The organism is Flavobacterium sp., from assembly GCF_043756175.1.
GTDB lineage: Bacteria > Bacteroidota > Bacteroidia > Flavobacteriales > Flavobacteriaceae > Flavobacterium.
This window is the reverse complement of the sequence record NZ_JAYURN010000063.1, coordinates 1-46163: the sequence shown is the minus strand read 5'-3', so window position 1 is coordinate 46163 and position 46163 is coordinate 1. Positions and strand designations below refer to the sequence as shown.

At 30.7% G+C, this 46163-nt stretch carries 36 protein-coding genes; 24 read left to right on the top strand and 12 right to left on the bottom strand.

What is annotated here, in order from left to right:
- Positions 1-204: transposase (locus tag ACH2BP_RS04145; protein WP_395057296.1), on the bottom strand; the 204-nt coding region annotated here is incomplete at its 3' end.
- Between the two features lie 86 nt (positions 205-290).
- Positions 291-1880: a peptide chain release factor 3 gene (locus ACH2BP_RS04140; protein WP_395057295.1), complete on the bottom strand. Its 1590-nt coding sequence runs from the start codon at positions 1878-1880 to the stop codon at positions 291-293.
- A 142-nt stretch (positions 1881-2022) separates the two neighbouring features.
- Between ACH2BP_RS04140 and ACH2BP_RS04135 the strand changes: the two genes are divergently transcribed.
- The 10 genes from ACH2BP_RS04135 (at position 2023) to ACH2BP_RS04090 (ending at position 18223) form a co-directional block, all read left to right on the top strand.
- Entirely contained in the window at positions 2023-2952 is a 930-nt protein-coding gene (locus tag ACH2BP_RS04135; protein WP_395057294.1) for a type IX secretion system membrane protein PorP/SprF, read from the top strand.
- Between the two features lie 137 nt (positions 2953-3089).
- Entirely contained in the window at positions 3090-5066 is a 1977-nt protein-coding gene (locus tag ACH2BP_RS04130; RefSeq protein ID WP_395057293.1) for a peptidylprolyl isomerase, read from the top strand.
- A 24-nt stretch (positions 5067-5090) separates the two neighbouring features.
- Positions 5091-6449 carry a peptidylprolyl isomerase gene (locus ACH2BP_RS04125; RefSeq protein ID WP_395057291.1) on the top strand — a complete coding sequence of 453 codons (1359 nt, stop codon included), beginning with the start codon at positions 5091-5093 and terminating at the stop codon, positions 6447-6449.
- A gap of 225 nt (positions 6450-6674) precedes the next feature.
- Positions 6675-8183, top strand: a complete 1509-nt coding sequence (pelF, locus tag ACH2BP_RS04120; RefSeq protein ID WP_395057289.1) for a GT4 family glycosyltransferase PelF — start codon at positions 6675-6677, stop codon at positions 8181-8183.
- On the top strand, positions 8180-9769 hold the full coding sequence (locus tag ACH2BP_RS04115) for a hypothetical protein (protein WP_395057287.1): 1590 nt from the start codon (positions 8180-8182) through the stop codon (positions 9767-9769). The genes pelF and ACH2BP_RS04115 overlap by 4 nt, the downstream gene beginning before the upstream one ends.
- A gap of 4 nt (positions 9770-9773) precedes the next feature.
- A complete protein-coding gene (locus ACH2BP_RS04110; protein ID WP_395057285.1) occupies positions 9774-10541 on the top strand; it encodes an endo alpha-1,4 polygalactosaminidase in 768 nt (255 codons plus the stop codon).
- Position 10542: 1 nt separating this feature from the next.
- Positions 10543-12498 (top strand): hypothetical protein, encoded by a 1956-nt coding sequence (locus ACH2BP_RS04105; protein WP_395057283.1) that lies wholly within the window; start codon positions 10543-10545, stop codon positions 12496-12498.
- Between the two features lie 19 nt (positions 12499-12517).
- Positions 12518-16285 (top strand): DUF2194 domain-containing protein, encoded by a 3768-nt coding sequence (locus tag ACH2BP_RS04100; protein ID WP_395057281.1) that lies wholly within the window; start codon positions 12518-12520, stop codon positions 16283-16285.
- 226 nt (positions 16286-16511) lie between these two features.
- The gene (locus ACH2BP_RS04095; protein WP_395057279.1) at positions 16512-17465 is read left to right on the top strand and encodes an AAA family ATPase; all 954 of its coding nucleotides are present in this window, start codon (positions 16512-16514) and stop codon (positions 17463-17465) included.
- Between the two features lie 14 nt (positions 17466-17479).
- On the top strand, positions 17480-18223 hold the full coding sequence (locus ACH2BP_RS04090; RefSeq protein WP_395057277.1) for an SDR family NAD(P)-dependent oxidoreductase: 744 nt from the start codon (positions 17480-17482) through the stop codon (positions 18221-18223).
- Here ACH2BP_RS04090 and ACH2BP_RS04085 read toward each other — a convergent pair.
- Entirely contained in the window at positions 18220-19356 is a 1137-nt protein-coding gene (locus tag ACH2BP_RS04085; protein WP_395057275.1) for a hypothetical protein, read from the bottom strand. The genes ACH2BP_RS04090 and ACH2BP_RS04085 overlap by 4 nt on opposite strands.
- 103 nt (positions 19357-19459) lie before the next feature.
- Between ACH2BP_RS04085 and ACH2BP_RS04080 the strand changes: the two genes are divergently transcribed.
- From ACH2BP_RS04080 to ACH2BP_RS04045, 8 genes are all read left to right on the top strand, one after another.
- Positions 19460-20578, top strand: a complete 1119-nt coding sequence (locus ACH2BP_RS04080; protein WP_395057273.1) for an acyltransferase family protein — start codon at positions 19460-19462, stop codon at positions 20576-20578.
- Between the two features lie 172 nt (positions 20579-20750).
- Positions 20751-23522, top strand: coding sequence for a bifunctional aconitate hydratase 2/2-methylisocitrate dehydratase (locus ACH2BP_RS04075; RefSeq protein WP_395057298.1), 2772 nt, complete (start codon positions 20751-20753; stop codon positions 23520-23522).
- 125 nt (positions 23523-23647) lie between these two features.
- Positions 23648-25912 (top strand): aconitate hydratase, encoded by a 2265-nt coding sequence (locus ACH2BP_RS04070; protein ID WP_395057271.1) that lies wholly within the window; start codon positions 23648-23650, stop codon positions 25910-25912.
- A 124-nt stretch (positions 25913-26036) separates the two neighbouring features.
- Positions 26037-26471, top strand: a complete 435-nt coding sequence (locus ACH2BP_RS04065; RefSeq protein WP_395057269.1) for an RrF2 family transcriptional regulator — start codon at positions 26037-26039, stop codon at positions 26469-26471.
- A 216-nt stretch (positions 26472-26687) separates the two neighbouring features.
- Complete coding sequence (locus ACH2BP_RS04060) at positions 26688-28793, top strand: cbb3-type cytochrome c oxidase subunit I (RefSeq protein ID WP_395057267.1); 2106 nt, start codon at positions 26688-26690, stop codon at positions 28791-28793.
- 8 nt (positions 28794-28801) lie between these two features.
- The gene (locus ACH2BP_RS04055; RefSeq protein ID WP_395057265.1) at positions 28802-29815 is read left to right on the top strand and encodes a cytochrome c; all 1014 of its coding nucleotides are present in this window, start codon (positions 28802-28804) and stop codon (positions 29813-29815) included.
- A gap of 2 nt (positions 29816-29817) precedes the next feature.
- Positions 29818-30072 (top strand): hypothetical protein, encoded by a 255-nt coding sequence (locus ACH2BP_RS04050; RefSeq protein WP_395057263.1) that lies wholly within the window; start codon positions 29818-29820, stop codon positions 30070-30072.
- A gap of 6 nt (positions 30073-30078) precedes the next feature.
- Positions 30079-30483: a cytochrome C gene (locus tag ACH2BP_RS04045; RefSeq protein WP_395057261.1), complete on the top strand. Its 405-nt coding sequence runs from the start codon at positions 30079-30081 to the stop codon at positions 30481-30483.
- 64 nt (positions 30484-30547) lie between these two features.
- Here the strand turns inward: ACH2BP_RS04045 and ACH2BP_RS04040 are convergent, their stop codons facing one another.
- The 5 genes from ACH2BP_RS04040 to ACH2BP_RS04020 form a co-directional block, all read right to left on the bottom strand.
- On the bottom strand, positions 30548-30826 hold the full coding sequence (locus ACH2BP_RS04040; protein WP_395057259.1) for a DUF2805 domain-containing protein: 279 nt from the start codon (positions 30824-30826) through the stop codon (positions 30548-30550).
- A 90-nt stretch (positions 30827-30916) separates the two neighbouring features.
- On the bottom strand, positions 30917-31753 hold the full coding sequence (locus tag ACH2BP_RS04035; protein ID WP_395057257.1) for a sterol desaturase family protein: 837 nt from the start codon (positions 31751-31753) through the stop codon (positions 30917-30919).
- A 33-nt stretch (positions 31754-31786) separates the two neighbouring features.
- Entirely contained in the window at positions 31787-32386 is a 600-nt protein-coding gene (locus ACH2BP_RS04030; protein ID WP_395057255.1) for an alpha-ketoglutarate-dependent dioxygenase AlkB family protein, read from the bottom strand.
- Positions 32387-32461: 75 nt separating this feature from the next.
- Positions 32462-32815: a DoxX family protein gene (locus ACH2BP_RS04025; RefSeq protein ID WP_395057253.1), complete on the bottom strand. Its 354-nt coding sequence runs from the start codon at positions 32813-32815 to the stop codon at positions 32462-32464.
- Between the two features lie 58 nt (positions 32816-32873).
- Entirely contained in the window at positions 32874-33785 is a 912-nt protein-coding gene (locus tag ACH2BP_RS04020) for an EamA family transporter (RefSeq protein WP_395057251.1), read from the bottom strand.
- Between the two features lie 170 nt (positions 33786-33955).
- Between ACH2BP_RS04020 and ACH2BP_RS04015 the strand changes: the two genes are divergently transcribed.
- The gene (locus ACH2BP_RS04015; RefSeq protein WP_395057249.1) at positions 33956-36172 is read left to right on the top strand and encodes an ATP-binding protein; all 2217 of its coding nucleotides are present in this window, start codon (positions 33956-33958) and stop codon (positions 36170-36172) included.
- 28 nt (positions 36173-36200) lie between these two features.
- Here the strand turns inward: ACH2BP_RS04015 and ACH2BP_RS04010 are convergent, their stop codons facing one another.
- Genes ACH2BP_RS04010 through ACH2BP_RS04000 form a run of 3 tightly spaced genes read right to left on the bottom strand, consistent with a single transcriptional unit; the run spans position 36201 to position 39585 of the window.
- Complete coding sequence (locus tag ACH2BP_RS04010; RefSeq protein ID WP_395057247.1) at positions 36201-37367, bottom strand: DUF1501 domain-containing protein; 1167 nt, start codon at positions 37365-37367, stop codon at positions 36201-36203.
- Positions 37368-37377: 10 nt separating this feature from the next.
- Positions 37378-38766, bottom strand: a complete 1389-nt coding sequence (locus ACH2BP_RS04005; RefSeq protein ID WP_395057245.1) for a DUF1800 domain-containing protein — start codon at positions 38764-38766, stop codon at positions 37378-37380.
- Positions 38767-38778: 12 nt separating this feature from the next.
- Positions 38779-39585, bottom strand: a complete 807-nt coding sequence (locus ACH2BP_RS04000; RefSeq protein ID WP_395057243.1) for a hypothetical protein — start codon at positions 39583-39585, stop codon at positions 38779-38781.
- A gap of 285 nt (positions 39586-39870) precedes the next feature.
- Between ACH2BP_RS04000 and ACH2BP_RS03995 the strand changes: the two genes are divergently transcribed.
- On the top strand, positions 39871-40647 hold the full coding sequence (locus tag ACH2BP_RS03995) for a hypothetical protein (protein ID WP_395057241.1): 777 nt from the start codon (positions 39871-39873) through the stop codon (positions 40645-40647).
- An 860-nt stretch (positions 40648-41507) separates the two neighbouring features.
- Here the strand turns inward: ACH2BP_RS03995 and htpG are convergent.
- Positions 41508-43406: a molecular chaperone HtpG gene (htpG, locus tag ACH2BP_RS03990; RefSeq protein ID WP_395057239.1), complete on the bottom strand. Its 1899-nt coding sequence runs from the start codon at positions 43404-43406 to the stop codon at positions 41508-41510.
- Between the two features lie 170 nt (positions 43407-43576).
- On the opposite strand from htpG, the gene ACH2BP_RS03985 reads away from it, so the two are divergent.
- From ACH2BP_RS03985 to ACH2BP_RS03970, 4 genes are all read left to right on the top strand, one after another.
- Positions 43577-44056, top strand: coding sequence for a lipocalin family protein (locus tag ACH2BP_RS03985; protein ID WP_395057237.1), 480 nt, complete (start codon positions 43577-43579; stop codon positions 44054-44056).
- An 11-nt stretch (positions 44057-44067) separates the two neighbouring features.
- Positions 44068-44763, top strand: a complete 696-nt coding sequence (locus ACH2BP_RS03980) for an OmpA family protein (protein ID WP_395057235.1) — start codon at positions 44068-44070, stop codon at positions 44761-44763.
- A 154-nt stretch (positions 44764-44917) separates the two neighbouring features.
- A complete protein-coding gene (locus ACH2BP_RS03975) occupies positions 44918-45589 on the top strand; it encodes a TetR family transcriptional regulator C-terminal domain-containing protein (protein ID WP_395057233.1) in 672 nt (223 codons plus the stop codon).
- A gap of 2 nt (positions 45590-45591) precedes the next feature.
- Positions 45592-46163 (top strand): AarF/UbiB family protein (locus ACH2BP_RS03970; RefSeq protein ID WP_395057231.1); only part of this gene is annotated, 572 nt, incomplete at its 3' end.

Genomic DNA, 46163 nt, shown 5'->3' with positions numbered 1-46163 from the left:
TTTAAAATCTAACGAATAACTTTGATTCTTTCTGGGCAACAAACCAATGGCTCCGTATTCTTTATAAAATCCAATCCATTTACGAAGGTTTGATCTTTCTACACCTTTTTCTATTGAAGCATAGTTGCAAGAATAATGCTTTTCTAAAACTAATTTTACACATTCAAGTTTAAATGCATAATCATACTTTACTTTTCTTTTCATAAAAATACCCCCAAATAGTGTCTAACTTTTTGGGGGCAGTCTATTATCGAATGGTTTTTTATTTTTAAATAAATTTACATAAAAAGCTAATCAAATTCCGAAGTAAAAAATAACTTCACATTTGGGAACTTGCTTTGGGTCATTTGAATTGTAAAATCACTATCGGCCAAAAAGACCAATTGTTTGTATTTATCGTGTGCTAAAAATTTTTGTTTAATACGTTTAAATTCTTTAAATTCTTCGCTTTTAGGATCGGTAGGTTTTACCCAACAAGCTTTGTGAACAGGAAAGTTCTCGTAAGTACATTTTGCACCATATTCGTGTTCTAAACGATATTGAATTACTTCATACTGAAGTGCTCCAACAGTTCCAATAATTTTTCTATTATTCATTTCAAGAGTAAATAACTGCGCAACACCTTCATCCATCAACTGGTCAATTCCTTTGTCAAGTTGTTTTGCTTTAAGTGGATCGGCATTATTGATATATCTAAAATGTTCTGGCGAAAAGCTTGGAATTCCTTTGAAACTCATTTGCTCACCTTCGGTTAATGTATCTCCAATTTTAAAATTTCCAGTATCGTGTAAACCTACAATATCACCAGGATAAGAAATATCTACAATTTCTTTTTTCTCAGCAAAAAAAGCATTAGGACTAGAGAATTTTAAATTTTTACCTTGTCTAACATGTAAATAAGGTTTGTTTCTCTCGAAAGTACCTGAAACAATTTTTACAAATGCCAATCGATCTCTGTGTTTAGGATCCATATTGGCATGTATTTTAAATACAAATCCAGATAATTTTTCTTCAGTAGGATCTACTAATCTGGTTTCAGATTCTTTAGGTCTTGGCGATGGTGCAATTTCTACAAAACAATCTAGTAATTCTCGAACGCCAAAATTATTTAATGCAGAACCAAAAAATACAGGCTGTAATTTTCCGTCAAGGTAATCTTGTCTGTCAAAAGGCGGATAAACTTCGGTAAGTAATTCTAAATTATCACGAAGCTCATCAGCTGGTTTTTGACCAATTATTTTTTCTAATTCAGGACTTTGTACATCAGATATAGCAACTACATCATCAATATTTTTTCGGCTATCGCTACTAAAAAGATTAATATTCTTTTCCCAGATATTATAGATACCCTGAAAATCGTAACCCATTCCTATTGGAAAACTCATAGGAGTGACTGTCAATCCTAGTTTTTGTTCTACTTCGTCCATCAAATCGAAAGCATCTTTTCCTTCTCTATCTAGTTTGTTTATAAAAACCAAAATAGGAATTTTTCGCATTCGGCAAACGGCAACCAATTTTTCGGTTTGCTCTTCGACACCTTTAGCAACGTCAATAACCACAATAACACTATCTACAGCGGTTAAGGTTCTAAAAGTATCTTCAGCAAAATCCTTATGTCCTGGTGTATCTAGAATATTAATTTTTTTGTCCTTATATATAAATGCTAAAACGGAAGTAGAAACCGAAATCCCTCTCTGACGTTCTATTTCCATAAAATCGGAGGTAGCACCTTTTTTAATTTTATTGTTTTTTACCGCACCAGCTTCTTGTATGGCACCACCAAATAGTAAAAGTTTTTCGGTTAGTGTTGTTTTACCAGCATCGGGATGCGAAATAATACCAAAGGTTCTTCTGCGTTCTATTTCTTTAAGGAAACTCATTATTTTTAATTTTTGTAAATATACATTATTATTAAATATTGTTTTACTCACTTGGCTTTTTTAGATTAAAAGTGTAGATTTAACTCCATAATGTATATTTGATGGAATTTCCATTAGAATTTATGATTCCTTAAACTTAAAAATGAAATCGAAAAATAGAAAGAAAATATTTTTAACATTGGTTTTTATACTGCTGGAATCTTTTGCTTACTCGCAACAGGATTCTCAGTTCACACAATATATGTACAATACGATTAATGTGAATCCAGCTTATGCAGGCTCCAGACGTGTTCTGAGTGTTTTTGGGATACATAGAAATCAATGGATTGGTCTTGACGGTTCGCCAGTTACCAATGCTTTTTCCTTGCATTCGCCAATAGATAATACAAATTTGGCCCTTGGATTATCATTTATTAATGATAAAATTGGTCCATCTAACGAAAATTTAATTTCTATAGCTACTTCTTATGCATTAAAAATATCAGATAATTATAAATTATCATTTGGTGTCAACGGAACTATTAATCAGTTTAATATCGATTATAATAAATTAAAAACATACGATACTTCCGATGCTTTGTTGCTATTACAAGAGAATAACAAATTCTCTCCCAATATTGGTGCAGGATTGTATTTTCATTCAGAAAAAAATTATATAGGAATTTCTGTTCCAAATTTACTCGAAACAAAACATTATGATGATATAAAAAAAGCAGTTTCAAATGAACGAATACACTTTTATTTTATCACAGGACATGTTTTCGACCTGTCATCAAATATCAAACTAAAACCAGCTTTATTATCTAAAATTGTAAAAGGTGCGCCACTTCAAGTCGATTTGTCGGCCAATTTCTTGTTTAACGAAAAACTAACTCTAGGTTCAGCTTATAAATTCAGCAATGCTTTGAGTGTAATGGTAGGATTTCAAATGTCAAACTCTTGGTTTTTAGGTTATGCTTACGATTTAGAAAGAACTAAACTAGCCAATTATAATTCGGGTACGCACGAAATGTTTTTGAGATATGAATTATTTAAAGATTACACAAAATTTAAATCACCAAGATTTTTTTAGAAAATATTTTAGTAATCTTTCCTCAGTTTACAAATATAAATTTTTGTTAATACATAGCGATATAGTTGTATAATGTAACCGAATTGTTATTTTTGTTCGTCGTTAAAAATAGTATCTTTTTAAAATAAATTTAAAGAATGAAAATTAATAAATTAATCTTAGGTTTTGCATATGCTATAAGTTCTTTGGCTTTCGCCCAAAGTGAGAAAAAAGAAGTTTTGTTTACTATTGATGACAAACCATATTATACCGATGAGTTTTCACGTGTTTATAACAAAAATATCGATTTAGTAAAAGACGAATCTCAAAAAGATCTGAGCCAATATATGGACTTGTTCGTGGGTTATAAGCTCAAAATAAATAAAGCCAACAAGCTTGGATTGCAAAATAACACAAAGTACATTAATGAGTTAAAGTCCTACAGAGCCCAGTTGTCTAAAAATTACACATCTGACACAAAGGTTACAAAAGCACTAATAGAAGAAGGTTACAATCGTTCGTTAAAAGAGATTAGAGCATCACATATTTTAATATTGGTCGATGAAAATGCCATGCCAGGTGATACATTAAAAGCATATAATCAGACAATCGATATTAGAAAAAAAGCAGTAGCAGGAGAAAATTTTGAAGACCTTGCAGTTAAGTTTTCACAAGATCCATCATCAAAAGAAAATAAAGGAGATTTAGGGTATTTTTCAGCGTTTAGAATGGTTTATCCCTTCGAATCGGCAGCTTATAAAACAAATAAAGGCGAAATATCGATGCCAGTTCGAACAAAATTTGGATATCATTTAGTAAAAGTTATCGATTCTCGTGACAATCGTGGCGAAGTTACAGTTTCGCATATTATGATTTTGAAATCACCTAAAACAGAAACGGATATAACTGTAAACGAAAAAGCTAAAGCAACAATTCAAGATATTTATACTAAGCTAAAGCAAGGCGAAAACTTCGAAAGTTTAGCCAATCAGTTTTCTGAAGATAAAAATTCAGCGCCAAAAGGCGGATTATTACCACGTTTTGCTTCGGGACAATTAAGCTCAGAAGAATTTGAGAATGCAGCATTCGGTCTTACAAAAACAAATGAATATTCCGAGCCATTCGAAAGCCAATTTGGCTGGCATATTGTTAAGTTAGTAGATAAACATCCAATAAAAAAACTCGACGAAATGGAAAGAGAATTGGATGAAAAAATCAGAAAAGATGACCGTTCTCGATTAATTACAAATTCTCTTACAAGCAAATTACAGAAAAAATATGCCATTGTTCGTGATGATAAATTATATACACAAATAAAAGCATCAGTTACTGATAAGTTTTATACTAGCGAATGGAAACTTCCAACTAATTTGAAAGATTATAGCGGAAACTTATTCAAAGTTGAAGAAAAAACTATAAATGGAGCCGAATTTTTATCAAATTTAGAAACACAACAAAAAGCAAATCTTAAAATAAAACCTATCGGTAAATTAGTAGATTATGTGTATCAAAACTTTGTAGATGCACAAATGACAAATTATTATAACGATAATTTAGAAAAAGAATTTCCAGATTTTGCAAACGTTATCGAAGAATATCGTGACGGATTATTACTTTTCGACTTGATGGAAAAGGAAATTTGGGACAAAGCAAAGCAAGATACTACTGGATTAAAAAATTATTATAATGATAATAAATTGAAATACCAATGGAAAAACAGAGTGGAAGTATTAGTTGCTTCATCAACAAGAGAAGATATAGTAAAAGAAGCTAAAAAATTATTAAAAAAGGATCAAACTGCTGATTTTATTAAAACAAATCTTAATACAAAAGATGTTGTAAATGTAATGACTAAGCAAGAAACATATGAAGAAAGTGCCGAAAATTTACCTAAAAAGGTAGTTTTCAAAAAAGGAGTTTCAGAAGTGTATAAAGATGGTGAATTTTATTTTGTAAATAGAGTTTCAAAAATAATTCCAGCAACAAACAAAACACTCGACGAAACAAGAGGAAGAGTGATAAATGATTACCAACAATATCTAGAAGATAATTGGGTAAGTGATCTAAAAAAAGAATTTAAAGTAAATGTAAATCAAGAAGTTTTCGAAAAATTGAAAGCTTCGATGAAAAAATAATTAATGCCAATAAATAATTTTAAAATGAATATAATAAGTAGTAAGTTAAGTTTTATAATAGCACTTTTTGCTATTTCATTAGGGGTTTCCGCTCAAGAAAAAAAGCAAAAAGTAGATGGCGTAATTGCAGTTGTAGGAGAATACGTTATTTTAGATTCAGATATAGACAAAACTACACTAGAGCTTAAGCAACAAGGTGTAGATACTAAAGATATTACCCGTTGTCAATTGTTAGGTAAGCTTTTAGAGGATAAATTATATGCACACCATGCCGTTCAGGATAGTATTGTTATAGAAGACAAAGAAGTAAACTCAAAATTAGACGAACAAGTAAGCTATATGGTAGAACAATTGGGTTCTATGGAAAAAGTAATTCAGTATTTCAAAAAGTCTAACGAACAGGATTTTAGAGCAGAATTGTTTGATATTATTAAGGTGAACAAACTAACTTCTGAAATGCAAAAGAAAGTTGTAGATGCAGTAATTATTACACCAGAAGAAGTTCGTAACTTTTTTAAAGCAATTACTAAATCAGATTTACCCGTTTTTGGAGCAGAAATGGAGGTAGCTCAAATCGTAGTAAAGCCAGTCGTTTCTCAAGAAGCAAAACAAAAAGTAATAGACCAACTAAAAGCGATTAAAAAAGAAGTGCAAGAAGGTTCTAGTTTCTTCGGAAAAGCAGTATTGTACTCAGAAGATAAAGGATCAAGTTCTAATGGAGGATATTACAAAATGGATAGAAGAACCCAATTTGTAAAAGAATTTAAAGACGTAGCATTTAGTTTAAAAGAAGGCGAAATTTCAGAGCCGTTCCTAACTGATTTTGGGTATCATATCATTTACCTAGAAAAAATTAGAGGACAAGAAGTAGATTTGCGTCACATTGTTATTTCTCCAAAAGTTTCTGACGAAGCCTTAAAAGCATCAAAAGAAAAAATAGAACTCATTCGCAAAAGAATTTTAGAAAAAGAAATTACCTTCGCTGAAGCTGCTCGTACCATGTCCGACGAAAAAGAAACTCGTAACGACGGAGGGGTTTTAACCAATCCAAAAACACAGGATACTCGTTTCGAACTTACAAAAATGGATCCAGCTTTATATAGTCAAGTTTCAAACCTAAAAGACAACGAAGTCTCAAATCCTATCGCCGATGAGGATCGTACAGGAGGAAAATATTATAAAATAATAACAGTAACAAATCGTTATGACGAACACACTGCTGATTATTCTAAAGATTACACACGTCTAAAAGAGTTGGCGTTAAAAGAAAAACAAATCAAAGCCATTGCAAAATGGTCTGAAGAAAAAATCAAAGAAACGTACATAAAAATAAATGGCGAATATCGCGATTGTGTATTCACAAACAATTGGCTAAAAAAATAATTTTTTAAAGAAGATATTTTGATTTAGCGTTTTTAACCATATTTGTTTTCATACTTCTAGTTTAGTAATAATAAATTAAAATTATTAATATAATCACTCTTTTTTCTAGTTGGTATTGAAGTAATTAAGTTTTCATGACGAAATGTTTTGATATTTATAGTATTATAAATTTTACTTTTGTAACCAATAAATAGTAATTTAGGGGGTATGATAAAATCTATTTTAATGGCTTTAGAAGGAACCTATCCTTTTCATGGAGGAGGAGTTTCTACTTGGGCACACATTTTGTGCGAAAAGATAAGTGGTTATAATTTTGAGTTGTACTCTGTCAATGCTGTATTCGAGAAAGAAAGTAAGTATAATTTAACTGAAGCTGTTTCTGGGTTAACCCAAGTGCCTATGTGGTATGCGTTAGAACCAAGAGAAATCATTAGATTTAATGATACTTATTGTGATTTTGTAGTTAAGAAAGAATTGGATTTATCTAATGCTATTGAGACTGATTTTATTCCTCTTTTTATTCGATTGATAAATCAAATATATTCAGAATCGATTAATGTTGCTGAGTTTGAAAGTGTCATTATAGAAATGTGGTACTTTTTTCAAAAAAATGATTATAAGCTTTCTATGAAAGACCCCCTTGTTTGGGAAACATTCAAAGAAGAAGTACTTAAATACATTGAATTTCATAAAATTCAGAGAGCAACATTGTTAGATTTGACTTATGCAATGAGATGGATTTATCATTTTTTAATGCCAATTTCAATAGATTTTCCAAGAACCACAATTATACATCTTGCCTTATCAGGCTTTGTAGCTATTCCTGCAATAATTCAGAAACATTTATATAATACTCCAATTTTGTTAACTGAACACGGAGTGTATATTCGTGAGCGCTTGTTGGCAATTAGTCAGTCTGATAGCTCTTATTTTTTAAAGGATTTTTTAATTCGATTTTCTGAATGTGCTACTCGTTTAGCTTATAATAAATCAGATATAATTATGTCTGTAAATAAATTCAATTTTAAGTGGGAACGCATGTATGGTGCTCGAGATGAACAGTTACGAGTTGTTTATAATGGCATTGATCATATGAGATTTATTCCTCGCGAAAAACCAGCCGAACTAAAAGGTATTCCTACCGTTGTTGCCATGGCACGTATATTCGAATTGAAAGATATACTTACAATGGTAAAATCTTGTAAGGTTGTTAAAGATGTTTTTCCTAATATCCAGTATAGAATTTATGGTGAGAATAATGCCGTGCCAGAATACACTTTAAAATGTGAAAAACTTATTGAAGAATTAGATTTAAAAGAAAATTTTTTGCTTTTAGGGCCTCATAAATTTCCTGAAAAAGTATTTTGCGAAGGAGATATGTCCATTTTGACTTCAATTTCTGAGGGTTTCCCATATACCATTATCGAATCAATGAGTTGTGCTATTCCAGTTGTTTCTACTGATGTAGGAGGAGTGGCAGAAGCTCTTAACGAAGAGTGTGGAATACTTTGCAAACCAAAAGACGCAAATGATATTGGTCAGGCTGTAATAAAGTTACTTCAAAATGAAGAATTAAGACTTCAAATGGCTGCAAATTCGAGAAAAAGAGTTGAAGATTTTTTTACTATTGATAAATTTATTAAACAATACGAAGAAATTTATGATGAATTGTCGATAAAATCATCTTATGTTGAACAAAACGTGACCTCGTTTTCAAACAAAATAAAAAGATGAAAAATTTCAATATTGACGAGAATAAAATAGATATACTAGCTTTTCAAATAAAAGAAAGGATAGGTAAGTCTGTGAGTGTTAATGTTACTCAGGCAATTATCGAATCTTTTGGTATTAGGCAAGTAGATGTGTTGTCAGATTATGGAATTCCTACAATTGAAGAATTAGCTCAAGTTGTGCATCAAAATTTAGAAAAAAGAAATCATGAAAACGTTCTCACAGATGACAATCCAGTCCCAAAAGTAAAAAAGATTACGAATGTAAAAAATTTCTTAAAAGATTATATAACAGGAATTATACATGTTTTTCCTATTTTCTTTCAGGTTCTTTCGGTTGTTATTTTTGGTTATTCATTATGGGTTTATGCGGATTTTAATATTCTTCAATCTACATCGGTTGTTGTTGGGGTAATGTCGAGTTTGATTTTAACAGGAGGCGTTGTTACGGTTGTTAGTAAGCAAATTTCTTTTTATTGGAATCATAAAAATGATGAAATGGTGTTTCAAACGACCGTTTATTTGCTTAAAAAAGGATTTCAAGTACTCTTTCTTGGAAATTTATTTCTTATTATTTTCTCAGTTATATTAGGATTGTTTGCAATTGAAATGGCTTTTTTAAGCTCTATTTATTCTATGTTAATCGGTGGGATTTTGTTATTTATAGCTCCTTTACACGTTATAAAAAGAAGAGGAATAATTACAGTTTCAATTATAGTTGGAACAGTGGTTTCTTTGATATTAAAGTATTATACTTCTTTAAGTATTTATATTACACATTGGCTGGGAATATCAATAGTTACACTTATTTTGTTCTTATATCTTTTACGTTATTTTATAAAGAGAAAAATAGTTTTTAATAAGTTTAGTCATAAAGAAGTTCGTTCAGAATTTATTGTTTACAATAACTATATCTACTTTTTTTATGGAACTCTATTTTATTTCTATATTTTTTTAGATCGAATTCTTGCTTGGTCAGTTCAAGAAAAAGAACGTTTTTTATATTTTATTTTTTTTGAAAAAGATTATGAAATAGGCATAGATATAGCTTTGCTTACTTACCTTTTAGTAGCTGGAATTATGGAGTTTAGTATTTCTTCATTTACTACGGTTCTAGATGATATGCAATCACAAATTAAGGCAACTGAAACCCAAAATTATGGGCGATTATTTCTGAAAAAGTATTTTAGAAATGTTCTTTTACTCACTCTTTCGTGTTGTCTAGCTTTTTCTATACAAGCTTTTTTGATGTACTCACCTCATGGTTATAACTCATTTTTTGATGAAGATTTGAATGATTTAAATATAAAGGTTTGTATTCTAGGCTCATTAGGGTATTTTTTTCTATCTTGGGCAGCTTTAAATGTCTTGTATTTTTTTACACTCGGACAACCATTAAAAGCTTTTAACGGATTATTGATAGCAATTTTATGTAATGTTTCCGTAGGTTTATTTTTAAGTAGATTAATGTCGTATGAATTGAGTGTAATTGGATTTCTTTTTGGAAGTTTTGTTTTCATGCTCTATACAACATATCATCTCAGAGGGTTTTTTAAGAAAATGGATTATTACTATTATGCAGCTTTTTAAAATTATGATGTTTTTATTTTCATTTGGTAGCTTGTTTGCAAAAACGAAGCCTAAATTTTTAGTATGTTATGGCAAATTTGATATTGTTAAGGTAAAAGGTTATGATTTACTTATTGTAGAAGCAGCACATTTTAAATATTCAGATATTCAGTTTTTAAAAAAATATAATAAAAAAGTGGTAGCCTATATTAGTTTAGGAGAAGTAAACGAAAGTGCTAAAGACTTTAAATTTTTGAAGGAAACAACCTCGGGTAAAAATAATGATTGGAATAGTCATTATTTAGATTTAACTGCTGAGAAAACAATTGTTGTATTAAAAAAGAGAATCAAAAACATATTCTTTATGGGATATGATGGTTTGTTTTTAGACAATATCGATAATTTTACTTCGTTTGGCCCAACCTTTAACCAGCAACATAATTTAATTCAGTTTATTAAAGAAATAAGAGGTATATATCTTGATAAGTTTTTAGTTCAAAATGCAGGACTCGAGATTGTTAATAAAACGGAAGAATTTATAGATTGTGTATTGATAGAATCAATTGTAACTGGATATGATTTTAATGAGAAAAAATATCAATTAAGAAGTGAGGCCGAAATTAAGCAGAGATTAGATGTGATAAATCAGCAATTTTACAATAGCAAGATACCCGTTTTATTATTAGAATATGCTAATAAGACAAAGTTGAAAAGAGAAGTTTCAAAAATTTTAAAAAGAACAAAATATTCTTTTAGTATTAATGAAATAACACTTCAAAAAATTCCTGATTAGTATGAATATATATTTAAATATAACATTAGGATTAATTAAGATTTTCTTTTTATTTTCAATGCTTTTTTTAGGAATTAAAAAATATGTACTCTTAAAAAGAGATTTTACATTTATTTTTGATGCCATTATAAGGAAATATTTTGAATATTTTAGTTTGCTAATATTGGTTCTTTTTGCAACAATTTACACTGGTTTCTATGACGGAATTGTAGTAAGTATTATAATGGCTATTATAGTTCTTGGGGATTATCTTAAGGTTACAAATCCATATTATTTTGTTTCTAAATTTAAAGAAAGATTTAAATTTAGACTTATTGATTTAGTAAAAAACCTTGAAAAAAATCAATTTTCTATTAAAAGTATCTTCACTGGGTATTTTAATTTTAAAAACAGAAAAAATATTTATATTTTATATTCAATAGCCTTTCTTCTAGGTTTAATTATATTGATATCGTTTTATTTTATTAGGTATGATCATTATTTGTTCTCACCGTCCTGGTTCGAAGTTTTAGAAATGATAAATGCAAAAGATGACCAAAAATGGTTTACTACATCTATCAAATCCGAGGGAATTTATGCATTTATTAACTATATATCTCATGTTACTAATTCCTCACCAGAAATAACGATTTATATATATTCGGTGTTCCAGTTATTGATTGTTGTCTTTTTTATTTTTTGGATAGTTGTAAAAATAACCAAATCACAAATTATAATACCTGTATTTGTTTCGTTATTTTATATACTTGGATTTACATATCTTCCAGTAAATATAACCAATTTTTATCAAAGTAGTTCCATGCATTTGGCATTTACATTGGTTTTTCCCATTATGATTTATACAATGAATCCTGAATCATTACCTTATAGTAAATGGGAAAGATTCGTTAGGTTTTTAATTGCATTTTTAGCCTTGGGATTACTAGACTTTTATATATTATTCTTTGCGCTTCCGTTTTTTTTCGTAATAAATTCTATTATCTATATCTCTAAAACTAATTTATCTAGATTAATACTTATTGGGGTCTACTTGCTTTCTATTATAGTTTTGTTATTGATGTATTCTCACTTTCTAGACGGTTTTTCAGAGAGTATTTCTGTTTTCTTTAAAAGAAACTTAATAGCTGTCGAATTGTATTTTTATAATCCATACATGTCTATTTCGGTTGATAGATTACTCTTTTATTATCAAATAATTTTTATTTCTGGTTTTTTTGTAAATATATTGTTTGCAATCTTATTTTTTAAAAAATGGAAAAAAAAAATGGTATTCTTCCTTTTCACATTAGTAATTTACCTTCTTACACAAATTAATTACATATGGATCGATAATGATTTATTATTAAGAATGTTGTCTATATTAATTCCAATTCAAACAGGTATAGTAATTTCAATATTTTTTGATTTATTCAAAATTATGTTCAAAAAAGAATATTATAAATCATACAGAGTTATAGTTGTCGTTGTAGTTACTGTTTTAATATTTGGTGCTTTACAAAGAAAACAAATATCGATTGAAAAAGAAGATTACGAAGTTCTAAATGAAGAGGTGCTTTCTGCAAATGAAAAAATATTAAGAAACTATTTGGATAGATCGTACATGGTTGTAAACAAAGAGGAGTTTATAGATTTAAGTAGTGGAAATCGATTTTTTATGTCCTATAAAGAATTTATGCATGAAAAATATTTAAAACAAGATAATCTCTACGCAAAGTATATCGGCAATAATAAATATTTGCATAAGCATCCTAATATAGTAATGCCCTCAAGTGTTTTAGTCTTTGTATATGATGAAAAATTTTCTAAAGATGTAGAAAGAAAATGGTTGCTAAATAGGATAAGCTATTTAGAATCTATTGGAAGACCTGTTAGAGAAATATATCAATCTAAATATTTAAAAGTTTTTGAAATTATAAATAAGCCTAATTCAAGTTATGTTACAGAAATGGTGTTTTAATAAAATTGCAAAGTTTATTTTGCTTATAATTATTATTTCTTTTACGAGTTGTAATAGTATAGAGTCTCTTTATAGAGCAAAAAGTCGTTGGTTAGAATCGAATCAAAAAGAATCTTTTTTAAAACCTTATGCTGATGTTGATTATAGCAAACAACCATTAGTGGAATATCTTTTGGATTCAAAAGACAGTATGTCAATAAACTATTTTAATCATTATAAAAAACTTTGTGATTATACTAAGTTGCCTTTTAATTTTAAGCCTACTTCTAGGTGGAATGCAGAAATGAATATCGAAAAATCGACCAAAGTATTAATTATAAAAAACACTAAATCGATTAATACTAAATCTATAGATTCAATTCTAAGTTTTGTTGCAAATGGCGGTACGTTATTATTACCAGCATCTTCTGAAGATAGAAGATTTGGATATTTTATAGGATTGGCTCCCAATGCAAAAATGGAGTTTGACGTTACTTCAAGAGGGTTTTATGATAAAGACGCACTATTAACTGGTATAGGGAACAAATTTTTCAAAAAGAATTACGGACATTTTGCTTACAGCAAAACAAATTTTTCAGACAAAGTTAAAACGTTGTTTTGGTCAGATGATTCAGAAAATTTCCCAGTAGTTCTTGAAAATAAAATAGGTAAAGGAAAGGTTGTTTATTATAATACAACAGTAGTTTTTGAAAAAAATGATAGAGGGCTACTTTTTTTAGGTTTATTAAGAGGTCTTCAAGGGATTCCTTATCCAGTGGCTAACACGAACACAATATTTCTAGATGACTTTCCTTCTCCACTTTATGATATTAAAAAAGAGCCAATAAAATCAGAGTTTAATTTATCGATGAATGATTTTGTTCATAAAGTTTGGTGGTCAGATATGACAAAGCTGTCCAAAAAATATGATATTAAATATACAGCAATGTTAACTTTCGATTATAATAATTTTAGAAAAGCACCATTTACATTCAAACAGTGGGATTTTGCAAAAGCAAAAGTTCGTAAAAAAAAGTACACAACCACAAGTTTTTTAGTTAAAGATTTAATCAAAAAAGGACATGAGCCAGGCTTTCATGGGTACAATCATATATCTTTATTGAAAAGCGAATGGAAAGATACTTTGCAGATCGCTTTAGCTTTTAAAGCGGTTAAAAAGAAATGGATAGTTAGTGAATTTGGGGATTATCCTATTACCTACGTTCCGCCATCAAATCAAATCGATGAATATGGAATAAAAAATTTGAAGAACAGTTTTAATTCCCTAAAATATATGAGTAGTTTGTATATAGGGAATAGTAAATTAGGTTCGAATAGAGAGTTTGATTTTGATCCATATCATAAAAATCTTTTCGATTATCCTAGAATTTCAAGTGGTTTTTATCTTGATGAAACCGATGCATACGATATATACTCAACTTTTTTATACACGGGTATTTGGAATCATTTCGTGCATCCAGATGACGTCTATCAAATTAAGGCGAATAATAATGAAAAGTATAAATACGATTATGAATCTAGGAATAAATATAATTTAGGTTGGAAAAAGAAGAAAAAATCTCTTTATGGAGCATTTAGTAAGTTTGTGAGCAATTATAAGATAAATTATCCTAATAGTCGTTTCCTTACTGCAAAAGATGCTGTGCCAATTGTAATAGATTGGAGAGCCTCAAGATATGGGCATTTTGAAACTCAGGATAGTTATACGGTTAAGGAACAGACTAATTTATTCGAAATAAACAAACCAGTAACGTGGTTTGTTTATTTCGAATCTGTATCGGGAGCTAATAAAGACGAAATAGATAAACAGTCAAAAACCTTCAGTCAAAGTGATTTTTTTGGAGGTAAATTAGTCAATTTAACGGCAAGTAATCATCTAACTTTTACAAGGGATAATATAGGTATTTCCGATGGAGAATATAAAACAATAACGCAGGATTTTGTTAAGTTCTGTGACGACCAAAGAAAATATATAACCGGAATTGACTCAAAGTATTCAGAAGATGAATTCAAAAAAAGGTTAGAAGATGAAAAGAAAAAATTGCTAGAAATTATGTTAAGCGATAGTATAATTGACCCAAAAATATGGAATAAATATGCCTATTATGCTTCTTGGGAAGAAAAAGGAGATGATGTTTGGCAACTTTTAGACAAACATTGCAAAAAACACCCTTCCCAACATAATGTAAATTATTCTTTCGAGCTTTCTAGAATTCTAGGATACTCTTCAAATGATTTGCAAAAACATTGGATTGAGTTACAGTACAAGTGGAATCCAGATGATTTAAAAATATTAAAAGAATATTTACAAATAATTATTTCGACTAAAGAGTATAAAGAAATAGGTGACGTGCTAAATAAAATTCATCTGTTAGAGCCTATATGTTCCAATCAAGAAGCTTATATTTCCCATCTTTTGCTCTATGATAAAGACAAAGGATTTGAGGAGTTAAAATTAATAAATCCAAGTCAATCTTTCTTTAATGATCAATTAGTGTCTGATATTTGTTGGGCTTATGTTAATAATCAGGGCGATTATCAAAACGCAATTAATTGGTCTGAATATTCCGATCTAATAGGTTTCGATACAAAATTATCTTGGATGTATGAATTAAAGCAATATATTGAACTTGAAGAAGAGTATCAAAGATACATGAAGAAAAATCCTGAGGATTATTCTGTCATGGCAAAAATGGTTTCGATTTATCACGCTTTAGGAAAATTTAAAGAAGCTTGGGATATTGCTCAAAATATAAAAGATGAAGAAATAAGAGCAGAATTAAAAGAATTTTTAAATAAAGAAATTGTTTATGTCGATGAAGAAATTCAAGAAGTTATTTTAAAAGAACCATCAGATTTTTTAACAGAGGAAAGTAAAGAAATTATAAAAGATAAGCTTAAAAAAATGTATGGGGATTATGCAGAAACAAAGTCTACATTAGAAACTTTTGTAAAAGACAAAACCAGTTTTCAAAATTTAGTTTCATATAACGACTTTGACAAGAAAAAGAACTTGCATTCCTATTCAATCTCTCATAAAGATTTGTTTGGGTTTAACATAAATGAATTAGGTGTTAATGAAAATCAATCCAATACTGTTTATGGAATTCATTATAAGTTTAAGAAAAAACCTAACAAATTAAAAAAAGATTTTTCATATTATTATGGAGCAGGACTTGAGTATGATGAAAATTCAAAACTTTTTTATAACGCAAAACTAGGCTATACGATTAGTCCAAAAAGAGGAACGTTTAGTTTGGAGGCTAATTATAAACCAGTAAATTTCAAAACCGCGTATGATCAAAATGTTTACGAAATGCAATTAAATTCATATTATAACAAGTTTTATAATTTATTAGAAATAGAATCTTATTTTGAAGCAAATTACTATGATAAAATTGGAGTTTTTGGAACAAATCTCAATACGAAATTAAAAGCACCTCGCAACAGAGAAAAAATGTTTAAAACCCTTCCGTTTATTGAAGGAGCACTTTCTTTCTCAAATATTGAAAATGAAGTGATGAGTACGCCAGTTTATTTATTCAAAAATAGATTCTATGGCGGAGGCGGTATAGATTTAAATATAGGAAAAGAAGAGGCTAAAATTATAGGATCAGTTATTGGAGGGTATTATTTTGATAGTTACACTTCAAATTTCATTAACTTGAAAGGTAACTTAGAATATAATTTTTTAAAATATGCTTATCTGAAAGGCTCGTATAATGTTTTTTTTCAAGATAAATTCTATACTAATGTATTTCAATTTGGAGTTAAATACATATTTTAAATCGGAGTTGGATTGTTGTTTAGGAGCAAAATATTTTCCTTTCTTTTCATCTCATTTACCGCCTCCCTATAAGTTTCGGGACGTTCAAATCTGTCATTACGAAACACGAAGTAATTATATATGATTGTTTTAATTTTCTAACACGGGTTATGACTTAAGTGTGGATATTGAATAATTATAAATTTTACTTACATTCGTAATTCATAATTTATAATTCAAAACAAACATGTCTGATGTTGCTGCCATTCAAAATCTAGTTCAAAAACAAAAAGAACTAAAACAAGAAATTGCTAAAATAATAGTTGGTCAAGACGAAGTGGTAAACCAAATCGTGTTGAGTATATTTTCAGGAGGACATGCTTTGTTAGTAGGGGTTCCAGGATTGGCAAAAACCTTAATGGTCAATACCATTGCGCAAGCATTAGGTTTAGATTTTAAGCGTATTCAGTTTACGCCAGACTTAATGCCATCAGATATACTAGGAAGTGAAATTCTAGACGAAAATAGAAATTTTAAATTCCTAAAAGGACCTATTTTCTCTAATATAATCCTTGCCGACGAGATAAATAGAACTCCACCAAAAACACAAGCCGCTTTATTAGAAGCCATGCAAGAAAAGTCGGTTACTATTGCTGGGGAACAGCATAAATTGAATTTGCCTTTCTTTGTATTAGCAACGCAAAACCCGATCGAACAAGAAGGAACTTATCCTTTGCCAGAAGCGCAATTAGACCGTTTTATGTTTGCCATAAAATTAGATTACCCTTCCTTTGCTGAAGAAGTACAAGTCGTAAAAAGCACCACTGCCGATTTTGATGTAAAAGTAAATCCATTATTTACAGCACAAGAAATTATCGATTTTCAGCATCTAATTAGAAGGATTCCTGTGGCGGATAATGTAATAGAATATGCAGTGACTTTAGTCTCAAAAACTCGTCCAGACAATCCTTTGTCTAATGAGTTTATCAAAAATTATTTAGATTGGGGAGCAGGGCCAAGAGCTTCGCAAAACCTTATATTAGCAGCAAAAACCAATGCAGCACTCAACGGAAAATTCTCTCCAGATATAGAAGATGTTCAAGCTGTTTCCACAGGAATTTTAAGACATAGAATCATCAAAAACTACAAAGCAGACGCAGAAGGAATTAGTGAAGAAATGATTATTAAAAAGTTGTTTTAATTTTTCATTAAGAAATGAAAAAACACTTAATTATTACAGGCGGAAACAAAGGAATTGGTAGCGGAATAGTTTCAGCTTATAAAAATAGCGGTTACCAAATTATATCTATCGCTCGAACACTAAACCCATCGGATGAATATAAAGAAGTTACACAAATTGTTTTAGATTTAATTATAACTGAAGATTTAGAAAATGCTTTTTCTCAAATATTAAATGCAATCGATAAAGATGCTGTCGAAAGAATAGTCTTTATAAACAATGCTGGAACTTTAGGAAAAATAGGAAGATTAGAGAATAATTCGGTTTCAGATATTCAAAGTATAATTCAGATTAATACCATTACTCCGTTTTTGCTAACTTCTGTATTTCTTAAAGAAACTCAAAATTGGAATTGTTCCAAAAAGATAATTAATATATCGTCTGGTGCGGCTGTAAAACCTTATTATGGCTGGTCATTATATTGTGCTTCCAAAGCAGCGATAGATATGATGACCAAAGCAGTTGCAGTCGAACAAGAAACAATCGAAAACGGAACAAAAATAGTAGCTATTTATCCAGGTGTTGTAGATACTGATATGCAAACACAAATTCGTAAAAGTAAGATTGAAAATTTTGCCGATTTGCAACGATTTATAGATCTCAAAGAGTCTAATTCATTAGTCAGTATCGAAACTATTGGTAAAGAAATTTTCGAAATAGATAGATTAGAAAATTATCCAAACGGTGCTGTTCTGAATGTTTCGGAATATAGAGACTAATGTAAAATTTTCTCGTCTAATTCCTCATCATAAAAAAATAAAAACATACTTCCCATCATGTCTTGGTATATTTTGGAGTTATTATTTGTAGTTAAAACCAATTCATATTCGTGATTTCCGTACAGCCAAAGACCAGTTTGGGAGCTAAATGGTTCTATTTTTGCCAAGCCAATTTTGTTTTTGTAATTCGTCACTTTACAAGAAATAATGGTCTTATTTGTAGTCTTGTCAAAAATGCTAATATTGGTGGCAAACGGGTGCACATGTGGTGCCGAAAAATGCAATCGCAAACTATCTTTAATTTGTAATTGTTTCGTTATAGAGCTTCTGTAAGTCTTCATTCCAGTTGGGATTACCCAATGTCCGGATAACATATTTCCTTTGCCATCATCATAACTATGATTTTTTGTTTCCACAGGAATACACTGGTTGCTGGCTGGATCTAACGGACATTTATAAGGATTTTTTTTGTCGTAAGGCAACTCAATAAATACCGTTTTGTTTAGCAATGGTTTCTGAGTTTTGTTATAATCTTCATATTTTACAGTGACTTCATGTTTTATGGTTTTAAAAATAGATGGAATATTTATGTTCAATGATTGTGTGGTCACATTTAAAAAATCATTTCCCATAATTGGAACGCCAAAACCTTTCGGGAAATCGAAATTTTCTAATCCGTTTGATAACGATGTTAATCTGGGATATTGCTTTCCAATTCTATCTTCTAATTGCCAATGACTGTAATACTGCGTGTCATTTATATCTACATTCATATGACAAACAAAATCGTTTGAAATTTGTTTGTTGGTTTTTTCGTCAATTGCTTTTACATTAAAACCAGTAATCCAAAGTAGTTTTTCGGTTTGATTTAGTTGAATATATCTTGATGCTTTTGGCCCTTCCATAGATTTATAAATACCATCAATTAAGAAAGTAGGAGAGCGCATTTTGTATTCCTTCGTGTCGTTGTTAACAACCCATTCGCTATCAACCAATCCTGTTTTTTGCAAGAAAATAGTTTTTACAATAGCTTTATGTCTGTTCGATAATAGATAAAAAGTACCAATTCCCAAGATACTAGAAAGGAAAAAAGTAAATGCCAAATATTTGTATATCTTTGATTTTAGAAGCATAAAAAGTCTAAAGTTTTAAAGTCAAATGTCATAATGTCAAATCGAAAGCTATAATAACTTTCGACTTTAAGACTTTCGACTTAAGGTAACAAATATAACAGAAATGAATACATTAGAAACACAAAATACCACACGAATTTTCGGATTAGATGTAATTCGTGCACTTGCTATTTTGCTGGTTTTGTTTTCGCATGTGTATTATTTAATTGATAGTTCGAATCCTTTAGTAATTTCTTTAAGTGGATTGTCAGGTTTTGCTGGTGTAGAGTTGTTTTTTGTGTTGAGTGGTTATCTGATAGGTTCCATATTATTGCGACAATATGTTGCTGATGATTTTTCGCTACGAAGTGTGTTTGTTTTCCTAAAAAGACGTTGGTTTCGTACTTTACCCAATTATTATTTGATACTTTTTGTAAATCTAGGAATTGCTTTTTTGTTAGGTTATCCTTCTCAATATTGGTATAAATATTTTTTCTTTTTTCAGAATTTTAAAACATATTCAATTGGTTTTTTTTCAGAATCATGGAGTTTGTCAGTCGAAGAATGGACATATTTAATGTTACCTTTTAGTTTGTTTTTTGCATTAAAGTTTGGAAATCAATTATCTAAAAAATGGAGTTTCCTATCTACAATTCTTTTGTTAATTATTCTGGCTCATATTCTTCGCTATTTTAATATGAAAAACAACGATATTTCTACTATGGAAATCTGGAACACAAACCTGAAATCAGTCGTGATTTATCGTTTCGACACAATACTATATGGTGTTTTATTAGCTTGGTTGCATCAGTTTTATAGCCATTTTTTAGATAAGTACAAAGTCTATTTTCTAATATTGGCAGCGCATTTATTTGTCTTACAATTTGTTATTTTAAATGTTTTAGGTGTCGATATTATATCTTGTCCAGTGTATTTTTTGGTTTTCTATTTTACACTTTCGTCAATGATTTTCTTTTTGACATTGCCTTATTTTATCTTTTGGAAAACTTCAGAATCTGTATTTTCTAAGCGTATTACTTTTATAAGTAAAACATCTTATGCAGTATATTTAATTCATTATAGTATTGTAGTTGTGCTTTTTAAATATTTACTCAATCAACTTTTCTTTCAATTACCAACGAGTTTAATTTTATTTGTCTATTTAGGAATTACCTTTTCGTTATCCTATATTTTATATCGATTCTACGAAAAGCCAATCATGAATTTGCGGGATGAGAATTAAGTTTCTTTAATATTTGCATTCTATATTAATTATTTGATAAAAATCATACATCAAAACTCCTCTTTTCATAAATATTCAGGATCTATAAATATATTTGATTAAAAATTTTTAAATAGCGCACCTAATCCGTAAATTTGGAAAAAAAAAATAAACCTTATTACTTGATATGGAAATGAATATTTATAAAGAATACATTAAAGAAATTGAAGAAAGAAAAGGTCAAGGACTTCACCCAAAACCAATTGATTGTGCTGAATTATTAAGCGAAATTATAACTCAAATTAAAGATGTAAATAATGCAGATAGAGCTGATTCTCTTCAGTTTTTTATTTACAATACGTTACCAGGTACAACAAGTGCTGCTGGTGAAAAAGCTAAGTTTTTAAAGGAAATTATTCTAGGTGAAGAAGTGGTAAAAGAAATTACTCCTGAATTCGCTTTCGAATTATTATCGCACATGAAAGGTGGTCCTTCAATTGAAGTGTTACTAGATTTAGCTTTAGGAAATGATGTAGCAATTGCCAAAGAAGCTTCTAAAGTACTTAAAACTCAAGTATATCTTTACGATGCAGATATGGATCGTCTAAAAGCTGCATTTGAAAGTAATAATGAAGTGGCTAGAGAAACTTTAGAAAGTTATGCTCAAGCAGAATTTTTTACAAAACTTCCAGAAGTAGCTGAAGAAATTAAAGTCGTTACTTTTATCGCTGGTGAAGGAGATATTTCTACAGATTTATTGTCACCAGGTAACCAAGCACACTCTCGTTCAGATCGTGAATTGCACGGTAAATGTATGATTACACCTCAAGCACAAGATGAAATCAAAGCTTTACAAGCACAACATCCGGATAAAAGTGTAATGTTAATTGCAGAAAGAGGTACGATGGGTGTAGGTTCATCTCGTATGTCTGGTGTAAATAACGTAGCGCTTTGGACAGGAAAACAAGCAAGTCCATATGTGCCGTTCGTAAACTTTATGCCAATCGTTGCAGGAACAAACGGAATTTCTCCAATTTTCCTAACTACTGTAGATGTTACTGGTGGAATCGGTTTAGATTTGAAAAACTGGGTAAAAAAGACAGACGCTAACGGAGAAGTAGTTCGTAACGAAAGTGGTGATCCAGTTTTAGAAGAAACCTATTCTGTAGCAACTGGAACGGTTCTTACTATTAATACAAAATCAAAAAAATTATATAACGGAGACCAAGAATTAATTGACATTTCTAAAGCTTTTACGCCTCAGAAAATGGAATTCATCAAAGCTGGTGGTTCTTATGCGATTGTTTTCGGTAAAAAAATTCAAACTTTTGCAGCTAAGACTTTAGGAGTTGAAGCACCTCTAGTTTATGCACCTTCAAAAGAAGTTTCAATTGAAGGACAAGGTTTAACAGCTGTTGAAAAAATCTTTAACAGAAATTCGGTAGGAACAATCTCTAAAAAAGCATTACACGCCGGTTCTGATGTTCGTGTAGAAGTTAATATCGTTGGTTCTCAAGATACAACAGGATTAATGACCGCTCAAGAATTAGAATCTATGGCTGCAACAGTGATTTCGCCAATCGTTGACGGTGCTTACCAATCGGGTTGTCATACGGCTTCTGTTTGGGATAAAAAAGCACAGGCAAATATTCCTAAGTTAATGAAATTCATGAATGATTTCGGTTTAATTACCGCTCGTGATCCAAAAGGGCAATATCATGCCATGACAGACGTAATTCATAAGGTTCTTAACGATATTGTAATTGACGAATGGGCTATCATTATTGGTGGTGATTCACATACAAGAATGTCGAAAGGTGTTGCATTCGGTGCTGACTCTGGAACAGTTGCTTTAGCGCTTGCAACAGGTGAAGCTTCAATGCCAATTCCTGAATCTGTAAAAGTGACTTTCAAAGGAGAAATGGCAAGTTATATGGATTTCCGTGATGTGGTTCATGCTACTCAAGCGCAAACGTTACATAAATTTGGTGGAGAAAATGTTTTCCAAGGAAGAATTATTGAAGTACATTTAGGAACGCTTACAGCTGATCAAGCTTTCACGTTTACAGATTGGACAGCCGAAATGAAAGCCAAAGCTTCAATTTGTATTTCAGAAGATGATACTTTAGTGGAATCTTTAGAAATTGCGAAAGGAAGAATCCAAATCATGATTGATAAAGGAATGGACAACAAAACACAAGTTCTTCAAGGATTAATCAATAAAGCAAATAAAAGAATCGCTGAGATTAAATCAAGTGAAAAACCTGCTTTAACTCCTGATGCTAATGCAAAATATTATGCTGAAGTTGAAATTGATTTAGATGTGATTAACGAACCAATGATTGCTGATCCAGATGTAAATAATAAAGATGTTTCTAAAAGATATACGCACGATACAATTAGACCTTTATCTTTCTACGGAGGTGATAAAAAAGTGGATTTAGGATTTATCGGTTCTTGTATGGTGCATAAAGGTGATATGAAAATCTTAGCACAAATGCTTAAAAACGTGGAAGCACAAAACGGAGAAGTTAAATTTAACGCACCGTTAGTTGTCGCTCCTCCAACATATAACATCGTAGATGAATTAAAAGCGGAAGGAGATTGGGAAGTGTTACAAAGATATTCTGGTTTCGAATTTGACGATAACGCTCCAAAAGGTGCAGCTCGTACAGAATACGAAAACATGTTATATTTAGAGCGTCCAGGTTGTAACCTTTGTATGGGGAACCAAGAAAAAGCCTCAAAAGGAGATACAGTTATGGCAACTTCAACTCGTTTGTTCCAAGGACGTGTGGTAGAAGATACGGATGAGAAAAAAGGAGAATCGTTACTTTCTTCCACGCCAGTAGTTGTCTTGTCAACCATCTTAGGAAGAACACCAACCATTGAAGAATACAAAAAAGCAGTGGAAGGTATCAATTTAACTAAATTCGCACCATCTCATAAGTTATTAGTGAACTAATCAAATAGTTAACTAATCATAATTGAAAAGCCCGAGTGATAAACTCGGGCTTTTTCTTTTATTCCTTCTTTATTTTTTGTAAATTGTGATGATTATATTCAAACAAATAACATAAAATAAATACTATGGCATTCGATATAAAAATGATTGAAAAAGTGTACGCAAGTATGGCTGCTCGTGTAGATAAAGCTCGCGAATTAGTCGGTCGTCCACTTACCTTAACCGAGAAGATTTTATATGCTCACTTATGGAAAAAAACACCAACTACCACTTTTAAAAGAGGCGAAGATTATGTGGATTTCGCTCCAGATAGAGTCGCATGTCAAGATGCAACCGCGCAAATGGCTTTATTGCAATTTATGCACGCAGGTAAAAAAACAGTTGCTGTTCCAACAACAGTGCATTGTGATCACTTAATTCAAGCAAAATCTGGTGCTGCCGAAGATTTAGCTTTCGCGAATAAACAATCCAAAGAAGTTTTCGATTTCCTTTCATCCGTTTCTAATAAATACGGAATTGGATTCTGGAAACCAGGTTCTGGAATTATTCACCAAATCGTTTTAGAAAATTATGCCTTCCCTGGCGGAATGATGATTGGTACCGATTCACACACTGTAAACGCAGGTGGTTTAGGAATGCTAGCCATTGGAGTTGGTGGTGCAGATGCCGTTGATGTCATGTCTGGAATGTCTTGGGAATTAAAATTTCCTAAACTAATTGGAGTGAAACTAACAGGAAAACTTAGCGGTTGGTCATCTCCAAAAGATGTAATTCTAAGAGTGGCAGACATTCTTACTGTAAAAGGTGGGACTGGAGCTGTTGTAGAGTATTTTGGTGAAGGTGCAATAAATATGTCTTGTACAGGAAAAGGTACGATTTGTAATATGGGTGCAGAAATTGGAGCCACAACTTCAACCTTTGGTTACGATGATTCGATGAGAAGATATTTAGCAGCAACTGGTCGCCAAGATGTGGTAAATGCAGCAGATAAAGTCGCGGATTATTTAACAGGTGATGCAGAAGTATATGCTAATCCAGAGCAATATTTCGATCAATTAATTGAAATTAACTTATCAGAATTAGAACCACATATTAACGGACCATTCACACCAGATAGAGGAACGCCAGTTTCTAAAATGAAAGAAGAAGCCGCACAAAACGGCTGGCCTATTAAAGTAGAATGGGGTTTAATTGGTTCTTGTACGAACTCTTCTTACGAAGATATGTCGAGAGCCGCATCTATTGTGGAACAAGCCGTTGCACACGGTATCACACCAAAAGCTGAATTCGGAATTAATCCAGGTTCTGAACAAATTAGATATACGATTGAAAGAGATGGAATTATCGCCACTTTCGAAAAAATGGGAACCAAAGTATTTACCAATGCGTGCGGACCATGTATCGGACAATGGGATAGAGCAGGAGCAGACAAACAAGAGAAAAATACTATTATTCACTCGTTTAACCGTAATTTTTCTAAAAGAGCCGACGGAAATCCGAATACACACGCATTTGTAACCTCGCCAGAAATGGTAGCAGCAATTGCGATTTCGGGAAGATTAGATTTCAATCCATTAATTGACACTTTGTTGAGTGATACGGGTATGGAAATAAAATTAAACCCACCAAAAGGAGACGAATTACCCACTAAAGGTTTCGATGTAGAAGACGCAGGTTTTCAAGCGCCGGCTGAAGATGGTTCTACCGTGGAAGTAGTGGTTTCGCCAACTTCAGATAGATTACAATTATTAGCACCATTTGCACCTTGGGACGGTAAAAATATCGAAGGTGCGAAATTGTTAATTAAAGCGTTCGGAAAATGTACGACGGATCATATTTCTATGGCCGGACCTTGGTTACGTTTTCGTGGACATTTAGATAATATTTCTAACAATATGTTAATTGGTGCAGAAAATGCTTTCAATTGTAAAGCCAATTCGGTTAAAAATCAATTAACTGGTGAATATGGTGAAGTTCCTGCGGTGGCAAGAGTGTACAAATCAGTTGGTATTCCTTCAGTTGTTGTAGGAGATCATAATTATGGAGAAGGTTCTTCACGTGAACACGCGGCTATGGAACCACGTTTCTTGGGTGTTGTAGCAGTTTTAGTGAAATCGTTCGCTCGTATTCACGAAACAAATTTGAAAAAACAAGGAATGTTAGGTCTTACTTTTGCTAATGAAGCAGATTACGATAAAATTCAAGAAGACGATACAATTAACTTTACAGATTTAGTTGATTTTGCTCCTGGAAAACCATTAACCATAGAATTTGTTCATGCTGATGGCTCAAAAGATATTATTTTAGCAAACCATACTTACAATGATAGTCAAATTGGTTGGTTTGTAGCCGGTTCTGCATTAAACTTAATTGCTGCTGGTAAAGCATAATTGCAATATATTTTATATGGGAACGCCTCGAGGAAACTTGAGGTGTTTTTTTAAATATAAAAAGATAAAAAACTCTTTTTATATTTAATTTTTTTTTACATTTGTACCATAAATTTATAAATCAATGTTTTCAAAATCTTGTGAGTATGCAATTAAAGCAATGATATTTGTGGCTCAAAAATCGAAAGATGAGTTGCGAGTAGGTGTAAAGGAAATTGCAAAAGGCATAGACGCACCAGAACATTTCATCGCGAAAATATTGCAGGATTTAGGTAAAAAAAATTTGTTAAATTCTGTGAAAGGTCCAAATGGTGGATTTTATTTGGATCGAATAAATTTGAAATGCTCGATTGCAGATGTTGTTAAAGCTATTGATGGTGACGGAATTTATAAGGATTGTGTTATTGGTTTAAAATTATGTTCAGAGAAAAATCCTTGCCCAGTTCATTTTGAGTTCAAGGAAATAAAAAAAAATTTAATTACAATGCTTGAAGACAATACCATAGCCAACTTTAATGAAAAGTTAGATACAGGAAAATTTTTCCTTAAAAATAAATAGCTTTTTTTATTATAATAAAAGATAAAAAGATATTAATATATTAAATACTGCTATTTTATTAAGACCTATGAATTTTACAAATCTCACACAATGTTGTACAAGTATTAAAAAATATTTTAGATGATATTTACTGGGCAATTTAAAATCAATGATTTGAAAGTTAGAATTTTATAATAAAAATAGAACAAAAAAAATAAATAAATAAACAAGTAAAATATGAAACCAAATAAAAAATTATTTCTCACTTTTTTGATGACTTTTTTGATGTCAAAAATTAGTTATGCTAAGGACGCGACTAACATAATCAGCGATAATTCCAATACTTTAGCTTTGTGGTTGGTGTTTATAGTCGTACTTGTTCCAACGGTACTTTTTATTGGGAGTTTGTATTACAAATTTAAAAACAAAGTTGTTGAAAATGAAGAATGGAACCAATTGGGAACCGAAGAACATTTTTCGGAGCATTTAAAGAATCTAAGCAAAAGTCAAATTCAAAAATTAGGGAATTTGAAAAACAATAAAGCAAATATTTTAGTGTTATTTCTTTTATGTTCCACGACTATAATCGCTCAGGATTTTAAAAATCAAAAGGAGAATTTCTTTTCTCAACCGGGCATAATAATTACAATTATTTTAATATTAATTCCAATTTTACTGGGTGTCATATTCGCAATGGTAAAAGCCAATAATATGGTTAAACTTTATTTGAATAAAGAAAAAATTGCCGAAGCCGAAGCATTTGCAAATCATTTGAAAAGTATTGACACCTCCCAATTAGAAGAAACTTTACATAATAGAGAAACAGCTTTAGATTATAGTCTAACTAATTTTGAACTTTCAGGAACTGAAAAAGCAGAAGACAAAATCGGAATTCTAAACAATATCAGTGACAAGCATCAAGTGCATTTTACTGCTTTGAAAAAAAGAGCCGTTCAAAAACCAAGTTTAGAACCCGGAATTGCAAAACTCATTTTATGGTATTTTGGTTGTGCCACTTTTTGGTTGGTTGTCGGAACTGGAATTGGAGAATATTTAGGGATAAAATTTGTAGCGCCAGATATGGACCATCAAAGTTGGTTGAGTTTCGGAAGATTGAGGCCTGTTCATACCAATATTGTTTTTTGGGGTTGGGCATCTCTAGCAATGATAGGATTAGGGTATTATGTTGTTCCAATTGTAAGTAATGCTAAAATTTATAGTTTGAAATGGGGTTGGTTTGCATTAGCATTAACCAATTTGATGGTAATTTTTGGAACCATTTGCTTAATGTCTGGCATCAATAATGGTGGAGGCGAATTTAGAGAATACATTTGGCCAGTCATGGCGCTATTTGCAGTAGCACTTATTCTTACTTTGGCTAATTTTATTTTAACTGTAGCCATACGAACAACCAAAGAAATTTACATTGCAAATTGGTACATTGTTTCAGCTATTATTTTTACAATCATTGTGGCACTTACCGCTTATTTACCTTTTTGGCAGGACGGCGTTTCTGAAACTATTGTGCAAGGATACTTTATGCATTCGGGTGTTGGTATGTGGTTTACACTTTATACTCTTGGCTTGTTGTATTACTTTATTCCACAACAATTGAATAGACCCATTTATGCTTATAGTCTAGGTATTTTAGCTTTTTGGACACAAATAATATTCTATACCATAATTGGTACACATCACTTTGTTTTTGCTCCATTGCCCTGGTGGCTCCAAACGGTTGCTATCGTTGGAAGCGCAGGGATGATAATTCCTGTTGTAGCTGGCACTATAAATTTCTCAATGACTTTTAAGGGACAATGGAACAAAGTAGGTACAAGTTACACGTTACCTTTTTTCCTAGTAGCCGTAGTTTATTATTTTATTGTGTCATTACAAGGCACGGCTGAAGCATTCAAGTTTACCAATTTGATTTGGCACTTTACCGATTTCACTGTTGCTCATGCGCATTTAGGTTTCTACGGAATTATAACATTTGCACTTTGGGGTGGATTTTATGTAGTGATACCAAGATTGACAGGAAAAGAACCACCACAACACTTGGTTGGAGTTCATTTTTGGCTGGCCTTTATTGGATTGATATTGTATTCAGTTCCACTATCCATTGGGGCAACTTTAAGAGGATTAATGTGGATGGAAGGAAAGCCATTCATCGACAGTGTCGTTTTAATGTTTGATTATTGGCTTTGGCGTGCCATCGGTGGAAGTTTGATGTTTATCTCTCACTTGGTTTTTGCTTACAATTTCTATCAGATGACAACCAAAGAATTGGAAGAAGTGGATGTAAAAGACGAAGCGTTTAAGATTCTAGAAAAACAAATCAAATAATTATTGCCATGAATATTTTCAATAACCACAAGAGATTATACATCACAGCTGGGCTTTTATTTACATTTTTAACCTATTTGGTTGTGATAATGCCAGCATTTCAAAATCAATACAACAACCTGCCTTTGCCAGGAACAAAGCCACTTTCTGGTGATGCTAAAGCTGGGAAACTACTTTACATTTCCGAAGGCTGTGTAGGCTGTCACTCCCAACAAGTTAGAAATGTTGAAATGGATAAAATGTTTGGAAGCCGTCCGGGAATGGCAGCGGATTATGCGAATATTGGTCGAACCAGTATTTGGCAAAACACAGCAACACTAATGGGGACAGAAAGAACTGGCCCAGATTTAACCGATGTTGGTAATCGTCAGCCTAGTAAAGATTGGAATTTAATGCACTTATTCAATCCAAGGTCAGTTGTACCGCAATCAATTATGCCTTCATATAAATGGCTTTTTGAAATAAAAGCAGTTCCCTTAAAAACAGATATAATTGTTAGTATGCCAGAACAATTCCTCAACGGAAAAACTGGTAAAGTTGTCGCTACAAATGAAGCTTTACAATTGGTAGCCTATATACAATCGTTAAAACAAACACCTTTGCCAAGTGGAATATTGCCAGCTGAGTTTTTGTATAAAAAAGAAGTTGTTGATACTAAAAATTCTAAGGAAGGAGAGTCTGTAAACGGAAAATCTTTATATGAAGCCAATTGTGCAGCTTGCCATCAAGCCAATGGAGAAGGACTAAAAGGAGCATTTCCATCACTAAAAGGGAGTCCTGTTGTTGAAGGAGAAAACCTCGAATTGTATGTGGATATTATTATGAATGGCTATGATGCAAGGCCGGAATTTGGTGTTATGGCTGGTGTTGGAACCAATATGAATCTGACCGAAAATGAAGTGGCAGCCATCATAAATTACGAAAGAAGTTCTTGGGGGAATAAAGGCAAAAAAGTAACACCCGAAGAAATTAAAAAAATCATGGATTTTATAAAAATTAAAGTTTCTGCAACAAATCAGTAAAAATGAAAAAATTAATCACATTTCTATTTCTAATGGTATTTCAAATCGCAGTATTTGCTTGTCCGGTTTGTGAGCGCAACCAACCAAAAGTTTTGCGTGGTATTGTTCATGGTGTTGGACCAGAAAGTAATTGGGATTATATTAGTATTTGGTTTACCATAATCATTGCATTAATCACATTGTTTTATTCTTTAAAATGGTTAATTAAACCTGGAGAAAAAAATACAGATCATATTAAATATTCAATTTTAAAATAAAAAATTATGAGCAATAAAAGTTCTGTAATCTTATTTTTAGACGACAATCAAAAACCTTATGGAGAATTTTCGGTACCAATAAATTTTGAATTGGATACAACAAAATTAGTCGACGGTGATCATATTTTAAAAATTGTGAGTAAAGACCCAAATGGTAAAGAAGGTATTCGTAAAATTCCGTTCAAGGTAAGAAATGGCCCGGCAATTGCAATTGAAGGTATCAAAGAAAATGAAATCGTAGATGGTGTGATCCCAATAATGATAAATGCTTACGGAAAAGGCGACCAGAAAAAATTTCTAATTGAAGGTAGCGAAACACCACACTCTATTCCAGCTTGGCTTTGGGTAGTAATTGTTGGTTTTGTAGGCTGGGCAATTTATTATGTAATAACGGCTATGAAAATCATTTAACTAATACATAATATTTTAATATAGTAAAAGGCTGTTCTTAAGAACAGCCTTTTACTATATTTATTTAGTCAAACTTGTTTTTTATATAATATTTACCGTCTAAGTCATCATCAAACTCATCAATTTTAATTTGCTTCGGTTTTGGTTTTCCAGCATTGGCTTTCTTTTTCCAAATTTCAAATTTGTCTGCTGGCAACTTCTTTTTCATAATTTCAAGAACCTGTTTTTCTTCAATACCTAGTTCTTTTTTAATGATTTCAAAAGGATTTCTTTCCTCATTTGCCAATGTGATTAATTTTTGAGTTTCTTCCCAACTCAATTCTATGCTTTTACTTTTTTTCATTATTTTAAAAACAATTCAGTTTATTTTTTTTAAAGGTTACAAATTATATTCCAATATTAATCAAAAAAAACTAAGATTTGAAAATTATTTTCATTTATTTAATTCTGATACAAATGTATGACTTGATCTGAAAGGAATTTTTAATAAATTCCAGAGTTTATTGTGTTCTTCAGGATTCATATGAGTATCAATTCCATAAATAATTTCGCTCATTGGGAGACTTAAAAAAGTACCAAATAACCTGTCCCAAACCGAAAAAATATTACTATAATTACTATCGGTATACGGTAAAACATAATGATGATGTACCTTATGCATATTAGGCGAAACAATAAAATAACTAATAAAATTGTCTAATTTTTTAGGCAAAGTAATGTTTGCGTGATTAAATTGTGATAAAAAAATTGACAATGATTGGTACAAGAAAAACAACCATATTGGAGCGCCAACTATTATAATTGCTAAGGTTGTAAATAAAAAACGAATCACACTTTCTCCAGGATGGTGTCTGTTTGCTGAGGTTGTATCTATCCAAGTGTCTGTATGATGGATGAGATGAAAACGCCACAATATTTTCGTTTTATGTTGTACGTAATGTGGCGTATAAGCACCAATTAAATCCATAAACAATAATCCAATAATAGCTTGCAATAAAAGAGATTTTATAGACAACCAATGTAAAATTCCAAACTCATTTTCGGTAACCCAAATAGAACTTTTAAACAAAATTATTGCCAATGTAAAATTGATAATAATAGTAGTAAGTGTAAAAAAAACATTGATACCAGCGTGTTGCCATTTGTTATATTTGAATTTGAAAAGAGGAAATCCATTTTCGATAATCCAAAAAAGCGTAATACCACCAACAATTAAAAAACTTCTATGGGAAGAAGAAATATTTTGAAAATAGGTTACAATTTCATTCATAAAAAAAATATTTTATCAAATTTAGCAAAAAAACTATTTGATAATTCTAAAAGTTAGATTTATTCTAGGGTCAATTTCTTTTTTTGTTTTCGGAATTTGATGTTTCCAAAAATGTTGCGTACTACCTTTCATAATTAATAAACTTCCGTGTTGCAAAACGATATTTTGTTTCAGTTCGAGTTTATTGTGTTTTAACTGAAAAACCCTTTCGGCTCCAAAACTTACCGAAGCAATTATAGGATTTCGACCCAATTCCTTTTCATTATCAGCATGCCAACCATTGCTATCTTGACCATTTCTATAATTATTTAATAAAACGGTGGTAAAGTTTTCATTACAAATTTGCTCTATTTCTTCTTTTATAAAAACAATCAATGGTGTCCATGGATGAGGTTGCATCACAATATTCGAATAACCATAAGGCTTTCCTTCATTGCCAAAAAGCGCAGTTAGTCTTGGTTGTGCATGTTTTTTCCCGAAAACAGTTATACTGTCTTGTTGCCAAGGAATTTCTTGTTGAAGTTTTAAGAAAAGTTCATTGGCTTTTGCCAAAGAAAAAAAATCGGGATAATATTCGATTTCGGCATCGGCCAGATTGAAAATAATTTTTTCTTCAGGAAATAGAGAATTCATATTTTAAAAATAAAAAAAATGATAAACATCATTCCTTTTCATTAAGTACTGTTTTTTTGTTTAATAATTTATTTATCAAGTATATAAATATGCCCAAAATATTAAGACAAGTTGTATTGGTAATCTTAATAACCGCATCGTTTTAGACATACCTAGACTCGCATTGTCATTTTTGTACATATATAAGTTTGCAGGAAAAATGGCGATTAGTAATGCAATAATTCCCCAAGAAGCAAATTTTGATGTGAAAGGTAAACAAAGAAAAATCCCCAAAATTATTTCGGCAATACCGCTTAGTGAGTTTAATAGTTTAGGATTTGAAAAATATGGAGGAATGATTTTTATATACAATCTCGGATTTCTAAAATGATTGAAACCCGCTAAAATATATAGCAAAGCCATTAGATATAAATGCCAAGGTAAATTCATAATTAAAATTATTTATTACGAATTTACCTAAAAAAGTTTTAAATAAGTTAAAATTATATTATTTTTTTTCAAATTGAATATTCATAATCACAATAGCAAGAATAATTAGAATAATTCCTATCCATTGTGTGATAACAACGGTTTCGTTCAAAATAAAATAAGCCATCATTACCGAAACCGGAAGTTCTAGAGCCGAAACAATACTTCCCAATCCAATTCCCGTTAGCGGAAAACCAGCATTCATTAACATGGGCGGAATTACTGTTCCAAAAAGGGCCAAAAGAATTCCCCATTTGTAAAAAATATCATAATTGAAAGGAGTCGTTTGTGTGAAAATAGCAAAAATAAAAACAATAATCGCACCACCTAAAAGCATATACAAGCTGCGTTGTGCAGATGAAATTTCAGTAGCAACTCTATTTGCAGTAAACATTGTTGTGGTAAATGAAGCTGCTGCTAAAAGCCCTAAAACAATTCCTCGCCAATCTAACTCTATTTTGTTTTGAATTAAGTTTGTCGCCAATGCAGTTCCGAATAAAACTACAAAAACTGCTGCGATTTTTATTTTAGAAGGCATTTTTTTCTCTAAAAACATTTCTAATAAAACACCAATCCAAACAGTTTGCATCAACAATACAATTCCTATAGAAACGGGAATATATTTGACCGCTAAATAATAAAATATACTGGTTAATCCTGTCGAAGTTCCAGCAATCATAAGTTGCTTTATATTATTTGGAGTTGCTTTAACTACTTCAGTTCTTTTTTTTGCTTTTTGCAAAGCGTTTATTATGAGAATGGCGATAATTCCTATTATAAACTGAGCTGAAATTACTTCGGCTGGTGTAAATGTATTACCAGTAATTCCTTTGTGGGAATAAGCCAGTTTTACAAAAGTTGCCAACATACCGTAGCTTGTAGCTCCTAATCCTACAAGAAAAACCCCTTTTAGTACACTATTATTTGTCATTATATAAATTTTAAAAAGCGGGCAAAGATAAGGCTAATTTTAGTTCATATGATTCTAACTTCGAATTTAAATTCTTTAATTAAAAAATCATGATTTATCTGTTACAAGTTTTATGTAAAATTAAATTTATATATTTGAGTAGAGATTATGAAAAAAACCACTTAAACTTTATGAATATTAACGTTTTGTCAGAAAAAAATAAAGTAATTCAGCTTTTAGAGGATTCCTATTCTGGTAGAATTAATAATTTACCTAAAAGTATTGAAACTGCCGAAATTGCACTTCAAATTAGTAGAAATATAGGTGATAAATCATTAATAGGAAAAAGTTTGAATCAGCTTTCTTTGTATTTTATGATTATTAGTGATTTTGATCAATCTAACAAAAAATCCGAAGAAGCAATTGTATATTTTACTCAATTAAATGATGATATAGGAATTGCAGATGCAAAATATAATATAGGAAGTGTTTACTACAAAACCAATAATTATCATGCAGGACTAGTTTATCTTATAGATGCACTTAAATTATATAAAAAGAACAATGATTTATACAATCAATCTAAAGTAGAGAAAGCAATTGGAACCATTTATGAATATATTGGGGATTCTTATAATGCATTCAAATCATACAAAAGTTCAATCAAAGTTGCAAAGAAAATAGGAGAATACAACTTAGAATCAAATGTTTACAATAATCTTTCTGGGTTGTTATTAAAAAGGGAAAAAACAAAAATCGCAATGAACATGATAGAATATTCTATTATGTTAAAGAGAAAAACAAACGACATTCGTGGTTATGCATTTGCAATTTATGGTAGAGGAAAAATTTATTTAAAAAATGATGATTTAGAAAATGCTGAATCAGATTTTTTAGAAGCTGTTGTTACTCATAGAAAAATGGGGGAAAACATGGGTGCAGCTATGTGCTTAAACAAGCTAGGTGTTTTATATTTAAAATTAGATTTGTATGATAAAGCTCAAGAAAAAGCTCAAGAAGGATTAGAATTAACTATCCGTCACAATATGTCGATGATAAAAATTAAAAATTATCATTTGTTATATTTAATTTTTAAAAAAAGTAATGACAATATAAAATCCCTGGAATATTTAGAATGTTATCTAAAAGAGAAAGAATCTGTTATAAATACTCAAACACTCAAAGTAATAGAAAACTATGATTTAATTAATAAGATGAATGTCTTAGAAAGTGAAGCATTACTCCAAAAAGAGAAACAAATTGCTATCGAAAAAAAGAATAGAGACGAAGAAGAGTCGGTAAGATTAAAACAAGAATTTCTTTCTATTATGAGTCATGAGATTCGTACTCCGCTAAATGCAATAACAACAATAGTATCTATACTTGACAATCAGATTAATGGTGAAAGTAAAAAACTATTAAAAAGTTTACAATTTGCTTCAGACAACTTGATAAGCATAGTAAATGATATTCTCGATTTTACTAAGTTAGATTCTAATAAAGCAAAATTAGAAAAGCATAATATCAATCTTTCGCAATTATGTGATAATATATTAAATCTTCATTCAGGATTAGCAAACAATAAAAATTTAAATTTAAACCTAATAACAAACCTAAAATCAGATCAAAATTATCTTTTAGACAAAACAAAACTATCACAAATACTTAGTAATCTGATTAGCAATGCAATAAAATTCACAGATTATGGCAAAGTAGATTTTATAGTTGAATTGTTAAAAGAAGAAAATGAATTTGATACAATAATATTTAAAGTAATAGATACTGGAGAAGGAATTTCAGAAAGTGATATGTTAGAGATTTTTGTTAGTTTCTCCCAAATTAAACCAATAATGACCAGAAAACAAGGCGGAACAGGTCTTGGGTTAGCTATCGTAAAAAAATTAGTCGAATTGCATAATAGTGAAATTAGAGTAAAAAGCAAAGAAAAAGTAGGATCCGAATTTTATTTTGAAATTAAAATCAGAAAGGTTTCTCAAGAAATAATTACTACAAAAACTAATGCCTATCAACTGAAAGATAAGATAGCATTACTTGCCGAGGATACTCCGATGAATGCTTTGCTTATGAAAAAATTATTGTCTAATTGGGGTGTAATTACAGATCATGCTAAAAATGGAAAAGAAGCTTTTGAATTGGCAAAACAAAAAAAATATGATTTTATCTTAATGGATATTCACATGCCAGAGATGAACGGTTTCGAAGCTACAACGCTTATTCGATCTAACAAAAATCTAAATAATAATACACCTATTTTTGCAGTCACGGCTGATGTAATGACAAAAGAAGATAAAGAAAATGCACATTTATTTAATGGAATTCTTTGGAAACCTTTAGAAATAGAAAAATTATTTTCAGCTCTAACAAAAGAAGTAGAAGTAAAAGAATAATCATTGACACTTTTTGGGATATTACCTTTTAAAACAAACCTTCCGTTTTTTTATTTTGAATCCCAATTTTTGTTGCATCAAAATTTAATTTGTTTTGTAATAATGAGGCGTATACACTTCTAAAATCTGTTTCATGTTTTAAATCTCCATTATCTAAATCAGAAAGATTAGGATTATTTCCCATCACTTTTCCTTTATTGCTTCCGCCAATAATAAACATAGGAGCAGCAGTTCCGTGATCGGTTCCTTTTCCATTGTCTTTTACACGGCGACCAAACTCAGAAAAAACCACAATAGTTACATTTTGCATCAGTTTAGCATTTTTTAAATCAGTATAAAAACTAAAAATTGCATTATTCAATTCAGAGAGTTTGTTATTGTGAATGGCCAATTGATTGTCGTGTGTATCGAATCCTCCGAGGGAAGTATAATACACTTTCGAATTCAAATTTCCTTTTATTAATCTTGCAATCCATTCTAAATTTTTGGACAAACCCGTTTTTGGATAACTCATTTCCGATGTTGATTTTGCTAATGCTTTCTGAATTTCGTCCGAGCCTTCTGTAACCGAATTGGCTATTTTTCGAACAAAATCCAACTGCGGATTAGTCGATAATTGAACTGAATCATCGTTATCTTTATTGGTCTTAAATCTATTCGGATCTTTTACAGTAATAGAATTTGGCTCTTGTCCTTTTAAAGCTAAATTGTCTATCGAATCTAGATTAATTCCCGCTGTTGGCTGATGTTCTTTGCACTGCAAATCTAGATATCGTCCCAGCCAACCATCATCTAAATACTGATTTGAAGCCGAGCCTGTTTGCCAAATTTCCTGACTGCGAAAATGGGAACGAATTGGTTCTGGATAACCCACATTTTGAATCACAGCCAAATCACCGTTTTGTTGCATTGTTGCAAAACTTTTTAGAGCTGGATGAAAAGCCATTCCTCGTGTAGCACTAATTACTTCGTTTTTTGATAAGGCAATCTTAGGACGTAAATCATAATACAAAGGATTCTCGAACGGAACAAATGTATTTAAACCATCATTTCCACCATTTAATTGTACAAAAACCAAACATTGTTCGCCAATAACCAGATTTTGTTGAGAACCAAAAGCAAACAAAAAATCAGGTAATAATAAAGCACCACCAGTAAAAGTTCCTGTAAGTGAGAGAAAGTTTCTTCTGTTCATGATTTTAGTATTAAATTAGTTGGTATTCCGGAGTTTTTACCATGGCATTAAACAAACGTAAAACGGCGTTTTCAGAACCTTCAGTTGTAGCATCGAAATCGTATTTTAGTATTTTTTCGAAATCTTTTTGTGTGTTATCATCGGTTTCAAACAATAAGCGATTTTTTAATTCTTCGATAATTTGTTTGTTGTTCCCTTTTTTATTCCAATCGAGTTTAATGTTTGTTTTCTGGAATAGTATTTCATTGTCTTTTTCTTCTGCTTTAAACATTTTTCTATTAATAGTTCTACCGCTACAAAACAAATCGGCAACATTATTTCGTTGCAAATACACTTGCGAGGTAAGCCACGAATTTCCGCCAATCCAACCTTTTACATTGGGTTGATTAAATAAATCCATTCCTTGTTCTCGAAGAAATAAAACTAATATTTTTGGATTTTCTAATTCGATATGTAATTCTGAAATAAGTTGTAAACTATATTCTAACGGATTTTTTATTTTTGAACCCGCTGTTTTTTTAGTAAATTCTTCCGTAAAAATCTTCATTAACAAAGGTTTGATTTCGAAATTCATTTTCTTAAAATAATCACCATAATAAGTAACTAATTCAGCCGATGGATTGTCGTAAATAAACCATTTCAGTATTTTTTCTGTAATGAAATAGGGAATATTTTTTTGTTCGAAAATAATATCTACTAAATCATCGACTTTAAACTTTCCTATTTTGCCTAAATAAGTTATAGTGTCATTGTCTTCAAAAATAGGACGGTATTGTGCTTCGTTTTCGCCAATTCCCAAACCTGCTAGGGCTTTTGCCCCGTTTTTAATATCACTTTCGGTATAATTCCCGATTCCGAGTGTGAATAATTCTAATAATTCGCGACTTAAATTCTCATTGAGTTTGTCTTTTCGGTTATCTACGTTATCCAAATAACGAACCATAGCATTGCTTTTCAAAACTTTTTTAGTCAATTCTTTAAAATTGCCAAAAGCATTTTCTCGTAACAACTGATTGTGCTGAAAAATCCAATAATTCACCTTCACTTTCTGATATGTAGACACAAAATGATTGTGCCAGAAGCAAGTCATTTTTTCTTGAAGCGGAAACTCATTTGCCATCATTTTTTCAATCCACCACGCTTTCATCTCATTAGAAACTTGCACCTCTTTTTTGAGCATTTCTTTTGCAGCGTCTGGGTCAGATTTTATTTTTTGACGAATTTCCCTTAATTCTGTATACGATTTTGGGCTTTCATCTAAAAAAGTAGGAATTTGAGAATCGTATTTTGCTTGAAAGGATTTTTCTAAAAATTTTTGCAAACCCAAACTCGCAATAGTTTGAGATTGTTGGTTAGAAAACCCCAATCGCAAAGACCAAAGTGTGTTATTGTTCATCATGAGATGTTTAAATTAGCGTCTTCCTCTTCTTGAAACTTTTACTGCTTTTACATTTCCACGTTTGTTTTTGTGAATTACCGTTGTTCCACGACGATTTTTAACAACCAATGTAGATGAATGTCTTTTTGGAGCATATACTTTTCTGGCTACCGCTACACGTCGAACAGCAGTTTTGTGATAATACACTCTATGTGGCGCACATCTTTTATAAAAAACATGGTGGTGATGCGCTTTCCATGGTTTCCACCATTTTGGATAAAATCCCCAACGGTGTGGCGAAGCCCAAACTACATATCTTGGAGCATAAATAAAACGAACACTTGGCCAAAACCAAACATTTACCATGATATTAGTTGTAATAATCTCTGGCATAGCTGGGCCAGATTTAGATTTCTCTATCGATTCTTGAGTGTCAAATGGCTCTACAATAGTGTTTTCAGCATACAATTCGTTATCACCATCTATTTGCAGGGTTGCTTCTTCGTTTCCGGTTTTTTCGATACCAATTGTTGCTATGTCTTGTTTTTCGTTTTCACTCAAATAAGTACTTAAGACAATTACATGTGTATCATTATCTTTAATATCATCTACATTTATATAATCGATGTTGCCATCATTATTCAAATCGAGATTGTTTACGTTGTTGTTTTCCTCGTTAATGAGTTTTTCGAATTCTTCTAATGAATTCGATTTTTTAAAGATGGCTAGAGCGCCTTCTAAACTAAAATTATCTCCACTAAATTCTGGTGAATCATTTCCTTGAGCAAAACCTAATGTAATTCCTAGAAAGACAAATAGGAGAGTGGTTATTTTTTTCATAGTCTTTTAATGTTTATTGATAAGACTATGAAGTTATGAAAAGGTTTAATTTTTTGATATTAAAAAATCTGTAATTCTCGAATATTAGGAATCAATTACAGATTTACTTTTAACTTAGTATTATTAAAATTTAAAACTTTAAGAGAATTACATTTACCACATTTTGGAATTTTGACAATTCATTTTCAATATTATAGTTTTAAAATTCTGAAATAAAAATAAGAAAAATAGTATTATATCGTTTTTTTTTTTTTTGCTTTGTGAAAATTTAAAAACCCAAACTTAATGAAAAAAATTATCCTATTACTAAGTGTTATGACACTTGCTTTTACTTCTTGTTCTAAAAATGAAGACGAACCAGCTATTCCTACTGTAGACCCAAATGGAATTTTATTAAAAAGATCTGTAGAAACAGATAGTAATGGGGCTAATATTGGAGCTGTATTTACTTTGAACTATATTTACAATGGAAATAAGTTAGTTAGAATTAATGACTCTGATGGTGATTATGAAATAATAACCTATACAGGAGATTTAATAACAAAATGGGAATATTTTATTAGTCCAGCAGTTTTAGACCTTACAGTTAATTTTACATATAATGTTAATAATGATTTAATTAAAGCAATTAGCATTAACCATGGAGAGGCTACTACTTATCCTGCAAATTATGTCGGAAAAACTAATTTTACACATAATAGTAATGGTTCAATTTCTTTTCAAGAATATAATGGAAATCTAACAGCTCAAACTACAGCTGTCTCAAATGGTACAATAACTTCAGGAAGTATTGTAACAAATGAAATTAACCCAGCGAGTACCGTAACGGAAACATGTAGTTATGATACTAAAAATCATCCTTTAAAAAATGTTTTGGGTTATAATAAAATTATTTTTAATGATTTCTTTAATAACTCATCAAATAACTTCATATCAATAACTAATTATCAAGGCGATCTAGAAGAGGCAAGTTATACATATAACACAAATAATTTTCCAATTACAGAAATATATAAAATGAATAGTGTGACACAATCTACGACTCAATATTTTTACGAGTAAGTAATAAAAAAAAACTTAAGGAAAAGCCTTTCAGAATATAAATGCTGAAAGGTTTTTTTATGAATAATAGTGAGCTTTTAATCAGGTATATTTATAAAAAAACCTGTAAATTTTGATGATGTTTTAAATACAAGTAAACAAGAATTTAATCCTGTAGGTACAACAGTTTTATTAGAAAGTAAATACGATACACGCAGATTTGGTTTTACTTTAAATTATAAAATCCCTACTAAAAATAAATTAGCTAAAGAAGATCCTAATTTGTTAAATAAAGAGAAAAAAGAAGATAGCGGAATTATTACAAACTAAATAAATAGATGATTTCTGATGATAAAATAAATCAAATATAAACATATTACTTAAAAAAATATATCTACTTTTACTTGTATATTATGTAAGTTTGATATTAATCTTAAAAACAGTAAAATATGTTTAACAAATTTAAAAAATCAGAAATTTTTATTTTAATCGTAGTATTACTTTTAATATTTATTTCCGAATATATTTATTTAGTTCAAGAAAACTTTGAAAAAGCGGTTTTCATAGGATTATGGCCACCAACTATCATAGGGTTTTTAGTTTTTTTTAATTTAAAATTGAAGAAGTAAATGAAAAATTTAGACATTTTAATTTTCACAGCAATTGTAATACTTTGTTTTATTACTTTTTTCATTTCAACTTTCAGAGCTTTTGACCGTATTTCAAAAAGTGAAAATTACGTTTCTGAAAAGAGAGGAATAATTTCAAGATTTCTAGCATATTTAGAAAGTTTGGTTTCAGAATAATTAATTTTATAAAACAAAAAAACCTGCAATTAAATAATAATGAACTCGCAGGTTTTTCATGAAAATGAATCAAGGCTATTTAATCAATTCAAAACTTCTCTTTACAAAAGCAGTTAATTCTTCTCCTTTTAGTAAATTTTGAGACAATTTCGCCAAATCTAAAGCTTGTTTAACCAAGTTTTCTTGTGCCGATTTGTCTTTGTTATTTAAAATGGAAGCAGCTAAATCAGAATTTGTATTTACAACTAAATTGTACATTTCTGGCATATGACTCATGCCAAACACACTACCACCACCAGATTGACTCATTTCTTTCATACGACGCATAAATTCTGGTTGCGTGATGATAAATGGCGAAGCATTACTATCTAAAGCTTCTAGTTGTACTGAATATGCTTTTGGTATAAATGATTCTAATGATGTTTTTAAGCTTTCTTTTTCCTCATCAGATAATTTAGAAATCGCAGTTTCTTCTTTCTTAATCAAATTATCAATATGATCTGAATCGACACGAACAAAAGTAATATCTTGATTATCACCTTCAATTTTCTGAATTAAATGTGAGATGATAGGAGAGTCTAATAATAAAACTTCATAACCTTTGTCTTTTGCAATTTCTATATAAGAATGTTGTGCTTCCTTATTTCCCGCATATAAAACAACTAATTTTCCGTCTTTGTTGGTTTGGTTTGCTGCTAGGTTTTCTTTTAGCTCTTCCAAAGTAAAATATTTACCATCGACCGTTGGATACAAAACAAAAGCACCTGCTTTTTCGTAGAACTTCTCTTCCGAAAGCATTCCGTACTCTAAAACGATTTTTATATCATTCCATTTTTGTTCGAAATCTTCACGGTTTTCTGTAAATAAAGCTTTTAGTTTATCGGCAACTTTACGAGTAATATAGTTTGATATTTTCTTAACAGCGCCATCGGCTTGTAATCCAGAACGAGAAACATTCAACGGGATATCTGGCGAATCTACCACACCACGAAGCATCATCAAAAATTCTGGAACAATTCCTTCTACATTATCGGTTACATAAACCTGATTTTGGTACAACTGAATTTTATCCTTCTGAATTTGTAAATCAGAACCCAATTTCGGAAAATACAAGATTCCAGTTAGGTTAAAAGGATAATCCACATTCAAATGAATATGAAACAAAGGTTCTTCAAACTGCATTGGATAAACCTCACGGTAAAAATCTTTGTAATCGGCATCAGTCAAATCCGTTGGTTGCTTTGTCCAAGCTGGATTCGGATTGTTTATGATATTGTCAACTTCTACTTCTGTAAAAATATTGTCTTTGTCTTCGGGAGCAACTTCTTCTCCTTTTTTCTGTTCGATTTTTTCTGTTCTAGTTCCAAATTTAATCGGAATAGGCATAAATTTATTATACTTATTTAATAAACCTGAGATTTTAGAATCTTCTAAAAACTCTAAAGAATCTTCAGCAATATGTAATATAATTTCAGTTCCGCGAGTAGTTTTGTCAGCTGAGGTTAAAGTGAATTCTGGGCTTCCATCGCAAGTCCAATGTGCAGCTGGTTCATCCTTGTATGATTTTGTAATGATTTCAACTTTTTCCGCAACCATAAAAGCAGAATAAAAGCCCAAACCAAAATGACCAATAATACCTGAATCTTTGGCAGAATCTTTGTATTTGTCTAAAAACTCCTCGGCACCAGAAAAAGCAACTTGGTTGATGTATTTTTCTACTTCATCAGCTGTCATTCCTAGACCTTGGTCTATAATATGAATTTTTTTTCCTTCTTTATCGATTTTTACTTCAATAATAGGATTTCCATATTCTACTTTGGCTTCACCTATACTTGTAAGGTGTTTTAGTTTTAATGTAGCGTCGGTACCGTTAGAAATTAATTCCCGTAAGAAAATTTCATGATCGCTGTATAAGAATTTCTTGATTAAGGGAAAGATGTTTTCTACCGAAACATTAATTTTTCCTGTTGTCATAATATTTAGATTTTTAGTATTAAATTTATATTTTATTTTTTGTCAAATAAAGTGCCAAAACAATAGAAATGACAAATTGACGTAGTCGTAATTTTACAAATAATTAAAAGAATTTCATAATCTTTGTCTGATTATTATTCATAAATTTGTGTTTATTAAATTATCTAAATATGAAAAAATTAATTTTATTTTTTGCATTAGCTTTAGTAGCTAGTTCTTGTAAGACTCCAGCTCCAGCAGCTGCAACAAATGTTGACAGGAAATCTCAAGTGGCTATCAAGGGAAATTGGACAATCGCTTCTGTAACTTATGCAGGTTCAGATATGTTTAAAATTACTTCTTTTGATTTGGCTGACTCAAAATGCTTCGAAGGTAGTACTTGGAAATTTATTTCAAACAATGATTCGGGCGATATGGCTTTAACAAAAGTTAATTGTATGAGTTTTGCTTCAAAAATTAAATGGTATGTAAACAAAGACGGACAATTTGTATTGAAGTTTTTAGCTGAAGGTGTAAAAGCTAAAAAAATGCAGCAAGGTTACATTCTTACGGTTGCAGATCAAACAGCTGAATCATTCAAACTGATTGACAAAATAAATATTGGTGGTAAAATGACAAATATTGTTTATCAATTTAATAAATCAAACTAAAAATTACAACTATGAAAAAATCTATTATATACATATTTACGCTTTCATTCCTTTTAGGAACTGTTTTATCAGGTTGCGAATCAGTAAAAAACACAAATAAAACCCAACGTGGAGCAGCAATTGGCGCTGTTGGAGGTGCAATACTAGGTGGTGTTCTAGGAAACAACATCGGAAAAGGTGGAAATGGTGCTTTGGGTGCTGTTTTAGGCGGTGTTATTGGTGGAGTTGCTGGTGGCGTTATTGGTAACAAAATGGATAAACAAGCTAGAAAGATATCAGAATCTTTGCCTGGTGCAAAAGTAGAAAGAGTAGGAGAAGGAATCAAATTGGTTTTAGGTGAAAACTCAGTGCGTTTTGATACTAACAAATCAACATTGACATCTACTGCAAAAGCAAATCTAGATAAATTAGTGCCTGTTTTTAAGGAATACCCGGATACTGATATTCAAATTTATGGCTATACTGATAGCTCAGGTGCCGATGATTATAACATGACATTATCACAACAAAGAGCTGCTTCTGTAAAAGCATATTTGTCAGGAAAAGGTTTGGCAAGTTCTCGTTTTAATACTTCAGGACTTGGTGAGGCAGATCCTATTGCTTCTAATGAAACATCCGAAGGGAAATCTCAAAACCGTCGTGTGGAATTTGCAATTACTGCAAATGACAAGATGGTAAATGATGCTAAAAAGGAATCAGGAAACTAATTTTTTATAGGAATTTTTTAAAAGCTGTTTCGAGAGAAGCAGTTTTTTTACATTTCATTTTTTGTTTAAATATTTAACATAATTTTTTGTTTAACTTTTTTATTTTATAATTAAACAATAACTATCTTTGTGTAAGATATTTAATCAAATGATTATGGCAACTGCAAAAAAATCGGAATCAAAAAAAGATATAATTGATGATAATAAAATCATTAGTTTATATATGAATGATGTTTTAGAAAACAATCATAATACAAAAAATGTATATGTTTTTTGTAAAAACAACGCAATCGAAGAATCAGATTTTTATTCGTTTTTTGGTTCTCTCGACGCTTTAAAACAATCTATCTGGAATAAGTTTTTTGAAAATACAATTTCAACTCTCGAAAAAGATGAGAATTATGCTAATTATCCAGATAAGAATAAATTATTGTCCTTGTACTTCACATTATTTGAAATATTAACTTTAAACAGAAGTTATGTTGTTTATTCTTTATTAGAAAACAAAGAAGGAATAAAAAACCTAAAAGACTTCAAGGAATTCAGGAATCATTTTAAGGATTTTATTGGTAATATAATAGAAAATAGTAATTCAGGGATTAGCGATAAAGTAACAAAAATCACCAAACCTGTTTTCTCTGAAGGGGCTTGGATTCAGTTTTTATTTATCTTAAAATTTTGGTTAGATGATACATCAAAATCATTTGAAAAAACAGATATTATTATCGAAAAATCTGTGAATACAATTGTCGATTTATTAGATACTAAACCATTAGAAAGTCTATTTGATTTGGGTAAATTTCTTTGGAAAGAAAAAATGATGTAATTATGAAAACCTTAGATAGTATACCTACGACAAAAATTGAACGAGCTAGTCAGCTATTAAAAACAGGAGTAAAAGTAGGTGGAAATTATATATCCTATTACAGCGAAAAAATAGTTAACCCATCATTAAGTAAAGATAAACTTAACGAAAATAATGCCGAAGATATTTATGATGGACTAAAAAATTTGAAAGGAAGTGCGCTCAAAGTTGCTCAAATGCTCAGTATGGACAAAAGCATCACGCCACAGGCATATGTAGATAAATTTTCGCTGTCACAATTTTCGGTACCAGCATTATCAGCACCACTAGTTCGTAAAACATTTAAAAAATATTTAGGAAAATTCCCCGAAGAAATATACGATACTTTTTCTCCCGACTCTGTAAATGCAGCAAGTATTGGTCAAGTACATAAAGCAACAAAAAACGGAAAGAATCTAGCTATAAAAATCCAATATCCAGGAGTAGCTGATAGTATAAGCTCAGATTTAGCACTTGTAAAACCAATTGCGACAAGAATGTTTAATCTTAAAGGTAAAGATTCAGAAAAATACTTTCAGGAAGTTGAAAGCAAACT

What these genes read in the sequence shown, in the direction of transcription:
- ACH2BP_RS04015 (WP_395057249.1), top strand. Translation starts at nt 33,956, where the DNA reads ATGAATATTAACGTTTTGTCAGAAAAAAATAAAGTAATTCAGCTTTTA.
- ACH2BP_RS04115 (WP_395057287.1), top strand. Translation starts at nt 8,180, where the DNA reads ATGAAAAATTTCAATATTGACGAGAATAAAATAGATATACTAGCTTTT.
- ACH2BP_RS04025 (WP_395057253.1), bottom strand. Translation starts at nt 32,815, where the DNA reads ATGAATTTACCTTGGCATTTATATCTAATGGCTTTGCTATATATTTTA.
- ACH2BP_RS04140 (WP_395057295.1), bottom strand. Translation starts at nt 1,880, where the DNA reads ATGAGTTTCCTTAAAGAAATAGAACGCAGAAGAACCTTTGGTATTATT.
- ACH2BP_RS03980 (WP_395057235.1), top strand. Translation starts at nt 44,068, where the DNA reads ATGAAAAAATCTATTATATACATATTTACGCTTTCATTCCTTTTAGGA.
- ACH2BP_RS04050 (WP_395057263.1), top strand. Translation starts at nt 29,818, where the DNA reads ATGAAAAAATTAATCACATTTCTATTTCTAATGGTATTTCAAATCGCA.
- ACH2BP_RS04055 (WP_395057265.1), top strand. Translation starts at nt 28,802, where the DNA reads ATGAATATTTTCAATAACCACAAGAGATTATACATCACAGCTGGGCTT.
- ACH2BP_RS04080 (WP_395057273.1), top strand. Translation starts at nt 19,460, where the DNA reads ATGAATACATTAGAAACACAAAATACCACACGAATTTTCGGATTAGAT.
- ACH2BP_RS04020 (WP_395057251.1), bottom strand. Translation starts at nt 33,785, where the DNA reads ATGACAAATAATAGTGTACTAAAAGGGGTTTTTCTTGTAGGATTAGGA.
- ACH2BP_RS04005 (WP_395057245.1), bottom strand. Translation starts at nt 38,766, where the DNA reads ATGATGAACAATAACACACTTTGGTCTTTGCGATTGGGGTTTTCTAAC.
- ACH2BP_RS04075 (WP_395057298.1), top strand. Translation starts at nt 20,751, where the DNA reads ATGAATATTTATAAAGAATACATTAAAGAAATTGAAGAAAGAAAAGGT.
- ACH2BP_RS04030 (WP_395057255.1), bottom strand. Translation starts at nt 32,386, where the DNA reads ATGAATTCTCTATTTCCTGAAGAAAAAATTATTTTCAATCTGGCCGAT.
- ACH2BP_RS04090 (WP_395057277.1), top strand. Translation starts at nt 17,480, where the DNA reads ATGAAAAAACACTTAATTATTACAGGCGGAAACAAAGGAATTGGTAGC.
- ACH2BP_RS04135 (WP_395057294.1), top strand. Translation starts at nt 2,023, where the DNA reads ATGAAATCGAAAAATAGAAAGAAAATATTTTTAACATTGGTTTTTATA.
- ACH2BP_RS03985 (WP_395057237.1), top strand. Translation starts at nt 43,577, where the DNA reads ATGAAAAAATTAATTTTATTTTTTGCATTAGCTTTAGTAGCTAGTTCT.
- ACH2BP_RS04065 (WP_395057269.1), top strand. Translation starts at nt 26,037, where the DNA reads ATGTTTTCAAAATCTTGTGAGTATGCAATTAAAGCAATGATATTTGTG.
- htpG (WP_395057239.1), bottom strand. Translation starts at nt 43,406, where the DNA reads ATGACAACAGGAAAAATTAATGTTTCGGTAGAAAACATCTTTCCCTTA.
- ACH2BP_RS04095 (WP_395057279.1), top strand. Translation starts at nt 16,512, where the DNA reads ATGTCTGATGTTGCTGCCATTCAAAATCTAGTTCAAAAACAAAAAGAA.
- ACH2BP_RS04060 (WP_395057267.1), top strand. Translation starts at nt 26,688, where the DNA reads ATGAAACCAAATAAAAAATTATTTCTCACTTTTTTGATGACTTTTTTG.
- ACH2BP_RS04045 (WP_395057261.1), top strand. Translation starts at nt 30,079, where the DNA reads ATGAGCAATAAAAGTTCTGTAATCTTATTTTTAGACGACAATCAAAAA.
- ACH2BP_RS04040 (WP_395057259.1), bottom strand. Translation starts at nt 30,826, where the DNA reads ATGAAAAAAAGTAAAAGCATAGAATTGAGTTGGGAAGAAACTCAAAAA.
- ACH2BP_RS04110 (WP_395057285.1), top strand. Translation starts at nt 9,774, where the DNA reads ATGATGTTTTTATTTTCATTTGGTAGCTTGTTTGCAAAAACGAAGCCT.
- ACH2BP_RS04105 (WP_395057283.1), top strand. Translation starts at nt 10,543, where the DNA reads ATGAATATATATTTAAATATAACATTAGGATTAATTAAGATTTTCTTT.
- ACH2BP_RS04130 (WP_395057293.1), top strand. Translation starts at nt 3,090, where the DNA reads ATGAAAATTAATAAATTAATCTTAGGTTTTGCATATGCTATAAGTTCT.
- ACH2BP_RS04070 (WP_395057271.1), top strand. Translation starts at nt 23,648, where the DNA reads ATGGCATTCGATATAAAAATGATTGAAAAAGTGTACGCAAGTATGGCT.
- ACH2BP_RS04035 (WP_395057257.1), bottom strand. Translation starts at nt 31,753, where the DNA reads ATGAATGAAATTGTAACCTATTTTCAAAATATTTCTTCTTCCCATAGA.
- ACH2BP_RS04000 (WP_395057243.1), bottom strand. Translation starts at nt 39,585, where the DNA reads ATGAAAAAAATAACCACTCTCCTATTTGTCTTTCTAGGAATTACATTA.
- ACH2BP_RS03995 (WP_395057241.1), top strand. Translation starts at nt 39,871, where the DNA reads ATGAAAAAAATTATCCTATTACTAAGTGTTATGACACTTGCTTTTACT.
- ACH2BP_RS04125 (WP_395057291.1), top strand. Translation starts at nt 5,091, where the DNA reads ATGAATATAATAAGTAGTAAGTTAAGTTTTATAATAGCACTTTTTGCT.
- ACH2BP_RS04010 (WP_395057247.1), bottom strand. Translation starts at nt 37,367, where the DNA reads ATGAACAGAAGAAACTTTCTCTCACTTACAGGAACTTTTACTGGTGGT.
- pelF (WP_395057289.1), top strand. Translation starts at nt 6,675, where the DNA reads ATGGCTTTAGAAGGAACCTATCCTTTTCATGGAGGAGGAGTTTCTACT.
- ACH2BP_RS04085 (WP_395057275.1), bottom strand. Translation starts at nt 19,356, where the DNA reads ATGCTTCTAAAATCAAAGATATACAAATATTTGGCATTTACTTTTTTC.
- ACH2BP_RS03975 (WP_395057233.1), top strand. Translation starts at nt 44,918, where the DNA reads ATGGCAACTGCAAAAAAATCGGAATCAAAAAAAGATATAATTGATGAT.